This window comes from Providencia sp. PROV189 (assembly GCF_028480065.1).
In the GTDB taxonomy this organism is placed as follows: domain Bacteria; phylum Pseudomonadota; class Gammaproteobacteria; order Enterobacterales; family Enterobacteriaceae; genus Providencia; species Providencia stuartii.
This window is the reverse complement of sequence record NZ_JAMPOG010000011.1, coordinates 1-57671: the sequence shown is the minus strand read 5'-3', so window position 1 is coordinate 57671 and position 57671 is coordinate 1. Positions and strand designations below refer to the sequence as shown.

The 57671-nt window shown below is 42.6% G+C and carries 53 protein-coding genes and 1 pseudogene (1 of these 54 running past the window's edge); 39 read left to right on the top strand and 15 right to left on the bottom strand.

Annotated elements, in window-relative coordinates:
- A protein-coding gene (locus PR833_RS09235; RefSeq protein ID WP_014656877.1) for an amino acid aminotransferase crosses the window boundary here: on the top strand, window positions 1-298 show its 3' end. It extends 899 nt beyond the left edge of the window; the window shows 298 of its 1197 coding nt (coding positions 900-1197); its start codon lies beyond the left edge, outside the window; its stop codon occupies window positions 296-298.
- 58 nt (window positions 299-356) lie between these two features.
- Here PR833_RS09235 and PR833_RS09230 read toward each other — a convergent pair.
- Window positions 357-895, bottom strand: a pseudogene (locus PR833_RS09230) (transposase); the annotation flags it as partial.
- A gap of 314 nt (window positions 896-1209) precedes the next feature.
- Here PR833_RS09230 and PR833_RS09225 point away from each other — a divergent pair.
- Window positions 1210-1491: a hypothetical protein gene (locus tag PR833_RS09225; RefSeq protein ID WP_179078408.1), complete on the top strand. Its 282-nt coding sequence runs from the start codon at window positions 1210-1212 to the stop codon at window positions 1489-1491.
- Window positions 1492-1673: 182 nt separating this feature from the next.
- On the opposite strand, the gene PR833_RS09220 is transcribed toward PR833_RS09225, so the two are convergent.
- The 5 genes from PR833_RS09220 to uvrA form a co-directional block, all read right to left on the bottom strand.
- Window positions 1674-1961 carry a type II toxin-antitoxin system RelE/ParE family toxin gene (locus tag PR833_RS09220; protein WP_014656874.1) on the bottom strand — a complete coding sequence of 96 codons (288 nt, stop codon included), beginning with the start codon at window positions 1959-1961 and terminating at the stop codon, window positions 1674-1676.
- On the bottom strand, window positions 1958-2221 hold the full coding sequence (locus PR833_RS09215) for a type II toxin-antitoxin system ParD family antitoxin (protein WP_004924521.1): 264 nt from the start codon (window positions 2219-2221) through the stop codon (window positions 1958-1960). Before PR833_RS09215 ends, PR833_RS09220 begins: the two co-directional genes overlap by 4 nt.
- A gap of 78 nt (window positions 2222-2299) precedes the next feature.
- Window positions 2300-2638 carry a hypothetical protein gene (locus PR833_RS09210; RefSeq protein ID WP_004924517.1) on the bottom strand — a complete coding sequence of 113 codons (339 nt, stop codon included), beginning with the start codon at window positions 2636-2638 and terminating at the stop codon, window positions 2300-2302.
- A 212-nt stretch (window positions 2639-2850) separates the two neighbouring features.
- Complete coding sequence (locus tag PR833_RS20415; protein ID WP_368913000.1) at window positions 2851-2961, bottom strand: transposase domain-containing protein; 111 nt, start codon at window positions 2959-2961, stop codon at window positions 2851-2853.
- Between the two features lie 249 nt (window positions 2962-3210).
- On the bottom strand, window positions 3211-6045 hold the full coding sequence (gene uvrA, locus PR833_RS09205) for an excinuclease ABC subunit UvrA (RefSeq protein ID WP_014656873.1): 2835 nt from the start codon (window positions 6043-6045) through the stop codon (window positions 3211-3213).
- Window positions 6046-6434: 389 nt separating this feature from the next.
- Here uvrA and PR833_RS09200 point away from each other — a divergent pair, with 389 nt between their 5' ends.
- From PR833_RS09200 to PR833_RS09190, 3 genes are all read left to right on the top strand, one after another.
- Complete coding sequence (locus PR833_RS09200) at window positions 6435-6950, top strand: single-stranded DNA-binding protein (RefSeq protein WP_004924506.1); 516 nt, start codon at window positions 6435-6437, stop codon at window positions 6948-6950.
- A 649-nt stretch (window positions 6951-7599) separates the two neighbouring features.
- Entirely contained in the window at window positions 7600-9699 is a 2100-nt protein-coding gene (locus PR833_RS09195) for a RecQ family ATP-dependent DNA helicase (protein WP_272526045.1), read from the top strand.
- The gene (locus PR833_RS09190) at window positions 9696-11045 is read left to right on the top strand and encodes a DNA-processing protein DprA (protein WP_036941998.1); all 1350 of its coding nucleotides are present in this window, start codon (window positions 9696-9698) and stop codon (window positions 11043-11045) included. The genes PR833_RS09195 and PR833_RS09190 overlap by 4 nt, the downstream gene beginning before the upstream one ends.
- Window positions 11046-11535: 490 nt before the next feature.
- Here PR833_RS09190 and aarP read toward each other — a convergent pair whose 3' ends face one another.
- Window positions 11536-11943 carry an HTH-type transcriptional activator AarP gene (aarP, locus tag PR833_RS09185; protein WP_004924490.1) on the bottom strand — a complete coding sequence of 136 codons (408 nt, stop codon included), beginning with the start codon at window positions 11941-11943 and terminating at the stop codon, window positions 11536-11538.
- Between the two features lie 156 nt (window positions 11944-12099).
- Window positions 12100-13266 (bottom strand): MFS transporter, encoded by a 1167-nt coding sequence (locus tag PR833_RS09180; protein WP_004924485.1) that lies wholly within the window; start codon window positions 13264-13266, stop codon window positions 12100-12102.
- A gap of 385 nt (window positions 13267-13651) precedes the next feature.
- Between PR833_RS09180 and ivbL the strand changes: the two genes are divergently transcribed.
- The 4 genes from ivbL to PR833_RS09160 all read left to right on the top strand — a co-directional run bounded on the left by ivbL (window position 13652) and on the right by PR833_RS09160 (window position 16684).
- Window positions 13652-13741, top strand: coding sequence for an ilvB operon leader peptide IvbL (ivbL, locus tag PR833_RS09175; RefSeq protein WP_154598840.1), 90 nt, complete (start codon window positions 13652-13654; stop codon window positions 13739-13741).
- A 104-nt stretch (window positions 13742-13845) separates the two neighbouring features.
- The gene (ilvB, locus tag PR833_RS09170) at window positions 13846-15543 is read left to right on the top strand and encodes an acetolactate synthase large subunit (RefSeq protein ID WP_014656869.1); all 1698 of its coding nucleotides are present in this window, start codon (window positions 13846-13848) and stop codon (window positions 15541-15543) included.
- Window positions 15544-15545: 2 nt separating this feature from the next.
- Entirely contained in the window at window positions 15546-15830 is a 285-nt protein-coding gene (gene ilvN / locus PR833_RS09165) for an acetolactate synthase small subunit (protein WP_004924476.1), read from the top strand.
- Window positions 15831-16021: 191 nt separating this feature from the next.
- Window positions 16022-16684, top strand: a complete 663-nt coding sequence (locus PR833_RS09160; RefSeq protein ID WP_014656868.1) for a hypothetical protein — start codon at window positions 16022-16024, stop codon at window positions 16682-16684.
- Here PR833_RS09160 and PR833_RS09155 read toward each other — a convergent pair.
- The gene (locus PR833_RS09155; protein WP_004924471.1) at window positions 16681-17238 is read right to left on the bottom strand and encodes a helix-turn-helix domain-containing protein; all 558 of its coding nucleotides are present in this window, start codon (window positions 17236-17238) and stop codon (window positions 16681-16683) included. The two genes, PR833_RS09160 and PR833_RS09155, sit on opposite strands and share 4 nt — an antisense overlap.
- A 224-nt stretch (window positions 17239-17462) precedes the next feature.
- Between PR833_RS09155 and PR833_RS09150 the strand changes: the two genes are divergently transcribed.
- On the top strand, window positions 17463-18215 hold the full coding sequence (locus PR833_RS09150) for a sulfite exporter TauE/SafE family protein (protein ID WP_014656867.1): 753 nt from the start codon (window positions 17463-17465) through the stop codon (window positions 18213-18215).
- A gap of 168 nt (window positions 18216-18383) precedes the next feature.
- Entirely contained in the window at window positions 18384-19574 is a 1191-nt protein-coding gene (locus PR833_RS09145; protein ID WP_004924464.1) for an MFS transporter, read from the top strand.
- 51 nt (window positions 19575-19625) lie between these two features.
- On the opposite strand, the gene PR833_RS09140 is transcribed toward PR833_RS09145, so the two are convergent.
- A complete protein-coding gene (locus tag PR833_RS09140; protein WP_036941988.1) occupies window positions 19626-21296 on the bottom strand; it encodes an ArnT family glycosyltransferase in 1671 nt (556 codons plus the stop codon).
- Window positions 21297-21924: 628 nt separating this feature from the next.
- On the opposite strand from PR833_RS09140, the gene PR833_RS09135 reads away from it, so the two are divergent.
- The 3 genes from PR833_RS09135 (at window position 21925) to PR833_RS09125 (ending at window position 26089) form a co-directional block, all read left to right on the top strand.
- Complete coding sequence (locus PR833_RS09135; protein WP_404935974.1) at window positions 21925-23277, top strand: NCS2 family permease; 1353 nt, start codon at window positions 21925-21927, stop codon at window positions 23275-23277.
- A 260-nt stretch (window positions 23278-23537) separates the two neighbouring features.
- Window positions 23538-25187, top strand: coding sequence for a Na+/H+ antiporter (locus PR833_RS09130; protein WP_004924681.1), 1650 nt, complete (start codon window positions 23538-23540; stop codon window positions 25185-25187).
- A gap of 17 nt (window positions 25188-25204) precedes the next feature.
- The gene (locus PR833_RS09125) at window positions 25205-26089 is read left to right on the top strand and encodes a carboxylate/amino acid/amine transporter (RefSeq protein ID WP_014656864.1); all 885 of its coding nucleotides are present in this window, start codon (window positions 25205-25207) and stop codon (window positions 26087-26089) included.
- On the opposite strand, the gene metR is transcribed toward PR833_RS09125, so the two are convergent.
- Window positions 25989-26945 carry an HTH-type transcriptional regulator MetR gene (gene metR, locus PR833_RS09120; RefSeq protein WP_272526043.1) on the bottom strand — a complete coding sequence of 319 codons (957 nt, stop codon included), beginning with the start codon at window positions 26943-26945 and terminating at the stop codon, window positions 25989-25991. The genes PR833_RS09125 and metR overlap by 101 nt on opposite strands.
- 108 nt (window positions 26946-27053) lie before the next feature.
- Here metR and metE point away from each other — a divergent pair, with 108 nt between their 5' ends.
- The gene (metE, locus tag PR833_RS09115) at window positions 27054-29327 is read left to right on the top strand and encodes a 5-methyltetrahydropteroyltriglutamate--homocysteine S-methyltransferase (RefSeq protein ID WP_272526042.1); all 2274 of its coding nucleotides are present in this window, start codon (window positions 27054-27056) and stop codon (window positions 29325-29327) included.
- A gap of 68 nt (window positions 29328-29395) precedes the next feature.
- Here the strand turns inward: metE and PR833_RS09110 are convergent, their stop codons facing one another.
- Window positions 29396-29785 (bottom strand): YidB family protein, encoded by a 390-nt coding sequence (locus tag PR833_RS09110; RefSeq protein WP_004924685.1) that lies wholly within the window; start codon window positions 29783-29785, stop codon window positions 29396-29398.
- Window positions 29786-30181: 396 nt separating this feature from the next.
- On the opposite strand from PR833_RS09110, the gene ltnD reads away from it, so the two are divergent.
- The 17 genes from ltnD (at window position 30182) to tatC (ending at window position 45885) form a co-directional block, all read left to right on the top strand.
- Window positions 30182-31090, top strand: coding sequence for an L-threonate dehydrogenase (ltnD, locus tag PR833_RS09105; RefSeq protein ID WP_004924688.1), 909 nt, complete (start codon window positions 30182-30184; stop codon window positions 31088-31090).
- Window positions 31087-32364, top strand: a complete 1278-nt coding sequence (gene otnK, locus PR833_RS09100; RefSeq protein WP_014656862.1) for a 3-oxo-tetronate kinase — start codon at window positions 31087-31089, stop codon at window positions 32362-32364. The genes ltnD and otnK overlap by 4 nt, the downstream gene beginning before the upstream one ends.
- The gene (gene otnC / locus PR833_RS09095; RefSeq protein WP_004924692.1) at window positions 32357-32998 is read left to right on the top strand and encodes a 3-oxo-tetronate 4-phosphate decarboxylase; all 642 of its coding nucleotides are present in this window, start codon (window positions 32357-32359) and stop codon (window positions 32996-32998) included. Before otnK ends, otnC begins: the two co-directional genes overlap by 8 nt.
- A gap of 10 nt (window positions 32999-33008) precedes the next feature.
- Window positions 33009-33788 (top strand): 2-oxo-tetronate isomerase, encoded by a 780-nt coding sequence (otnI, locus tag PR833_RS09090; RefSeq protein WP_272526041.1) that lies wholly within the window; start codon window positions 33009-33011, stop codon window positions 33786-33788.
- Window positions 33789-33800: 12 nt separating this feature from the next.
- Entirely contained in the window at window positions 33801-34568 is a 768-nt protein-coding gene (locus tag PR833_RS09085) for a DeoR/GlpR family DNA-binding transcription regulator (protein WP_004924695.1), read from the top strand.
- A gap of 55 nt (window positions 34569-34623) precedes the next feature.
- The gene (gene denD / locus PR833_RS09080; RefSeq protein ID WP_004924696.1) at window positions 34624-35583 is read left to right on the top strand and encodes a D-erythronate dehydrogenase; all 960 of its coding nucleotides are present in this window, start codon (window positions 34624-34626) and stop codon (window positions 35581-35583) included.
- A 10-nt stretch (window positions 35584-35593) separates the two neighbouring features.
- On the top strand, window positions 35594-36970 hold the full coding sequence (locus PR833_RS09075; RefSeq protein WP_004924699.1) for a GntP family permease: 1377 nt from the start codon (window positions 35594-35596) through the stop codon (window positions 36968-36970).
- A 258-nt stretch (window positions 36971-37228) separates the two neighbouring features.
- Window positions 37229-37984 carry a uridine phosphorylase gene (gene udp / locus PR833_RS09070; RefSeq protein WP_004924702.1) on the top strand — a complete coding sequence of 252 codons (756 nt, stop codon included), beginning with the start codon at window positions 37229-37231 and terminating at the stop codon, window positions 37982-37984.
- Window positions 37985-38197: 213 nt separating this feature from the next.
- Window positions 38198-38980: a tyrosine-protein phosphatase gene (locus tag PR833_RS09065; RefSeq protein ID WP_004924704.1), complete on the top strand. Its 783-nt coding sequence runs from the start codon at window positions 38198-38200 to the stop codon at window positions 38978-38980.
- 70 nt (window positions 38981-39050) lie between these two features.
- The gene (locus PR833_RS09060) at window positions 39051-39581 is read left to right on the top strand and encodes a DedA family protein (protein WP_272526040.1); all 531 of its coding nucleotides are present in this window, start codon (window positions 39051-39053) and stop codon (window positions 39579-39581) included.
- Between the two features lie 104 nt (window positions 39582-39685).
- A complete protein-coding gene (gene rmuC / locus PR833_RS09055) occupies window positions 39686-41041 on the top strand; it encodes a DNA recombination protein RmuC (protein ID WP_004924708.1) in 1356 nt (451 codons plus the stop codon).
- A gap of 76 nt (window positions 41042-41117) precedes the next feature.
- A complete protein-coding gene (ubiE, locus tag PR833_RS09050; RefSeq protein ID WP_004924710.1) occupies window positions 41118-41873 on the top strand; it encodes a bifunctional demethylmenaquinone methyltransferase/2-methoxy-6-polyprenyl-1,4-benzoquinol methylase UbiE in 756 nt (251 codons plus the stop codon).
- A gap of 1 nt (window position 41874) precedes the next feature.
- Window positions 41875-42528 (top strand): ubiquinone biosynthesis accessory factor UbiJ, encoded by a 654-nt coding sequence (locus PR833_RS09045; protein ID WP_004924712.1) that lies wholly within the window; start codon window positions 41875-41877, stop codon window positions 42526-42528.
- Window positions 42515-44149: a ubiquinone biosynthesis regulatory protein kinase UbiB gene (gene ubiB, locus PR833_RS09040; protein WP_004924714.1), complete on the top strand. Its 1635-nt coding sequence runs from the start codon at window positions 42515-42517 to the stop codon at window positions 44147-44149. Before PR833_RS09045 ends, ubiB begins: the two co-directional genes overlap by 14 nt.
- 113 nt (window positions 44150-44262) lie before the next feature.
- Complete coding sequence (gene tatA, locus PR833_RS09035) at window positions 44263-44556, top strand: twin-arginine translocase TatA/TatE family subunit (RefSeq protein ID WP_004924718.1); 294 nt, start codon at window positions 44263-44265, stop codon at window positions 44554-44556.
- A gap of 3 nt (window positions 44557-44559) precedes the next feature.
- Complete coding sequence (gene tatB / locus PR833_RS09030; protein ID WP_014656861.1) at window positions 44560-45108, top strand: Sec-independent protein translocase protein TatB; 549 nt, start codon at window positions 44560-44562, stop codon at window positions 45106-45108.
- Window positions 45109-45111: 3 nt separating this feature from the next.
- On the top strand, window positions 45112-45885 hold the full coding sequence (gene tatC / locus PR833_RS09025; protein WP_004924722.1) for a Sec-independent protein translocase subunit TatC: 774 nt from the start codon (window positions 45112-45114) through the stop codon (window positions 45883-45885).
- A gap of 92 nt (window positions 45886-45977) precedes the next feature.
- Here the strand turns inward: tatC and rfaH are convergent, their stop codons facing one another.
- Window positions 45978-46469 carry a transcription/translation regulatory transformer protein RfaH gene (rfaH, locus tag PR833_RS09020; protein WP_004924724.1) on the bottom strand — a complete coding sequence of 164 codons (492 nt, stop codon included), beginning with the start codon at window positions 46467-46469 and terminating at the stop codon, window positions 45978-45980.
- Window positions 46470-46637: 168 nt separating this feature from the next.
- Between rfaH and pepE the strand changes: the two genes are divergently transcribed.
- From pepE to fre, 3 genes are all read left to right on the top strand, one after another.
- On the top strand, window positions 46638-47363 hold the full coding sequence (gene pepE / locus PR833_RS09015; protein ID WP_004924726.1) for a dipeptidase PepE: 726 nt from the start codon (window positions 46638-46640) through the stop codon (window positions 47361-47363).
- 114 nt (window positions 47364-47477) lie between these two features.
- Window positions 47478-48950 carry a 4-hydroxy-3-polyprenylbenzoate decarboxylase gene (ubiD, locus tag PR833_RS09010; protein WP_036941968.1) on the top strand — a complete coding sequence of 491 codons (1473 nt, stop codon included), beginning with the start codon at window positions 47478-47480 and terminating at the stop codon, window positions 48948-48950.
- Window positions 48951-48960: 10 nt separating this feature from the next.
- Window positions 48961-49662 carry an NAD(P)H-flavin reductase gene (gene fre / locus PR833_RS09005; RefSeq protein WP_014656858.1) on the top strand — a complete coding sequence of 234 codons (702 nt, stop codon included), beginning with the start codon at window positions 48961-48963 and terminating at the stop codon, window positions 49660-49662.
- Window positions 49663-50000: 338 nt separating this feature from the next.
- Here fre and fadA read toward each other — a convergent pair whose 3' ends face one another.
- Together fadA and fadB are read right to left on the bottom strand one after the other, a co-directional pair.
- A complete protein-coding gene (fadA, locus tag PR833_RS09000) occupies window positions 50001-51167 on the bottom strand; it encodes an acetyl-CoA C-acyltransferase FadA (RefSeq protein WP_014656857.1) in 1167 nt (388 codons plus the stop codon).
- A gap of 4 nt (window positions 51168-51171) precedes the next feature.
- Complete coding sequence (fadB, locus tag PR833_RS08995; protein WP_272526039.1) at window positions 51172-53364, bottom strand: fatty acid oxidation complex subunit alpha FadB; 2193 nt, start codon at window positions 53362-53364, stop codon at window positions 51172-51174.
- A 257-nt stretch (window positions 53365-53621) separates the two neighbouring features.
- On the opposite strand from fadB, the gene pepQ reads away from it, so the two are divergent.
- The 4 genes from pepQ to hemG are packed head-to-tail and all read left to right on the top strand — an operon-like array spanning window position 53622 to window position 57590.
- Window positions 53622-54956, top strand: coding sequence for a Xaa-Pro dipeptidase (pepQ, locus tag PR833_RS08990; RefSeq protein ID WP_014656855.1), 1335 nt, complete (start codon window positions 53622-53624; stop codon window positions 54954-54956).
- A complete protein-coding gene (locus tag PR833_RS08985) occupies window positions 54956-55570 on the top strand; it encodes an IMPACT family protein (RefSeq protein WP_272526038.1) in 615 nt (204 codons plus the stop codon). Before pepQ ends, PR833_RS08985 begins: the two co-directional genes overlap by 1 nt.
- 27 nt (window positions 55571-55597) lie before the next feature.
- Window positions 55598-57049 (top strand): Trk system potassium transporter TrkH, encoded by a 1452-nt coding sequence (gene trkH, locus PR833_RS08980; RefSeq protein WP_004924738.1) that lies wholly within the window; start codon window positions 55598-55600, stop codon window positions 57047-57049.
- A 16-nt stretch (window positions 57050-57065) separates the two neighbouring features.
- Window positions 57066-57590: a menaquinone-dependent protoporphyrinogen IX dehydrogenase gene (gene hemG / locus PR833_RS08975; protein WP_004924740.1), complete on the top strand. Its 525-nt coding sequence runs from the start codon at window positions 57066-57068 to the stop codon at window positions 57588-57590.
- The last annotated feature ends 81 nt before the right edge of the window (window positions 57591-57671 follow it).

Here is a 57671-nt window from a genome sequence, read left to right as displayed (position 1 = left end):
AAACAGTGAACAGAAAGCACAATGGTTGAAGGAAGTTGAAGAGATGCGCGTACGTATTTTAGAAATGCGTACTGTTCTGGTGGATGAACTGAAAAAAGCACTACCAGAAAAAAACTTTGACCATCTGTTAAAACAACGCGGTATGTTTAGTTACACAGGCTTCTCGAAAGAGCAGGTTGCGCGTTTGAAAGATGAGTTTGCTGTCTACTTAGTGGGTACGGGGCGTGTTTGTATGGCTGGTGTAAACCGTCATAATGTTCAACGTATTGTTGAAGCGTTCGCTGCTGTAAGCAAATAATTCGTGAATTATTGATTAAAAAACGCGGGTTTTGCCCTAATGCTTGCCAGTTAAGTCATTAATATCGCCGTAACGGATACCGTTGCGGCTTTTTCTTTACTGCTCGGGGTAATGCCTTTGTCGCCTACTAGGTAGTACAAAACTTCCAACCATAGCCAATATCTCATTGATGAATTTCGGTATTTTCCCCAGAGCTACTGCGGAAAGTAGGCTTAATTGAGCACTCAGGTATAGCGCAGTTTGTTTAAATCCCATCTGATACGGTTCTGTATCTTTCAGGCTGTATGCCATCTGTGCCATCATAAATCGCAGTAAGTTATACGCGAGTACTATTCCCCATAATTCTTGATTTACCAATGCTGGCTTTTTGCTCCTCAATGTGAGTTCATTATTCAACATATGCTGCTTCATTTCCCTGAAGCCATGCTCTATTTCCCAACGATGCCTATAAAGGTCTGCAATATCGGCTTTGGGGTATCGAAGTGGCTCACTCATTGATGTTAATATCTGAACACCCTTTCCATTGATATTTTTTGTTATCAATCGGGCTCTCAATGTTATTGGGGAGTTAGCCCACTTTTTGCGTGCTTGGGGTGTAAAAGGGTTAAAGCAATCTGGCACAGGGATATTTGAAGAGAGTTATACACCAATGAGAACGCAGTATCCGATCGAACGAGAAGAGGCGTTCACGGTGCCTGTTTCATTCCAGAATTATTTGGATGGCAAGAAAAATAATTTTTAGAAGCTTGATGTCATTGAAGTCACAGGTGATTTCCATAAACAGTATCCAAATATCGACAATCTCACGCCATCAGATAAAGGAACTATGATTCTATTTTTTGAATTTGCCAAATCGTCAGCGAAAATAGGCGGAGAGGCAACAAGTTTTGATGGTGGTGAAATGGGTGGCGATGTCTTGGGTAGCACTTATGATAAATAGAACGTTTTTAAGATGGTTTTTGACTATTTTGTTGGTTTTATTATTTTATTTAGGCTTGGGCATTTTTGAATTCGGGTTTAGTTCAAGCTTTACATACAACTACACAGTGATAGGTAATGATGATCCAGTTACCGTTTGGCGCGCTTTCGTAGAGAGTTTGCGAATGAATCATGACACTGCAATGGCTTATGTTATTTTTGGCACTCCTATTTTGCTAATATTGTTATTTTTCATTCATAAAAAGATAAGATAGCAACTGTCATGACAGCTTTGGTGAGGGGGCACCCTCATCGGTATCGTTCGACCGCATTGAACCGTTTGATCAGGTCCGGTAACGACTCAGTAAGCCCATGATAGGCAATGGCCTTTTCACTTGCAGTCTTCCCCATTATCCCATTTTCCACAACGAGAAAAGCCACTGTTCCGCGTATATCGTTAACTGAAATGCGCAGGAATATCTCTGGAGCCGTGGAGTATGCGCTCTATGCGTACTTCAGCTTCCAGTACGCGGAAAAATAACAGGTATCGGCCATAAGCACAGCTTCTCAAGCCTGGCAAAATTTCTGGGCGTTCAGCATAGAGGGTCGGAGAGTCTGCAATAAGAAGACATTTTTGATACAGCTCTTCAATAAAACTCAGGGCCCTAATGGGATTATCCTTTGCTATCCAGTCACCGATCGATTCTAAATCCTGTACTGCCAGCGGTGATATACCCAATTTCATTTGCTACCGTTATCCTCAGCCAATGTGGCATACTTACTTGATAAACGGCTAAATACCGCGCTCGCATCTTTACTTTCACCGCTATTAATACCGTCAACTATTGCCGTTTGAAGTGCGGCAAGTTTTAATTGATTTTCCTGCTCTTCTAAAGCGCGAAGTCCTGCACGGATCACTTCACTTGTATTATTATATCGCCCGCTCTTAATCTGACTTTGGATAAATTCCTCAAAGTAAGGGCTTAAAGCTACACTCGTTGACATGGTTAAAATCCCTACTAGTTACCAACTATTATTAACTATTAGTATAAACCCGTTCTTATTTTTATCAATATCGAACAATCAACAATACCGTTCACCTGCATTATAACGGCGGATAAGATCTGGCAAGGACGTTTCCAAACCATAATAGGTGACCGTATGCGCACTGGCGGTCTGGCGCATAAAACCGTTCTCAACAGCAACGAATGCACTGATACGTGCAAAAATGGCGTTTTCGTCATGGTTAACTTCGACGAGAATGCCAGGTTCGATCAGCACACGTCGTTTCTTTCCCGTTTTACGACTCGTTGAACAGTGCTCGCCTTTAACGGTACTGGCACTCCTCGGCATAAATTGACCACCTTTGTAATACTCGCCATTGACGCCTAATTCCCCTCCTTTCTTTGCTTGGCCTTTCATTGGAACCCCCTTATTAAAGAAAGCCGGGGTTAGCCCGTAATGCTTGTCAGTTGAGTTATTAATATTGCCGTAACGGATACCGTTACGGCTTTTTCTTTACTGCTCGGGGTAATGCCTTTGTCGCCTACTAGGTAGTACAAAACTTCCAACCATAGCCAATATCTCATTGATGAATTTCGGTATTTTCCCCGGAGCTACTGCGGAAAGTAGGCTTAGACTTGAGCCATGGAAAGAGAACGAAAAAGAGAGATTTCCATTACAGCCCATACCATCATTCCCATCGGAAGACGGCGTTTTCTTATTGTAACAACCCCAGTATCCACGAGACATTCGTCAATGAGTTCAGCGGAAAGGAGCTCAGAAAGGGCTGTAAATTATTTTGGCGAGAAAGCCTGAACAGTCTTGAGAGCTTGACTAAGTAACATAAAAAAATCCGTAATCTTGGGATGATTACGGATTTTTACAGCACTGTAGGATCGTTCAACCTATTATTGAGTTCTTAACTGACTGATCGGCATTAGGGTTTTGCCCGCGTTTTTCGATTTCAAAATAAGGCGCTGTCACGCTTGTGGTTAGTAGCCCCGTGCTAAGATGGGTTTTAAGAAACGAGCAGTATGCGATTTTTCACATTCAGCCACTTCTTCAGGTGTACCAGAAATCAAAATTTCACCGCCACCACTTCCCCCTTCAGGACCTAAATCAACAATCCAATCAGCGGTTTTGATCACATCTAAGTTATGTTCAATGACGACAATCGTATTGCCTTGGTCACGTAATTGATGTAGTACCGTCAAGAGCTGCTGAATATCGGCAAAATGCAGCCCAGTGGTTGGCTCATCAAGGATATAGATGGTTTGCCCAGTACCGCGTTTCGATAGCTCACGAGCCAGTTTCACACGTTGTGCTTCACCACCGGATAAGGTCGTCGCTGATTGGCCTAAGCGGATATAGGATAACCCCACATCCATCAAGGTTTGCAGCTTACGAGCCAGTGCTGGCACAGCATCAAAGAAATCACGAGCCTCTTCGATAGTCATATCAAGCACTTCGTGGATACTTTTGCCTTTATATTTTATCTCTAATGTTTCGCGGTTATAGCGCTTACCTTTACATTGATCACAGGGCACATAAACGTCAGGTAAGAAGTGCATTTCAACTTTGATAACACCATCACCTTGGCAGGCTTCACAGCGCCCCCCTTTAACGTTAAAGCTAAAACGACCTGGATTGTAGCCACGAGTACGAGATTCCGGTACACCAGCAAATAACTCACGAATCGGTGTAAACACCCCCGTATAAGTCGCCGGGTTTGAGCGAGGCGTTCGCCCGATAGGGCTTTGGTCGATATCGATGACTTTGTCAAAGTGTTCAAGCCCTTCAACATCAAGATAAGGTGCTGGTGTAATTGTGGTGGCACCATTCAATTGACGTTGTGCGATAGGGAATAAGGTATCGTTGATCAATGTGGATTTCCCTGAACCCGACACCCCAGTGATACAGGTAAATAGGCCAACAGGGAGTTTTAAGGTCACATTTTTCAGGTTATTCCCTTTAGCGCCAAACAGTTTGAGCATCTTGTCTTTATTGACGGGAACCCGTTTTTTAGGGATATCAATGCGCCGCTCGCCACTTAGGAACTTGCCTGTTAAAGAGTCTGTATTGGCGACGATATCTTCTAAGGTACCTTGTGCAACGATTTGACCACCATGGACGCCAGCCCCCGGACCAATATCAATGATATGATCTGCGGCGCGAATAGCATCTTCATCGTGCTCTACCACAATAACGGTATTACCTAGATTGCGTAGATGAATGAGGGTTTCCAACAAGCGATCATTATCGCGTTGATGGAGACCGATCGACGGTTCATCCAGAACATACATGACCCCGACAAGGCCTGCACCAATTTGGCTAGCGAGACGGATACGTTGCGCCTCACCGCCCGATAAAGTATCTGCCGAACGAGAAAGCGTTAAGTAATTAAGACCAACATTCACCAAAAATTTTAATCGGTCACTAATTTCTTTAAGGACTTTTTCTGCAATTTTTGCCCGTTGCCCGCTGAGTTTAAGATTTTGGAAAAACGCCATCGCATGACCAATACTGTAGTCAGCAATTTCAGGCAACGTGGTATTTTCGACAAAAACAAAACGTGCCTCTTTACGTAAACGTGTTCCGTGACATGTCACGCAAGGGCGATTGCTAATGTATTTGGCGAGTTCTTCCCGTACCGCCGTTGATTCCGTTTCTTTATAGCGGCGTTCCATGTTATTGAGCACCCCTTCAAAAGGGTGGTGACGAACCGTAATATCGCCGCGATCATTACGATATTTGAACTCAATCGTCTCTTTACCTGAGCCGTACAGAATAATTTTCTGAATGGAAGGACTCAGAGAATCATAAGGGGCCTCAACATCAAATTTATAATGCTCAGCAAGGGATTGCAGCATTTGGAAGTAGTAGAAGTTCCGGCGATCCCAGCCGCGAATAGCCCCACCTGCGAGTGATATCTCGGTATTTTGGATCACCCTTTCAGGATCAAAAAATTGTTGAACACCAAGGCCATCACAGCTCGGACATGCCCCGGCGGGGTTATTAAAGGAGAATAAGCGAGGCTCTAATTCCACCATGCTATAGCCGCATACCGAGCAGGCAAAATTGGCTGAAAACACTAACTCTTCTGCGTCGGGATCATCCATATCGGCAACAATCGCGGTACCGCCGGATAGCTCAAGAGCGGTTTCGAAAGATTCAGCGAGGCGCTGTGCGATATCATCACGGATCTTAAAGCGGTCAACCACAACTTCAATGGTATGCTTCTTTTGTAACTCCAACGTTGGAGGATCGGACAGATCACACACTTCACCGTCGATACGTGCACGAATATAGCCCTGAGAGGCCAAGTTATCTAACAATTTGACATGTTCACCTTTGCGGTCTTTCACGACAGGGGCTAATAACATCATGCGACGATCAACAGGCTGTGCTAGCACGTTATCGACCATTTGACTCACGGTTTGAGCCGCTAGCGGAATATCGTGATCTGGGCAGCGTGGTTCACCTACACGGGCAAATAATAAACGTAAGTAGTCATGGATTTCGGTGATTGTGCCCACCGTTGACCTTGGGTTATGAGAGGTGGATTTTTGTTCAATCGAAATAGCGGGTGATAACCCTTCTATATGATCAACATCGGGTTTCTCCATCAGTGAGAGAAATTGCCTTGCATAGGCGGATAAGGACTCTACATAGCGCCGTTGACCTTCTGCATAGAGTGTGTCAAAAGCTAATGATGATTTCCCTGAACCTGACAACCCCGTAATAACTATCAGTTTGTCTCGGGGGATGATGAGATTGATGTTTTTCAGATTATGAGTGCGGGCACCGCGTACTTCGATATTATCCATTTACCACTTCCCGGATGATTTGATAGTGAACAATCATAAGTGAATCATTATCGCACAATTCAGACTGAATGAATATACAGTGTTTTATTAAAAAACAGATTATAATCATGTGATCTTGAGTTGTCGCGTTGTTGATTATATTCATTCGCACTGAACAAGGCTGGTGTTTGCATTGTCGAATTATTAATGTATCGCGTAGCTGCACAGTAAATTATTCAGGTTGTCAGTTTGTGAACCTTCAAGAACGATACAATTTAAATTTTCAAAGCTGCTCGCAACTTGAGCAAGCTACATCTATTTTAGTATGCAATTCGTATGCATTATGGGTTGGTCGTGCTAAACTTCACGACTAATACAGAGATTAAATTTAATGGATCAGGAGTGTTTAAATGGCCAGCAGAGGCGTAAATAAAGTAATTCTTATCGGTAACTTAGGGCAAGATCCTGAAATCCGTTACATGCCTAACGGTGGTGCTGTTGCAAACCTGACTCTGGCAACTTCTGAAAGCTGGCGCGATAAGCAAACTGGTGAAATGCGTGAGAAAACAGAATGGCATCGTGTCGTGATTTTCGGCAAATTAGCTGAAGTTGCTGGTGAATATCTGAAAAAAGGTTCTCAAGTCTATATTGAAGGTTCTTTGCAGACTCGCAAATGGCAAGACCAAAGTGGTCAAGACCGTTACACCACTGAAGTTGTGGTTAACATCGGTGGCTCAATGCAAATGTTAGGCGGTCGTGGTGGCGAATCATCAGGCCAAAGCCAAGGTGGTCAAAGCGGTTGGGGTCAGCCTCAGCAACCAGCGGCTCAGCAATTCAGTGGCGGCGGCGCCCCAGCGCGTTCACCAGCACCTGCGCCACAAAGCAGCGAACCACCAATGGACTTCGATGACGATATTCCGTTCTGATTGGAATAAAAATCGAATTAAAGTAGATCTGAGGTTTTTTTAGCCGTCTGATTTACAAAGTGCAGAAAACAAACTTCAGCCTTCTAAGTGTGAGAGCATTTAGAAGGTTTTTTGTTTTAGACAAATGTTGGGTGTTGAATAAATACTAAAAATATTATTTTTTATTTAGGTAAATAGTGGTCGTTCCCTCTCTTTTCACCAATCAGAATCATTCCATTAGACTGAAAGATAATTCCCTAAAAGAAGCTATATGTAATGGCTAACAATACGGAAAGAGTGTTTGTGCTTTTACCAAATGAATTTATTGTTTCAGAAGCATTTTAATATCAATAAATTGAACAGAAATTTGAGAACGTTCGCAGTTTTTTACCTCCGGCTGGAAAAGGTAAAATGTGGCTTTATTATGCAGTTCATGAAGCGAGAAAATAATAATGGAAGTCGTGCTATTGCCTTTAAATATAAATAATATTAATGCAGTTGATATTTTTTGTTTCCTATTAGCTTGAATGAATACACGTGATATTCAGGTTGAAAATCGATGCTCTAAATTATCAGGCTGTTTGAATATAGCGAACATTATGTAATTTCACGACTTGTTGCTACCCAAACTTATCAACGGTGAACTTACCGAATAAATTAAGGAGTAATAATGAACCGTGCCGAAGCCCTACAACTACTAAGAACCGCTCTAGCTAGCCCTACTGCCGAATTTCGAGATGGTCAGTGGGAAGCGATTGATACACTAGTAAATCATCGACAGAAGTTACTCGTTGTACAGCGAACAGGTTGGGGGAAGAGTTCGGTTTATTTTATCAGTACGAAGATTTTCCGCGATAGAGGTATGGGGCCAACGATTATTGTATCGCCATTGTTGGCCTTGATGCGCAACCAAATTGAATCAGCGGAACGTTTGGGGATTGTGGCTGAGACGATGAACTCAACTAACCAAGATGATTGGCAAAGTGTTACGCAGCGTATTCACAATAATCAAATTGATTGTTTGTTGATTTCACCTGAACGGTTAGCTAATGATAGTTTTATTGAAACAGTACTTCAGCCTATTGCAGATCGTATCGCTTTGATGGTGATTGATGAAACTCATTGTATTTCCGATTGGGGGCATGATTTCCGCCCTGACTACCGTCGCATTGTGAATATTTTGCGTCAGTTACCTGCAAACACCCCAGTATTAGGCACCACTGCGACGGCTAATAATCGTGTTGTCGATGATATTCAGGCCTTACTTGGTCATATCCGGATCCAGCGTGGTTCATTGATCCGAGAGAGCCTTGCATTGCAAACCATGGTTCTGCCCGATCAAAGTTCTCGTCTAGCATGGCTAGCTCAGGTAATTCCCAATTTGCCGGGTACAGGCATCGTTTACACATTAACAGTACGTGATGCTGAACAAGTTGCTGAATGGCTAAATCGTAACGGTATCGATGCGAAGGCTTATCATAGCAGCGTTGAAAGTGATGATTTTGAAAATAGTAATGTTTACCGTCAACATTTAGAGGAATTACTATTTAATAATCAATTAAAGGTGTTGGTGGCGACGACCGCGTTAGGCATGGGTTATGATAAACCCGACCTAAGTTTCGTCATTCACTATCAAGCTCCGGGGTCTATTGTCGCTTATTATCAGCAAGTAGGGCGTGCTGGCCGTGGTATTGACCATGCAGTAGGCGTATTAATGTCTGGTGTAGAGGATCGGGACATTCATGAATTTTTCTGGGGCTCAGCGTTTCCATCTGAAATGCAAGTCAATGAGGTTTTACAGGCGCTAGAACAGGGTGATGGTTTATCAATACGTAATATCGAGGAGAAAACTAACCTGCGCTACGGGCAGATTGAGAAGGTACTTAAATTATTGAGCGTGGAAAACCCGGCGCCCGTCATTAAAAATGGCAGCCGCTGGGTAAGGACGCCTGTACATTACCAAATGGATCATGCGCGTATTGAACATTTAACAGGACAGCGTGTTCAAGAGTGGCAAGAAGTACAGGCCTATTTGAAAGACAGTGGATGCAAGATGACCTTTCTGCGCAAAGCTCTAGACGACCATGATCCGACTCCTTGCGGTAAGTGTGCATCCTGTATAGCACGCCCAGTTGTCAACCAAGCCATCGACCCCGCTTTGGTTCATCGGGCGGGAACTTTTCTTAAGCACGCCGAGATGGCGATTAAACCTAAAGCACAGGTTGCCGCTAATGCTTTCTTGGAGTATGGCTTTAAAGGTAGTCTGCCACAAAATCTCCGTGCTCAAGAAGGACGGGTTTTATCACGTTGGGGGGATGCTGGTTGGGGGCGTTTAGTTGCAAACAACAAATATGCTGGGTATTTTAGTGATGAATTAGTCGAAGCGATGGCAGAAATGATCCAAAACCGCTGGAAACCAACCCCTGCACCACAATGGGTCTGTTGTGTACCATCGCGAAAGCATCCAGAATTAGTACCAAGTTTTGCTCGCCGTTTAGCCTCGCGACTAGGCTTGCCATTTGTGAATTCTGTGAGCAAAATTAAAGATAACCAGCCACAAAAAAGTCAGCAAAATCGTTTCCACCAGTGCCAGAATTTGGATGGCGCATTTGCTATTACAGAATTATTATGTGGGCAGCCCGTACTTTTGGTCGATGACATTGTGGACTCCGGCTGGACGCTAACAGTCATCGCGGCATTATTACAGCAGGCAGGTAGTGGTATGGTATATCCAGTTGCACTTGCCTCTTCTTCGGTAAAAGACTCATGAATGTATCTAGCTCATTGTCACCAACAGCGCAAGCGACTTTATTACTAACTAGCTATTTTTCCAAGGCGAGTAGTGAAGCCGTCAAGCCGCTCACTAATACGGAGTGGGGGCGGTTTGCGTTATGGTTGAAAGAAAAATCAACGACACCAGCAGACCTTTTAGTCTCTGATCCGAAGGCACTACTCAGTGGGTGGCACGATGCTCGTATTAGTACAGAACGGATTGTGGAGCTATTGAACCGTGGGCATAGCCTTGCTCTTGCCATAGAGAAATGGCAACGAGCGGGTTTGTGGGTGGTTACGCGTTCTGATCCTGAATACCCAAAACGTTTAAAACAGCGGTTAAAAACAGATTCTCCCCCCGTGTTATTTGGTTGTGGGAATAAAGCGTTATTGAATATGGGGGGATTAGCCGTTATTGGTTCACGTAATGCAAGTGTGTCTGATCTCACTTATACAGACCAAATTGGTGCTAAAGCAGCATCCGATAATGTCGCGATTATTTCAGGGGCAGCACGTGGTGTCGATGAAACGGCAATGTTAGGCGCTATGCGGCAAGGTGGCGTAATTATTGGTGTGGTGGCGGATAATTTACTAAAAGCCGCAACGAGTAGTAAATGGCGTAAAGGGCTAATGGAGGGGCATGCGGTATTAGTATCACCTTTTTATCCAGAAGCGGGTTTTAGCACCGGTAATGCGATGGCTCGCAATAAGTATATTTACTGTTTAGCAGATAGCGCTCTTGTGATCCATTCAGGTAAAAAAGGGGGTACGTTAAGTGGTGCTGAAGAAAATCTAAAAAAAATGTGGGTGCCTCTATGGGTCAAGCCGACAATTGACAAAAGTGCTGCTAATGCTGATTTGGTCGCTAAAGGCGCGCGCTGGTTAACGGATGATGTGCAACACTCTAATATTGCAGAACTCATTAGAAATGACGTCAATAGTGTTGAGCAGGTAAAAGAAGAACAGCCTGATCTTTTTTCATCTGCCGTTCCTGAACAACCAGAATTATTTGCAGAGCCTAATCCAATATTAGAAGCCAACCTGCCAGAGATAGAGAGCAATGTATCAAGTGGTGTGGAGCAAACAGACAGTTTGGCCGTTTCAAAGCAGTCTATAGAGATTGAGGAGCTGCGTTCAACTCCTGTAGATTTTTATCAATTATTCACAATGGAACTTCAAGGGTTGGCTAAAGAACCAATTTCACTTGATGAACTTATTGCAAAGACAGAATTACACAAATCACAATTAAATGAGTGGTTGAAGCGCGCAGAAAAAGATGGCTTAGTAAAAAAACTCAAACGGCCAGTCCGTTATCAAGCGGTAATTGAGAAAGAGCAGGGCTAAATACCACGCAGTGGAACAAGGATGTTTTACTTAATTGGTAACAATTGAACGAGTGATGGCAGAGTAAGGGGGTTTTAGGGATTTATAGCATTGATAAACAATATCGCCTAATATGCCGATGATCCAATGGGGGAAGCTATTACAATATAGGAAATTAATACTGAGTATCATATTATTGTGATTTGAATGTAGAAAATGACACTAATATTATCACCGTATGCAATAGGTCTAGAAAAACACCTAAATATAAAAAGTTTCTAATTAGTATGGTTTTTTATTTAACCTAATAATGAAAATTTGTCTTTTTATATCAATTATAAAATATTTATCGAGGATGAACATTAAGGGTTTCTTAATATTCAATCAAAAGGAAAAAGGATAACAAATGGATTTAAATAAAAATAAAGCTCCAGCAAGTATTATTACTAGGAGCTTATTAGTCAGTAATACAGTAATGCGTCAAATTTCGATGTCTTTTCATATTCAATGGTTAAGCGACCTTAGGCTCTAGCAACAAGAGGTCATTATAACCAGTGTCGGAAAGACGATATAAAGAAGGTGAAATACCTAAATAAGCCTTAAACCTTTTGGCAAAGGATTGCTGGGAGTCAAATTGGTATTTCAAAGCAATATCAATTACTTGAAGGTTTGTGGTTTGTAGCTCTTTCGCCGCTTCACAGATCCGTCGACGGCGTATATATTCCCCTAAAGGCATACCGACAATTTTACGAAATACCCGTTGCAAGTGCCATTTGGTATATCCAGAATGTTGTGCAATATCATCTAATGATAATCGATTAGTAAGGTTTCCTTCTATCCAAACTAGGATTTCAGAGATAATAGAGGACTGAAATTGAGTATGTTTTCTGCTATATGAAATGGGTAATTTATTATACATAATACATTTCCTATTTGTTAGATTATAAGCATATTACTCATCGGATAGCTTTTGAATAAATAAAACTTAAACAGGTTATAATACAGTGTATTCCACTATGGCAGACGACGATTACACCTGTATATATAAAATTAAATACCTATCTTATTGTTTAATTCATTGCGTAATATGTTTTTTTAAAGCAATACAAAAAACAAGAATGAAAATTGAAATGACCATTGACAGGACATTCATCAATTGCCAACCGAGCGAGAAAAATAACACACCGGCTGCAAGGCTACCTAAAGCACCAAAAGAATAAATAAGAAAATCTGTCATACCTTGCACTTTTGCTCTTTCGTGATCTTCATAGCCGAGAGGCAATAGTTGGGTGGTACTGATTAAAATAAAATTCCACGCGACACCAACGAATATGCCTGATAGTAGATAGTGATAAAATTGGCTTCCCAGCAGGTTTATTGTGGCAGAGAGAAACAGCAACAAAATACCGATAACGATGATCTTTTTTGTTCCAATACGATGAATAAGGTGCCCTGTAAAAAAAGAGGGTGCGAACATACCGAGTACATGGCACTGGAATACAAGAGCTATTAAAGAGAAGGGGAAATTGTGTTGTTTCATAGAGAGTGGAATGGAAGCGAAAGTCAATACCACTAACGCATAGCCAACCGCACTTACGATAGTAATTAATTTTAATATCGGTTGTGAATACAGTTGTTTATAACTACGTTTCGCTTTGCTATGGTTTTGCCTTTGTTGTTCGACTTTTTTCAAAGGCACTCTTAATAATAAAATAAAAGCGATAACATAGATGAGCGTTAATGCACTAAAGGGGCCAGCAAAAGGGTATTCAGTGAAAAAGCGCTGTGTCATAACGGCCAACGTTGGGCCGATTAAGGCGGCTGCAATTCCTCCACTCATCACTAACCCAACCGCTTTAGCATGTAAAGCTTTAGGAGCTTCTTCGAGCGCTGCAAAACGAAATTGTTGTGCTGTACCAATGGCAATTCCTGTAAAGAATAGGCCAATTGAGAAATAGGTTAAGTTGTAATAAATAATACCAACAATGGATAGAATGGCTCCGATCATTCCAGAAAAACTCCCCAGTATAAAGCCGAGTTTTCTTGAGTATTTCTGCATTAAATATGCAATAGGAATGGTTGCCATAATTAAACCAATATATTGGCTCAGGAGTGGAACCGTAGAGTAAGTCGGATCTACGGAAAGTTTCTCGCCGATCACGACTGCCACTGAAAGTACAATAGCATTCCCCGTTGTAAACAGTGCTAATGCGATAGCTAACCACCAAACATTTTTAGGCATAATACCCTCTAAAAATCAAATAAACTAATAGAAATAATCAGTTAAGCTGAGTTTGCTTTGCCAGTTTATTGTTGTGAAATACAGGAAATGTGTAGCTTACAACTTCAAGTCAACTTGAAGTCAAGAGGGAATATCAGTCAATTTAAGAGTCTGGTTGTTATCTCGGTTTAACGAGTGGATAAAACCAAAAAATAACTAATTGCCAGTTAAATGCTCTGGTAAGTTAGTAGTGTGATATTGATCGCGTTTTAAATGTGAGATGAATAAAAATGGAAAAAATGATTGTCATTGTGAACAAGATGTGTTTTCTTAAATGCACTTACACAAAATAATGATTAATAATTTAAACCAAATTAATATCGACAGACAGGAATAACCCGTGAACATGACTCTTCATCATTCAAACCTACTACTAACCGCGCCACGTGCCGCGGTGGTCGTGCGTGTGGTGGTGGTCGTGGGCTTAGCGCCGTAACGGGAACAATCAACGCAGATTAAAAACCCCGCCGGCGCAAACCGAGCGGGGTTTTTTTATGAATCGCCGCTCGAATCTCACCGGCTAGTGTGAAGGATAAGATTATGAGCGAATCGGGTACAACATCATCAGATAAAACCTGCTACACAGGTGCAGAACTGATAGTCCATTTGTTAGAAAAACATGGCATTACCATTGTTTCAGGGATCCCTGGCGGTGCAGCCCTCCCTTTTTATGATGCTTTAGGTAAAAGCAAGCAAATCCGCCATATTTTGGCGCGTCATGAGCAAGGTGCTGGCTTTATTGCACAAGGTATTGCGCGTACAACCGGAAAAGCGGCAGTGTGTATTTCATCGAGTGGCCCAGGAGCAACGAATTTAGTCACGGCCATTGCGGACGCTAAGCTTGACTCTATTCCACTGGTTTGTATTACAGGCCAAGTTCCTTCTTCAATGATTGGCACCGATGCTTTTCAGGAAGTTGATACTTATGGGATTTCTATTCCTGTCACAAAACACAACTATTTAGTTCGTAACATCAATGAATTACCGCAAGTAATTTGTGACGCCTTCCGAATCGCAGAGTCCGGTCGTCCCGGCCCAGTATGGATTGATATTCCTAAAGATGTGCAGACGGCAACGATCGAATTAGACGCATTGCCAGATATTCAGCCAAAAGATAAGGCGCCGAACTTTGAGATGGAAAAAGTGATCCAAGCGGCGGAAATGATTAATCAGTCGAAACGTCCTGTACTTTATTTTGGGGGCGGCGTGATTAGTTCAGGCTCCACAGAAACGGCGATTGCGTTTGCAGAGAAAGCGACATTACCAACGACGATGACGCTGATGGCATTAGGGACTATTCCTATGCGCCACCCGCTCTACTTGGGAATGTTGGGAATGCATGCGGCGCGTAGCACGAATATGGTGATGGAAGAAGCTGATTTGCTAATTGTTATCGGTGCTCGTTTTGATGACCGAGCGATAGGTCGTGCAGAAAAATTCTGTCCTAATGCCAAAATTATTCATGTAGATATTGATAAAGCAGAGATCAGTAAAATTAAACGACCTGATATTGCTATCAATGCAGATGCAGGGCAAATTCTCGAGTTATTACTGCCGTTAGTTGAAAAAAATCAACGTGAAGAGTGGATGACAAGAGTTAATCAATTAAAGCAGGACTACCCATTAAATTTAAGCGAAGCCGATAATCCATTAAGCCATTACGGCTTAGTGCTTGCTGCTGCAAGAGCCGCGGGCGAAGAAGCGATAGTGACCACTGACGTTGGGCAGCATCAAATGTGGGCGGCACAGGTTTATCCGCTATCACGTCCTCGCCAGTGGTTAACATCTGGCGGTTTAGGCACGATGGGTTTTGGCCTTCCTGCTGCGATTGGTGCGGCATTGGCGAACCCAGAGCAAACCATCGTATGTTTCTCTGGTGACGGCAGCTTGATGATGAATATTCAAGAGCTTGCCACCGCAGTTGAGCACCAATTAAATATCAAAATTGTTCTGATGAATAACCAAGCATTGGGGATGGTGTATCAGCAACAAGAGCTGTTTTTTGATAACCGCATATATGCCGCAGCTTATCCATATCAAACAGATTTTATTAAAATTGCGGCGGGGTTTGGTTTGAAAACCTGTGATTTAAATACGGAAGCGGATCCTGAAATGGCATTAGAAGCGATTATGAACACGAAAGGTCCTTGCTTAATTCATGCCCTGATCGATGTGAATCAAAAGGTTTATCCAATGGTTCCACCGGGTGCAGCAAATATTGATATGATCGGAGCGTAGTTATGGTTTTTGAACATCACCCAATTGCATTAGAACTTATTGTCCGCAACCATCCTGGTGTTATGTCGCATATTTGTGGCCTGTTTGCGCGTCGTGCTTTTAATGTGGACGGCATTTTATGTATGCCAATAAAAGATAAAGATGAAAGCCGAATTTGGCTATTAGTACAAAAAGATGAGCGCTTGTCACAAATGGTGAATCAAGTTGAAAAACTAGAAGATGTTAGGGAAGTCCGTTTTAGTGATGACCTAAGACTATTTGAGACAATGCAAAACTATTTGCAATAACATTGCATCGCCACTGGCTCTCTATATTCAACCTACATTTATCCTGTAGGTTGAATTTTTTATTTGGTTTGAACGCACAATTTAAGCACATTTGTTTGTTTTAATGTTCTATTGTTTCTTAAAGTGAACAATGGTGGTATAACAAACTCAGCATTACGCTGTAAAGCATCAACAAATAAGTGGGGCATTTTATGCAGAATAATATTTATCTGACTGATACTTATCGCTATGAAATTCAAACAACTGTACTTGAAAAAGGCCAAGATGATGAGGGGCAATGGGTTGCGCTAAGGGATAATATTTTTCATCCACAAGGCGGAGGTCAACCAGCCGATGCCGGGTGGATCAATGATCAGCCTGTTCGTATTAAGAAACACCCAAATGGCTGGATAATTGCTTATTTAGCGCCGGATCAGAATTTGAATGTTGGTGATGCTGTCAGTGCGAAAATTGATAAGGCACAGCGCCAATATCATGCGGCTTTGCATACGACGGGGCACTTATTAAGTTGGGAAATGGCTTGTTTTGGATGGAAGGGGCAAAAAGGGCACCATTTTCCGAATGAGTCACGAGTAGAGTTTAGTGCAATTAGTGATAACCCCACCCCCATTGAACAACTAGATGAAAGGGAAATAGAAGCTTTAGTCAATCAACGCTTGCACGGTGACTATCCTGTATCTGTTGAACAACGAGGAGAGTTACGCCTTTGTCGCGTTTCTGAAGGTGATGAGGTGCCTTGTGGCGGCACTCATGTTGATTCACTCGGTAAAATTTGCCAGTTTGTGATTAAGTCGATGAAATATAAAAAAGGGATCTTGCGGATCAGTTATGATGCGAAGCATGTCGAAGTTTAGATACTGTCACTAAGATGCGAGTACGTCATCACGACTGTTGCATTTAATTCCCCCTCCATGCAGAGATAGGAGTGGGGAAAATCACAACTAAAGGCATAAAAATCCCCTTCTTCTAATAACACGGTTTGTTCATCTTTTAAGCGTAACATCAATGAACCAGTATGCAGCATGATATGTTCATGAGTTCCGCTCATATGTGCGGGGCTATTAATGATGGCGCCTCGTTTCATATTCAACTGCCATATTTCAGAAATATTGCCCATATTGATACGAAATTTAAATTGTTGTGAATAATCCCCTTGCTGAGGAGCTGACTTCACAAAGTAGGGGTAGGCTTCATGCTGTAATGTAAATAGATCACTCAATGGGAAGCGTAATGCGATGGCGATGGCTTCTAAGGTATCAACTCTTGGGTTTGAATCGCCAGACTCCAGTTTAGAAAGAGCCGCTTTTGAGATCCCTGATAAACGTGCTAGTTCATTCAAGGAGAGGTTCCTTGCTTGCCGGAGTAAGCGTACTTTTTGACCAATTTTAATGTTGATTTTTTTATCCACCCTGTGTCTTCCTTGAAAGTTAAATTATGCTGCTAATTCTACCATCATAACAACGTTATGTCAGAAACGTACTGATAAAGGCATAATATTTCGACAATGGAAGAAAATGAAGATGGCAACCTGATTTAATAATCAATCCGTTCACTTAGGTAATAAAAACAGGGCTTTTTTATTTATTCAGAAAAGATTATAGTGAACAAAAATACTCCCTGTAAGGGCTAATTATGCCGTTTGATTTTTTCTCGCTAGAAATGGCGATCTGTTTTTTTACACTACTGTGCGCTTATTTAGTTTTTGGGATGGCTGGGTTTGGATCCGCTTTGATAGCCACGCCTGTATTAGCAATGTATCTTCCTTTAAATATGATCGTGCCTATATTAGCACTGATTGATTTAACGGCGGCGCTGATCAATCTAGTAAAAGATGGTAAAAACGCGGATTATCAAGAAATAAAATGGATTATTCCACTCATGGTTGTGGGGAGTTTAATTGGTGCGGCTATCTTACTAAAAACACGCCCAGATATTCTGATTTTATTACTTGGTATATTTGTGATTTTTTATGTTATGAACGCCTTTTTTTCAAAGAAAGGCCAATCGCATTTTTCTAAGATATTAGTTGTTCCTTTCAGCTTGATCGGCGGTATTTTTAGTGCGTTATTTGGTAGCGGTGGCTTTATTTATGCTATGTACTTATCAAGCCGCATAGCCGATAAACAGCGCTTTCGCATCACCCAAATGACATTAATAGGCTTTAGCACGTTAACGCGTGTCACAATCTTTTTAGTGATGGGTGTCTATGTGAATGTCGATATTCTGCTGATGGCATTAGCGTTCTCACCCGCAATGTTGATTGGTATTTGGGCTGGGCGCCATATTACCTTGAAAATATCGCGAGAATCTTTCCTGAAAATTATCAATATTATTATTTTAATTTCAGGTATTGCCTTGCTATATCGTTATTTTTTTATTTTGTAACTCACGTTACTGTTAAAGATTTATCAGTATAAAATATAAAGCATGATACAATTACCTTTCGTCATCTCCGGTAATTCCAGATGATGAAGGGTTTTTATATTGTGTTTAACGTTAATAAATAGAATTTAAAATGGAAGCTTTCATTAATGAAAGCAGATTAATATCAAAATGAGCTCTGATAATCAGCGTTTACAGCATTTTCGTCGTACCCCTTCGTTCGCTATTTTTACCATTACAACCAGTATTGCTGTCATTGGTATCGTTATTGGTTTAAGTATCCCAATGGTCGCTTTGCGATTAAATAACTATGGTGTTAGCGAACTCTATATTGGCATTATTTCAGCTGCACCTGCTTTAGGGATGTTTTTAATTGCCCCTATGGTGCAACGGATTGTTCGTTGGTGTGGGAAACGACAAGCAATGCTTATCGCAACCATTATTTCTGCAATAAGTTTGCTACCGTTACTGAGTTCGTTACCATTGTGGCTGCTCTTTCCATTACGTTTGATTACAGGGTTAGCCAGCGGTGTACTGATTTGTTTAGGGGAAACATGGATTAATGAACTTAGCCCGGAAAGCAAGCGAGGCCGTATCCTCGCCATCTACACCACCGTTTTTACCGTGAGCCAACTACTCGGCCCCTCTTTTATTGCTTACTATGGCGTAGAAGATAAATCTCCATTATTGATTTGCACCTTACTTCACCTGATATCTATAGCACTCTTTTTAATTATGGAACAAAAGGTGGGTGACCGTATTTCCGCGACAGCCAGTGAATCACGTTTTTCAATTATTCAGTTTGTTAAAGTCGCTCCGGGCATTTGTGCTGGTATTCTATTTTTCGCCTTTTTTGATGGCACGATTTTATCGATGTTCCCTATTTATGGTATGGGAATGGGGCATACTGAGGCGATTGCCGCGATGATGATCAGTGCAATTTTAGCGGGGGATGCGGTGATGCAAATGCCATTTGGATGGTTAGCGGACCATATGAACCGTGAAAAACTGTATCGGATTTGCGGCGTTGTCACATTAGGAGCGAGTTGTTTATTACCTTTCTTGATAACCCACCATTATTTAATTTGGGTCTTGTTATTTGTTTTGGGGGCAACAGCCGGTGCTATTTACACCATTGCGCTTGTGCAAATTGGTCAATATTTTAAAGGCAATGACCTAATTATTGCGAATGCCGCTGCGGCTATGTTATGGGGAATTGGTAATTTGTCCGGGCCGTTATTAGCTGGCGTCGCGACATCCCTTTCGCTGGCGGGGTTACCCGTATTACTCATTTTTATTGCTACAGCATTTTTGTGGTTTACGCGTGAAAAATATAGCGCCCAAAGCACGCAACAAGCTTAACTAAAAAATAGTGTGCCAGTGGTGATAAACTGGCACAGATTTTTCATTTCTCTACTCAATGCTTTTATAAACAACTAAGTTTTCGGTGAATTCATCGGGGCGGTGGTTGCTCCAAAATAGCGTCATACCTGCGGGAGCTGGCTTGATCTGTTTTGATAACACAATTAACCAGCGGCACTGCTCTGGTTTTTCAAAGCGATCTTGCCGTTGATGTAAGATCTTTGTGTAGTAGTACAGCATAGGGGCTTCGGATTCACCGATATTATCGGATGCCATACAGTCATTAGCATGATAATGGCCTTTTAGATGTTGTTCTAAATCGACAAAGACATCTTTAAACCCTTTGGTATAGTCTATCCAGCCCAAAAATAAGCTGAATGTGATCCCCCATACGATACACATGCCTAGCGTCCAGTTTTGCATGGCACGTAAGGTAATCTGTCGGCTCAATAACGCTCCGCGTAAAAACCAGATGGCGGTGAGGATTGTCGCGACTAGCAAAGCAACTATCGAAAATGGCATTTGGTAACTCATCGGTAGCCATTTACTAAAAGGTGTAAGCCACGCCTGCGTCTGACCCGAAAGGGCGATAAAATAGCAAACCCACAGGAAAATAATAAGTAGTGACCATAGCGTAGCCGCAAAGCATGAGAAACCGCGTAGCACTTTTTCAGGAAGCGCAAGCACGGTTTGGGTCCCTAAGATTGCAAGTGGGGCGATGAAAGGGAGCAAATAGAGCGCTCTACCTGTTGCTGAAATTTGTAAAAATACAATCCCAAGTAGCGGGAAAATGGTGACTAAGTACTCGTTACGGCTACGTAATCGTTTTAACGGATTTCTAATAAAATAGAGGGTAGCCAGTATGCCTGCTGGCAGTGCAAATAGCAGTACGGATGCTGGAACACGTGTTAAGTTCGCTTTGGCACCTAATTTTTCAACAGAGAAGCCTAGAAAACGACCGATATTATTTTCCCAAAACCAAGTCATAAACAGATCGGGATGTTGGCGATAGAGTAAAATAGGCCAAGGTAAAATCAAGATAAGAGCAGCGAGACCGGCGATGATTGCAGGTAGCCAAAAAAGCTTTTGGCGGCAGTGTGGTAGAAAAATCGGGGCTAGCAGTAAGCTTAACCATAACACACCCGGAATAAACACCCCTTTTGATAGCATGGTGATCACTGTGCCAAACATTAGCCATAATGCGGACATCGCAACCTTTTCTTGGCGTATTAGCCCAAGAATGCCGTACAAACCGATAGTAGCACCTGTAATGAGTGCAACATCCGTAAACATATCATGGCTATGCCTTAAAATGCCGGGGGCGCAAAGGTAGAGTGCGAATGCAATCCAAATGCGTTTATCACTAATATGGTCTGTATTGAAGGCTCGGCGAGCAAGTAGAATAAAAAATGAAAAGTTAATCACTGAAAATAACAATGTCGCACTGCGCGCCGCATCATAAAGCGGCATAAAGCCAGATAGCAAATGGGCACTGATGGTGGCGACCCAATAGTACAGTGGTGGCTTCTCCATAAACGGTTCGCCAGCATTCGTTGGTACGAGCCAATTACCTGTTTCGAACATAGTTTGGATAATACCAAAGCTATAGTTTTCATCTTGCTTCCACGGAGTGTGCCCGTAAATACCAGGTAAAAGATAGATGGCGAGAAAGCCAATAAATAAAATTAATGACTTTTGATTAGGTGTTAATTTTTTTTGCATTGTTCTTGCAGTGAATATATGTCAGTAATTAATAATTTTATGTGATATTTAATTTTAACGAGATCAAATATAATTAATGTTTACACATAAAAATTGTTAACATGATGAAATTAAAGTTGATTTTTATTTAAATTCTCGTTGTCAGATTATATTTTTGCAGCATTATATTCTATGTAATAAATGCGATTTAAAAAATAAGTTATTTGTCATCCTCTCGCTAATACCCCTCACTATTATTTAGCGAAGCAACACTTAACTCTAACAAAATATTTATTAACTGTAGCTAAACGAAAAGAAAATCCATTCACAATAGAGAGGGTTAATAAGTCGGATAGTAAGGATGCCAAATTCGGTAAAACCTCCTCACTGCGCTAGGGATAAAATCTAAAAATTTATGTTAAGTTTGCTTTGTTGTGTGCGATTGCCCCATGTAACTTGAAAACACTTGATCAATACGTCGATTTCGATTGATAATTGCCCGCTTCATAGTCTGCCATCTCTATTGTTAAAGCCAAACGATTGCGTGAGAGTGGGGAGTGAGTAAATCACTCGCTCAATCAGTTTTTTCTAAAAACGTAATCGTTTTCGTCAGTGAGATTAGGCGCTTTTTGTCATATTTAGCAGGGGTATTTCCATGTCTGGCCAACAGGCTTCAACCAATTGCAAATTGGATAAATATTTTAAAATTTCTGCGCGTGGCTCTTCGGTTCGCCGTGAAATTATTGCAGGGTTAACGACATTTTTGGCGATGGTGTATTCCGTCATTGTCGTTCCGGGAATGTTAGGGCAGGCAGGGTTCCCTCCTACAGCTGTCTTTATTGCGACCTGCTTAGTGGCGGGTTTGGGCTCACTATTGATGGGGCTGTGGGCTAACCTGCCAATGGCGATTGGTTGCGCGATTTCACTTACCGCATTTACGGCTTTTAGCTTGGTGTTAGGCCAGAAAATCAGTATCCCTGTTGCTTTAGGGGCCGTGTTTCTTATGGGGTGTCTGTTTACTATTATTTCGGTGACAGGAATTCGTAGCTGGATCCTGCGTAATATGCCTATGGGGATTGCGCACGGTACTGGGATTGGTATTGGGTTATTTTTATTACTGATAGCCGCAAATGGTGTCGGGCTGGTCGTTAAAAACCCAAATGAAGGGCTACCTGTTGCACTTGGCGATTTTACCTCTTTCCCTGTATTAATGGCATTAGCGGGTTTAGCGGTTATTTTTGGCTTAGAGAAGCGTCGCGTGCCCGGTGGTGTTCTGTTGGTGATTATTGCTATTTCAATTATAGGGTTAATTTTTGATCCTGCCGTTAAGTACCAAGGTTTCTTTAAACTTCCTTCATTAGGTGAAGATGGTTTATCACTGATCATGAGCATGGACATTATGGGGGCCTTGCAACCTATCGTGTTGCCAAGCTTATTAGCATTGGTCATGACCGCAGTCTTTGATGCGACAGGAACCATCCGTGCGGTTGCTGGTCAAGCTAACTTGCTGGATAAAGATGGGCAAATTATTAATGGTGGTAAAGCATTAACCGCGGACTCGGTAAGCAGTATCTTTGCTGGAGCGATTGGGGCTTCTCCTGCTGCGGTTTATATCGAATCTGCTGCTGGTACTGCTGCTGGTGGTCGTACGGGGCTTACTGCGGTGGTCGTTGGCCTGTTGTTCTTATTGATTCTATTTTTATCACCTCTGTCTTATTTAGTACCTGCGTATGCGACGGCGCCAGCTTTGATGTATGTCGGCCTGTTGATGTTGAGTAATGTTTCTAAACTGAACTTTGATGACTTTGTCGATTCGATGTCCGGTTTATTATGTGCTGTGTTTATTGTTCTGACCTGTAACATTGTTACTGGCATTATGTTAGGTTTCGCCGCATTGGTGATTGGACGTATCTTTGCAGGTGAGTGGCGTAAGCTGAATATTGGAACCGTGGTTATTGCTGTTCTATTAGTGGCATTTTATGCTGCTGATTTAGCGATTTAAGATTCGTTGTTCTGTGGGGGCTGGCGCATCGGCTGCCCCCTAATGTATTATCGCGATTAATCTTAAAGTTTGAATTATTTTCCCGCCTAGTAGTTAGTTAAGGATAGAATAGACAAAAGGCGGTGAAACATGTGAAATCCGCGGGTTTTCACGAGTTGCTGGCTTTACTGAAAAATTTCATGGCCTGACGAGCTACCTAATATTCTGCTGCGACGGGTCATATTTGGGTTTGGTTCATTTCGTTAATCAGTAAGGGCAACATGGAAATTTTCTTTACTATTCTCATCTTAATTTTGGCAGTTTCTGTTTCAGGTGTGGTGACAAAAGTCATCCCTGTTCGCGTTCCATTACCCTTAATTCAAATCGCGATTGGTGCATTGCTTGCATGGCCTCAGTTTGGATTACATGTCACGTTTGACCCTGAACTCTTTATGGTTCTATTGATCCCGCCATTGCTATTCGTTGATGGCTGGAAAACGCCAACACGTGAATTTTTCCAAAATGGTCGTGAGATTTTCATCCTAGTATTAGTACTGGTATTGGTAACCGTTGTGGGTATCGGTTATCTCATTTACTGGTTAATGCCGGGTATTCCTTTGATTGCTGCATTTGCACTTGCTGCTGTCCTTTCGCCAACGGATGCGGTAGCGCTCTCTTCGATTGTCGGTAAAGGTCGTATACCTAAGCGTATGATGAGCGTGTTGGAAGGCGAAGCATTGATGAATGACGCTTCAGGTCTGGTTGCATTAAAATTTGCGGTTGCGATTGCAATGGAAACCATGATGTTCTCAGTGTCTGGCGTCACGATTGAATTCTTTAAAGTGGCGATAGGTGGTTTGCTATCCGGTATCATTGTGACTTGGGTTTACAGCAAGTCATTGCGCTTAATGAGTCGCTGGAGTGGCGATGATCCTGCAACCCAAATTGTCTTTATGTTATTGCTGCCTTTTGCCTCTTATATGATTGCGGAGCATATCGGTTTCTCAGGCATTTTGGCTGCGGTGGCTGCGGGGATGACAATCACCAAATCTGGGGTGATCCGTAATGCGCCATTAGCGATGAGACTGCGTGCTGATAGCGTATGGTCAATGTTAGAATTCGTATTTAACGGTTTGGTGTTTATCATGCTTGGCTTACAATTGCCGGGGATTTGGGAAACATCAGTACTGCAAGCGGAACTGGATCCTAGCGTAGAAACGTGGATGTTGTTTGCGGCAGTCGCCATTATCTACTTTGCCTTGCTAATTTTGCGTTTTTGTTGGTTATGGCTCATGAAAAGGTTTAGCCGCCTGTTCCTGAAAAAAAGGCCACTGCAATTTGCTAACTATACGGTACGTGAGCTGTGGCTAGCTTCTTTTGCGGGAGTTCGTGGGGCGATTACCTTAGCCGGTGTGCTTTCAGTACCCCTCTTTTTAAGTGATGGTTCACCTTTCCCAGCGCGTTATCAATTAGTCTTTATTGCGGCAGGGGTGATTTTATTCTCAATATTCGCGGGCGTCATCGCGTTACCGCTGTTGCTGCGCAACTTTAAAGTCGGTGATAAAGAAGCGGATATTAACGAAATTCGTATGGCGAAAGCCGCAATGGCTGAAGTCGCCATTGTGAGTTTAAACAAGATGGAAGAGCGTTTATCGGCGGATGTTGATGAAAAATTAGACCCAGAGGATATTAGTGAAGTGGCCTCAAGGGTTACGGGGCATTTGCGCCGACGTACCGCTAGCCAAGATGAAATCGAACATAACTTACAGATTGAAGATTTAGAGCGGCGCTTTAGGCTAACCGCATTACGTGCTGAACGTGGTGAGTTATATCACCTGCGTGCAACGCGTAAAATTAGCAATGAAACGCTGCAATCCTTACTGACGGATCTCGATTTGTTGGAAGCTGTATTGATTGAAAAAGAGCATTAATTGAGAACAATACAATAATGTGGTTACTTGTGATTACGACGCTGCTTTGGGCAGCGTCTTTTAGTCTTATTGGTGAATATCTCGCTGGGCAAGTGGATAGCTGGCTATCCGTCCTAATACGTGTTTCTTTAGCGGCATTGGTCTTCTTGCCATTTTTACGTTGGCGAGGGCTGGGATTCAAAGTGATTGTGCTGTACATGATTGTTGGTGCATGCCAACTCGGTATTATGTATTTCTTTGTGTTCCAAGCGTATCGCCATCTCACCGTCGCGGAATTTTTGTTATTTACGGTACTCACCCCTCTGTATGTGACGCTTATTTATGATCTATTGGAGCGCCAACGTTTACGGATGGGCTATTTGTTTAGCTCGCTACTTGCCGTTATTGGTGCAGCCATCATTCGTTATGACCATCTTAGTGAATCTTTCTGGGTAGGTCTGATATTTGTGCAATTAGCTAATATCTTCTTTGCTGTCGGTCAGGTGGGATATAAGCGTTTGATGGAAATATATCCTATCCCTCAGCATCAAGCTTTTTCATGGTTTTATATCGGTGCAACGCTGGTCGCACTGTTCGGATGGGGGCTATTTGGGGATAAATCGCTAGTGCCAACCACACATGTTCAATGGTGGGTTTTACTGTGGTTAGGTGTTGTGGCTTCTGGCATCGGTTACTTTATGTGGAATTATGGCGCCACAAAAGTAGACGCCGGAACCCTTGCTATCATGAATAATATGATGGTTCCAGCGGGGCTACTGGTTAATTTTGCCATCTGGCAACAGCATCCAGATTGGTTGAGTTTTACCATTGGAGCGAGCCTGATTGTCGCGTCTCTGTGGGTACATAGGCGTTGGATACTTTCACCGGTTTCACGTAAGACAGATTCTCAACGGCATGATTAGTGGCCGTTTTGGTAAAAGCTTCAATAGCGGGTTGGCGTTGCTCTCCTTCACGGCATGCAGCGTACAACCGGCTCCACAAACCACTCCCTAATGTTTTTATACTAATTAACCCCTGTTTTTCAAACGAATCCACCGCCCAATGTGGTAATGCGGCGATCCCCATTTTAGCTGCCACCATCTGTATTAAAATCAATGTATTATCAACGGCTTTCACCTTTGGTGAAACCCCAGCTGGCTGTAAGAAATGGCGCCAAACATCAAAGCGATGACGTTGTACTGGGTAAATTAGTAAGGTCTCATCGGCGAGATCATGAGGCTCGATAATCGGTTTTTTTGCTAAAGGGTGATCATTAGCCACAATTAATTTTACTTCATAATCAAACAGCGGCATGTAGTGGATCTCTTTATCAGCCAAGATATCTGAAGTCAGTACAATATCCAGCTCTCGTGAAAGTAATTCGGGCTGCGGGTCAAAAGTCACTCCCGATTTAAAATCCACTGAAACTTGCGGCCATGTTTGCCTAAATTGCTGTAATGTAGGTGTTAGCCATTGAATGCAGCTATGGCATTCGATAGCGATACGTAGCGTCGACACGCCCGGTTCATTACAAATACGAATAGCATCTTTCACCATTGGTAATACTTGGTGTGCCAGTTGCAATAGCACTTCCCCTTGCGGTGTAAATCGTAATGGCTGGCTTTTACGAATAAATAGCTTAAAGCCCAAACGATGTTCTAAGTCACTAAATTGATGTGACAATGCTGACTGAGTCTGGTGCAGGTAAGTTGCAGCCGCTGCCAATGAGCCATGTTGGCTGAGCGCATGCAATGTTTTTAGATGTTTTAATTCGATCATGAGAAACCTTCAAGATGACAATGAATAATTTGCGCTTGTGCTTTATACAGTACCTGTTGATTATAGATGTGTAAACATCTAGACGGCTAAAAATTTTAAGGGGTCAATATGTCTGTTATAAATCATACACTTGGATTTCCTCGTGTCGGTCTGAAAAGGGAGCTAAAACGCGCACAAGAAGATTATTGGGCTGGAAAAATTGACCAAGCAGCGCTTTTAGCAACGGGTCGTGAATTACGTGCTCGTCAATGGCAACAACAAAAAGATGCCGGTGTGCAACTATTACCGGTCGGTGATTTTGCTTGGTATGACCAAGTATTAACGACGAGCTTATTGCTGGGGAATGTACCTCCACGTCATCAAAACGAAGATGGCTCAATTGATTTAGATACACTATTTAGAGTGGCTCGTGGTCGCGCGCCAACAGGAAAGCCAGCAGCGGCAGGCGAGATGACTAAGTGGTTTAATACCAATTACCACTACATCGTACCTGAGTTCCAAAAAGGGCAGAAATTCAGCTTATCATGGACACAACTGTTTGAGGAAGTCGATGAAGCGTTAGCACTAGGCCATACTATCAAACCTGTTGTAATTGGTCCGTTGACTTACTTATGGTTAGGCAAAGTAAAAGGTGAATCATTCGATCGTTTATCATTATTGAATGATCTGCTACCTGTCTATCAAGAAATTCTTGCACGTTTAGCGCAAAAAGGAATTGAGTGGGTACAAATTGATGAGCCAGCACTGGTGTTAGATTTACCAACAGAGTGGCAGCAGGCGTATCAAACGGCTTATCAAGCGTTAGCTGGGAAAACCAAACTGTTGCTGACAACCTATTTTGATGGCATCAGTCACCATCTGGATCTGATTAAACAGCTACCAGTACAGGGATTGCATGTTGATGTTGTCGCTGGGCAAGATGACATCGAAAAATTACACCAAGCGCTACCACAAGATTGGGTGCTCTCATTAGGCATTATCAATGGTCGTAACGTATGGAAAGCTGACTTAGGTGAAAAGTTTGCACGTATTAAGCCGTTGTTAGGCCAACGTAATTTGTGGGTCGGCTCATCGTGTTCACTACTCCATAGCCCTATCGATCTCAACGATGAGACTCGCTTAGATGAAGAAGTGAAAAGTTGGTTTGCTTTTGCGCTACAAAAATGTGCGGAATTAGCATTACTAAGCCAAGCGTTAAATGAGCCAACGGCAGAGCATCTTGCTGGATTAGAACAATACAGCGCTCCGGTTCGTGCTCGTAAGACATCAACTCGTGTCAATAATGCGGCGGTCAATCAGCGTTTGCAAGGGATCCGTAAAGGGGATGCTGAACGTAATAGCCCATATGAAATACGCGCTCAACGTCAACGTGAACGCTTTAATTTGCCATTATGGCCAACCACAACAATTGGTTCGTTTCCACAAACGAGTGAAATTAGAACACTGCGCCTTGATTTCAAAAAAGGTAACTTAGATAAAACGCACTATCGTACCAGTATCAGTGAACACATTAAGCAGGCGATTAAAGAGCAAGAACTGCTTGATATTGATGTGTTAGTGCATGGTGAAGCCGAACGTAACGACATGGTTGAATACTTTGGTGAGCATTTTGACGGTTATGTCTTTACACAAAATGGCTGGGTACAAAGCTATGGTTCGCGCTGTGTGAAACCCCCCGTCATTATTGGAGATATTAGCCGACCAGAAGCTATCACGGTAGAGTGGGCGAAATACGCACAATCGCTGACTGAAAAGCCAGTCAAAGGGATGTTAACGGGGCCTGTGACTATCCTATGTTGGTCATTCCCGCGTGAAGACATTAGTCGTGAAACAATTGCCAAACAAATTGCTTTGGCGCTACGCGATGAAGTGGATGATCTACAAAAAGCGGGGATTGGCATTATTCAAATCGATGAGCCTGCACTTCGCGAAGGCTTGCCATTACGTAAGGATGAGTGGGCTGAATATTTAAATTGGGCAGTAGAAGCATTTAAACTCAGTGCGGCAATTGCCGATGATGACACTCAGATCCACACCCATATGTGTTATTGCGAGTTCAATGACATCATGGATTCGATTGCTGCGCTGGATGCTGATGTGATCACGATTGAGACTTCGCGCTCTGACATGGAATTGTTGGATGCTTTCGAAGACTTCCATTATCCCAATGAAATTGGCCCAGGTGTATATGATATTCACTCACCAAACGTGCCAAATGTTGAGTGGATTGTGGCGCTACTGAGAAAAGCTGCTAAACGTGTTCCGGTTGAACGTCTGTGGGTGAACCCTGACTGTGGCTTGAAAACCCGTGGTTGGACAGAGACACGTCAATCATTGGCTAACATGGTGGAAGCTGCTAAAAGGTTAAGAAGCGAATACTAAGCTAAATATTGGTGAGTGGTAGGTTAGCATGTTGGTTAACCTACCACTTTTGCTTTGATGAGGCAGTATTAACCAAACAACTTTTCTTTCAGCATATTCATGCCAACTGCAGACAAATCAACGTGTTCTGGCAGAACACCTTCTGGTGTAGCTTGATTAACGAGTTTTGGGAGATATTTGGCGATCAATTCTGTCGTTTCTTGCGGGTCAATACCCACTTTTTGAGCTAATTGTTGGATATCTAAGTTACCAAAAACTTGAATTAATTGGTTAACGCTCACAGGTAGGTTCTCAGAGTTACTGATCCATGATTGAATAATGTCACCTAAGCCTTGTTGGTTAAATTTATCAACAACCCCTGCTAACCCACCTTGTTTATCAATCCATTCAATTACGGATTGAAACTGGCTCATTTTATCACCGGCAACCATGGTGATCAGTTGATCGAACAAACCCATTTAATACTCCTCATTATTTCTCAAATTGTGGGCTTCAACAGCGTGTTCAGTGCGTTAAAGGATCCCTAAAAATTAAGTAATCGGCTATTTTGGTCAATTTCAGCGAGGCGTCAATCAAAAATGATGCTATTGCGATTTAACTGAACGGAAAAGCGGAAAAGTTTTATTTTTTACACTTGATAGGTATAAACCACGCTCTCATCACATTTTTTATCACATTGCGATGTGAATTGTTTTGTGAATTACCAAAAATTAAAAATACATTAAAAACAATAAATTAAAATAATATTGGTGATTTTTTATATTATTCATAATGTGATATCCATCATGTGTTTGTGAATTTTGTTATGTGAGAATTCACATCAATAACAAAGATTAACAACATCAGGGGTTGTTATGGGAAATTTCGTTAAGAACGTCGGTGTTATTGGCTTAGGCTCAATGGGTATGGGGATCGCTAAATCCCTAATAAAAAATAATATTCCTACCTATGGCTTTGACCTAAACCAAGATGCCTGCCAAACCTTAAAGCAAGCCGGTGCTGTCGCAGTAGGCCAAAATGCGGCGGAGTACGCTCAACATCTGCAAGCTTTACTGTTAGTTGTCGTCAATGGTCGCCAAGTCGAGGCAATCCTATTTGGTGGCGATAAGCCTCTGGTAGAGCAGTTGCAGCCAGGCACTATTATTATGTTGCATAGTACGCTATCTGCTGAGCAAACAAAACAGATTGCTCAGCGTTTGGCGCAATATCAGTTACCACTGATGGATGCACCTATTTCAGGCGGCGCGCTGAAAGCGGCAGAAGGCAAACTAACGGTGATGGCATCTGGCGCTCCGATCTTGTTTGAACAGCTTAACGAAGTTTTTGAGGCGATAGCTGAGCGTTTATATCGTGTCGGTGATGAGGTGGGGTTGGGGTCGACAGTAAAAACCATCCATCAACTACTTGCTGGGGTTCATATTGCGGTTGCTGCCGAAAGCATGGCATTAGCTGCCAAAGCGGGTATCGACCTGAATATGATGTATGACATCGTGACACATGCAGCGGGTAACTCGTGGATGTTTGAGAACCGTATGCAGCATGTTCTTGATGGTGATTATACGCCCAAATCGTCCGTTGATATTTTTGTGAAAGACTTAGGGTTGGTCATGGAAACAGGAAAAGCCTTGAACTTCCCATTACCTATCGCGGCCACTGCTCATCAAATGTTTATCTCTGCAAGTAACGAAGGTTTTGGCCTTCAAGATGACAGTGCAGTGATCAAAACTTTCAAAGGCATTGCTTTACCGGAGAAAAAAGTATGACTGTGAAATTAGGTGTGATTGCCGATGATTTTACTGGTGCAACCGACATCGCAGGATTTATGGTCCAGAACGGCTGGCGAGTCGTTCAATTACTGAATGAACCAGATGACAATACAGTCGTACCACACGATGTTGATGCGATTGTTATCAGCCTAAAAAGCCGTTCTTGTCCTGTAGATGAAGCAATTAACGCATCGTTAAACGCATGTCGTTGGTTAAAGCAACAAGCACACTGCCAACAAATTTTCTTTAAATATTGCTCCACATTTGATTCTACTGACAAAGGCAATATTGGCCCAGTGACTGACGCGTTGATGAAGCAGCTTGATACTCAAGTTGCACTGATTTGTCCTGCACTGCCCATTAATGGCAGAACGGTGGTTCACGGACATTTATTTGTCAATGGTCAGCTGCTCAATGAAAGTGGTATGCAGCATCACCCCGTGACGCCAATGACGGATGCTAACTTGATGAGGGTGATGGAAAAGCAATCTGAAGGTAAAGCTGGACTGATCCCATTATCTGATATTCAGCAAGGCAGCACGCTAATTAAACAGCGTTTAGCAACCTTAGCCGAGCAAGGTGCGAGTTACATCGTTGTTGATTCATTAACAATGAATGATTTGTTACCGATCGCCAAAGCGGTAAAAGAGATGCCTTTACTGACAGGCGGCTCTGGACTTGGGGCGGCATTAGCCAATGTGGATACCGGATGTGAATGGGGGGCAGGTGGTAGCCGCGGTGAAACGCCTAGCCGCCAAGGCCGTCAGACCGTGATTTTATCCGGCAGTTGCTCAGCAATGACCAACAAACAAGTGCAAAACTACCAACAAATTGCACCAGCTAAAGTCGTGGATGTCGGGGAGTGTATTGATAACCCTCTCTATGCCCAACAATTAGCAACGTGGGTTCAAGAGCAAAAATTAACAGGACTCGCACCACTATTATATGCGACCCAACCACCTGAAATTCTGAGAAAAATTCAAGAGACGTATGGGGCAGATATAGCGAGTAGCGCAGTGGAAAATGTGTTTGGGGAAGTGGTAAAACTTTTACAAGCACAAGGTTATAACACCTTTATTATTGCGGGTGGCGAAACATCCGGCAAAGTCGTTCAAAGCCTAGGAACCGAGCAATTAAGCATTGGTGCGCCAATCGCACCGGGCGTTCCATGGGTTCAAGATTTAACAAGCGGTCACTGGTTGGCACTCAAATCGGGTAATTTCGGCCAAGAGAATTTCTTCCAGTACGCACAGGAGATGTTTAATGAGTGAAGAAAAGGCACTACGCCAAGAGCTGGCTGATTGGGCTAAATCGATGTTTAACCGTGGCTATAGTAGTGGCGGAGCTGGAAACATCAGTGCCAAACTTCCGGATGGGAACATTATCGTCACGCCAACTAACTCCAGCTTTGGGGATTTAGATCCTGAAAGACTAAGTAAGTTGGATGCAGAAGGGAACTGGATCGATGGCGATAAGCCCACTAAAGAAGTCTCTATGCATATGGCGATGTATCGACAGCGTCCTGATTGCCGAGCGGTGGTTCACTTACACTCCCCTTGGCTAACCGCACTGTCGTGTTTATCAGGGCTTGATAGCAGCAATTGCTTGCCGCCAATCACGCCTTATTACGTGATGCGAGTCGGCAAATTGCCATTAATTCAATACTTGCCACCGGGGGATGACCGTATTGGTGAAGAAATTGAAAAATTGGCTCCTAACCATAACGCAGTACTGCTATCGAATCATGGACCCGTAGTTGGCGGTAAAACCTTAAGGCAAGCTTTCTTCAATGCTGAAGAGTTGGAAGATACGGCGCGTTTATATATCACATTACGCCAGCAAGGTTTTACAACACTCACTGAAGAGCAAGTTAACGAGCTAGAAAGCCGTTATCCAAAGAAATGAGGCACCTGATATGGCTAAATTTGCAGCAAACCTCAGTATGATGTTTAACGAAGTTCCTTTTATTCAGCGCTTTGAACGCGCTGCACAAGCGGGCTTTACTGGCGTTGAATATCTTTTCCCCTATGAAGAACAACCTGAAGCGATAGCTGAACAGTTGGAAAAATATGGTTTAACTCAAGCGCTGTTCAACATGCCTGCGGGCGATTGGGCGGCGGGTGAACGCGGCATGGCATCTATTTCGGGTCGTGAAGATGAGTTCGCACAAGGCGTACAGACAGCACTGAAATATGCCAAAGCGTTGGGTTGTAAGCAGGTGCATGCGATGGCAGGTAAATTGGATGCCCAATTTACCCCTGAACAGCAGCAAGCGTGTTTTATTAAAAATATTCAATATGCCGCAGATATTATGGCTGAGCATGGCATTCGTGTATTAATTGAGCCTATCAATACGCGTGATATGCCGGGTTACTTTTTGACTACGCAAAAGCAAGCTGAGGCATTGCTACCAAAGATCGCACGTGAAAATGTGTTTATTCAATTGGATCTCTATCACTGCCAAATTATGGAAGGTGATTTATTGAAAACAATTGAGCGTTTATGGGGTAAATTTAGTCATATTCAGATAGCTTCAGTTCCTTATCGTCATGAGCCTGATAGCGGTGAAGTCAATTACCCATGGATTTTCAAACAATTAGATGAAATGGGATATCAAGGTTGGCTTGGATGTGAATATCACCCCGCAGGTCGTACCGAAGACGGTTTAGGTTGGCTGAAGCAAGCACAGTCTTAAACAGGAGAGCCTATGATCCCTTCAGAGCGTCGTGATTTTATTTACCGTTACGTCCATGAGTACCAAACCGTGTCGATTAACGACTTGGTGGAGCTAATGAATGTGTCGCATATGACGGTAAGACGTGATATCCGCATGCTAGAAGAAGAAGGGAAAGTCGTTGCAATAAGCGGTGGTGTTCGGTTAAACGATGCGTTACGCCAAGAGCTTCCTTGGAGTGAGAAAGCGCGTTTACATCATCGAAGCAAACGTGAAATAGGTAAATTTGCCTCATCGCTCGTTGAAGATGGGCAAGTGGTTTATCTCGATGCGGGAACAACGACATTTGAGATAGCCCGTGTGCTGGGTGAACGGTTTAATTTGACGATTGTGACTAATGATTTTTCTATCATGCAATATTTGATGAACAAATCACAACTCAATCTGTATCACACGGGGGGGCAAGTGGATAAACGTAACCATTCGTGTGTTGGCAATACCGCCGCAATGATGCTGAAAACCCTAAATGTTGATGTGGCATTTATTAGCACTAGCTCTTGGGATTTACTGCATGGGGTTTCCACGCCTCATGAAGAAAAAGTACAAATAAAACAAACATTACTGGATGTTGCTCGGCGCTGTGTGCTGGTTTCTGACAGTAGCAAATTTGGTAAATATGGCATGTTCCGTGTTTGCCCACTAAATCAATTGCACGACATTATTTGTGATGATCAGCTACCAAACGATGCTGTGCAGCGGATAACAGAACAAAATATAAAACTTCATTTAATAAAGACATAAATAATCTTACCTAATGATGAATAGCTCAAATTAGGGCTATTCAAGGAGAATAACAATGAAAGTTATCATTACAGGCGGCGCTGGCTTTTTGGGTCAGCAGCTAGCCGCTGCTTTACTTAAAAACAGCCAGGGTTTTAAATTTGACCAACTCGTTTTAGCGGATATTCAGTGCCCTACATCGCCAATTGAAGACGCTAGAGTGAGTTGTGTTGCAACAGATTTAACTCAGCCGGGTGCCGCTGATAAGCTGATTGATGCGCAAACCGACATCGTTTATCACCTCGCTGCTATTGTGAGTAGTCATGCTGAAAGCGATTTTGATTTAGGCATGAAAGTAAATTTCGAAGCGACTCGCCAATTATTGGAAGTGGCTCGTGCTAAAAACCCTGCAATGAAGTTTATCTTTACCAGTTCATTAGCAGTATTTGGCGGTGAACTACCTGACGTTATCACCGACCTTTGTGTGGTTAACCCGCAATCATCGTATGGTGCACAAAAAGCGATGTGCGAATTGATGGTTAATGACTATTCACGTAAAGGCTATGTTGATGGACGTGTGTTACGCCTACCAACAATCAGTGTGCGCCCTGGCGTTCCGAACAAAGCCGCTTCTTCATTTGCCAGTGGCATCATTCGTGAGCCATTAAATGGGGTTGAGAGTGTTTGCCCTGTTTCACCTGAACTTGCGTTGTGGCTCTCGAGTCCAGAAACGGTTGTCAGTAATTTCATTCATGCTGCAACCATTTCAGCAGAGCAATTTGGCTTGTCTCGTACGGTTAACTTACCGGGGATCACTGTGACAGTTCAAGGGATGATTGATGCTCTACGTGATGTCGCAGGCCAAAAAGCGGTTGATCTGATCCGTTTTGAACCGGATGAAGCCATTAACCGTATTGTCGCAAGTTGGCCGGGTAAATTCGATATTAGCCGTGCTTTAGGCCTTGGTTTCCGTGCAGATGGTTCGTTTGCTGATGCAATTCGTTCATTCATCACTCACCACGGCTCACAGCAATAGGGGATAAGCTATGTCCTATATTCCTATTATTGGCCTCGCGGTGGCCATATTTGTCCTGATCTTCTTGGTATTGCGAACGCGTATTCATGCGTTACTTGCCATGTTGATTGCAGCAGCTATTGCAGGTATCTCAGGTGGGTTAACCGCCGCAGAAACCGTCTCTGTAATTACAAAAGGTTTTGGTAGCACACTCGGTGGTATCGGTATTGTTATCGGTCTCGGGGTAATGATGGGAAGGGTACTAGAAGTTTCTGGTGCCGCTGAACAAATAGCGTATAGCTTTATTCGTTGGTTAGGGAAAAAACGCGAAGAATGGGCGCTGGCTATCACAGGTTATATCGTCAGTATTCCAATTTTCGTTGACTCCGCATTCGTGATCCTCTACCCATTAGCGAAGGCATTAGCGAAAAATGGTAAGCGTAGTCTGCTGACACTTGGTGTCGCATTAGCTGGTGGCTTAGTGGTTACTCACCACACAGTGCCGCCGACTCCGGGTCCTTTAGGGGTTGCTGGGATCTTCGGTGTGGATATTGGTGCCATGATCTTAACGGGGATGACCCTTGCTATCCCTTGCGTTATTGGGATCGTATTTTACGCGAAGTGGTTAGCTGTTAAATACCCTGAGTTTATGCCCGATGAAAGCAACAACGCAGATCTGAAAGAAATTCACGACCGCTATATGGAAGAAAAGGCGAACAAGCCGTTACCAAGCCTCTTCTTATCTGTATTACCTATCGTAACACCGATCTTGTTGATCTTTATCAATGCGGTCAACGGGTTATTGCTAAAAACCGACGCCTTTCAAGGGATGGAGAATAATTGGTATTTCCAAACCTTTGAATTCCTTGGTGCACCAATAATTGCTCTGTCTATCAGTGTGTTGATTGCCGTTTATACGCTGATGCCAAAAGCGACGAAAGAAGAAGTCATCGACCGCATGGAAGAAGGCTTACAGTCAGCCGGGATCATCTTACTGGTAACAGGTGCGGGTGGTGCGTTAGGTGCGGTTTTACGTGACAGTGGTACGGGGAATATTTTAGCGGAGCATGTGGCGAGTTTACCAATTACTCCAGTGTTGATCCCATTTATTATCGCCACATTGGTACGTTTAATTCAGGGTTCGGGCACCGTCGCGATGATCACAGCGGCATCGATTTCTGCTCCCATTATTAGCCAGATCCCTGATATCAATCTGCTTGTTGCGGCTCAAGCTGCGACAATGGGGTCACTGTTCTTTGGTTATTTCAACGACAGCCTCTACTGGGTTGTTAACCGAATGATGGGTATTAAGGACGTTAGACAACAGATGATGGTTTGGTCTATCCCAACAACGATAGCTTGGGCCATTGGTCTAGTAGGCGTTCTGATCCTTGATGTAGTTCTCTGATAGATAAACTATCTTTTATTTCTGCCAATAATTCAAAGCGCCTTCGGGCGCTTTTTCGTGACTTTCTTTTATATCGTCTATACTGATTGCATATTTGTATTTAAAACAATTAATTTGTGATCTAAATCACCATTTAATGAAATCTAGATAAAATCATTTCCATTAAAAGTGACTATGGTCACTAAATTGACATGGGTTTACCGCTATATTAATCACAACGTATAAATTCAATGATGCCATTGTGTAAAGGAGTTTGATATGTCTGACGTATTCCACTTAGGGCTAAAAAAGAGTGACTTACAGGGTGCAACCGTTGCAATTGTTCCCGGTGATCCAAATCGTGTCGAGAAAATCGCACGCCTGATGGATAATCCGGTACATCTCGCTTCTTTACGTGAGTTCACCTCTTGGCGTGGTGAGCTTGATGGTAAAGCAGTCATTATTTGTTCAACGGGAATTGGTGGTCCTTCAACCTCTATTGCTGTAGAAGAACTTGCGCAGCTAGGTATTCGTACTTTCTTGCGTATTGGTACTACAGGGGCTATTCAAGAAAATATTAATGTTGGTGATGTGTTAGTGACAACCGCAGCCGTAAGATTAGACGGTGCGAGCCAACATTTTGCGCCATTGGAATACCCAGCCGTTGCTAACTTTACTTGTACGAATGCACTCTATGATGCAGCGAAAGAAGCGGGTGCAACAGTCCATGTGGGTGTGACTGCTTCATCGGATACCTTCTATCCAGGCCAAGAGCGTTATGACACCTATACTGGTCGTGTGATGCGCCATTTCAGAGGTTCAATGAAAGAATGGCAAGATATGGGCGTGATGAACTATGAGATGGAATCAGCGACGTTGCTGACCATGTGCTCAAGCCAAGGCCTACGTGCGGGTATGGTTGCAGGTGTGATTGTTAACCGTACTCAACAAGAAATTCCAGACGAAGCACTGTTGAAGAAAACAGAAAGCAATGTATTAAGCATTGTTGTTGAAGCTGCGCGTCGTCTACTTTAATTTCTCCTATTACTGGCTCGTTTACTTTGATGTTCGCTCGGTTGTGAATAAACCGTAGACGAGCCCAGTTTTCTTTCTCTTTTTCGATATTGATTACATTTCAATGCACTCTTTTATGAATACCTGCTTAACGGCGGGTATTTTTTCTGATTTTTTTCCGGTCATAATCTGTTATGGTTTTAGTCATAATCAATATCATAGGTAGCGATAATTATGACAAAAACACCTTATTTACACCCTTCAGTATTACCGTTAAAAGGTGGAATTAACTTCCGTGACCTCGGCGGAAAAAAATTAGCCAATGGCAACAAAATAAAATCAGGCGTGCTATTTCGTTCAGGAGCTTTGAACCATTTAACGACAGAGGATTTGGCCGTTTTACAATCACAAAACCTTTATCAAATCTTGGATTACCGTGATGTGGCGGAAACAAAAGCAAAACCAGATATGATTTGGGATGGTGCTCATTATGTTAATGCCCCAGCGAACCCTATGGCAAAGGAGGTCAGTGCCGACTTAGGTCAACTGACACCAGAGTCACTTGAACAGTTTGACCCTAAAATATTTATGGGGCGCCTTTACGAGCTATTGCCTTTAAATAATCCTGCTTACCATCAACTTGTGAGTATGTTAAAGCAGCCTGAAAAAGGGGGGATCGTTCAGCATTGTGCGGTCGGTAAAGATCGTACTGGTGTTGGCGCCGCTTTGGTACTATTTGCGCTGGGTGCAGACTTAGATACCGTCATGGAAGATTACCTACTGACAAATGAAACCCTCGCGCCATTCCGTAAGCATTTATTGGAAGAGCATGCACAAAGGATGAGTGACAGTGTGGTGAAAAAGTTTGAGTATGTCTATTCTGTGCGTGAAGAATTTCTTATGACAGCCATAAATAGCATAAAAACACATTATGGTAGTATTGATAAATGGCTGGAAAGTGATTTTGGACTGGATAATGCTGGCAGAAGCTTACTTCAAAGTTATTTCCTCGAATAATTAGTTTAAGATTGGTTTATTACATATTAGTTAATGTATTAAACCAATCCATTATAAAGGGAGAAAGGCTGTGACGTTGAATGAAATCGTCCATACAGTGACCGAATTTACCCGTGAACATGAAATATGGGCGCTGCCAATCATCTTCTTTCTAGCATTTGGTGAATCTTTAGCCTTTTTATCTTTGCTGTTGCCTGCAACTGTCATCCTGTTAGGTTTAGGTGCCCTCATCGGCGAAAGTGGTATTACATTCTGGCCTGTATGGCTTGCGGCAACGTTAGGGGCATTTTTTGGTGATTGGCTCTCTTATTGGTTTGGTTTTCACTATAAAGATAACGTCCGTAAAATGTGGCCGATTTCTCGCAAACCTCAAATGATTGATAGAGGGCAGCACTTTTTCAATCGTTGGGGCATATGGAGTGTCTTTTTAGGGCGTTTCTTCGGGCCATTCAGAGCTGTCGTACCTTTAGTGGCTGGGATTTGTAAAATGCCTAAATGCTATTTTCAGGCGGCAAACCTAGTGTCTGCGATGATTTGGGCATTTGGTATATTAGCGCCAGGCGCATTTGGATTACGTTGGCTAGCTCAGTGGATGGGCTAAGCTGCGAATCGTCTCGCAATTTAGGGCTTGTTTTAAATTACTTCTGGACTGATATACAGTATCCGATTACCTTACCCTAGATCTCGTCATGTAAGGATTTAACAGTGGATACCTCTCTTTTATATGGGGTTATTGGCGCCCTTGGCGGTATATTAATTGGCGGCTTAGCCGTTTGGCTGTTTATTGCGCAAAAACTTAACCAAAAAGAGCAAGAACTCCAACACATTAATCGTCAACTTGCGGCCAGTGATGAAAAAAACATCCATCTTTCTGAGTGGAAAATGGAATATGAACGTCTCGATCAAGAGTTGCGAACACTCAGAGATATTAATCGTGAGCAAGAAGCTGAATTACGAGAAATCACAACACGTTTTGAGCAAAGCCAGCTAGCCAATGAAGAGAAACAGCGCCTGCTGCAAAACAGTGAGCAGCGGTTAACGATTCAATTTGAAAATTTAGCCAACCGGATTTTTGAGCAGAATGAGCGTAGGGCATCAGAGCAGCAGCAAAAAAGCTTGATTGCCATGCTATCCCCATTTCGTGAACAGCTTGAAGGGTTCCGCCAACAGGTACAGCAAAGCTTTGGTGAAGAAGCCAAAGAGCGGCATACACTGGCGTATGAAATCCGTCAGTTACAGCAGCTAAATACTCAAATGACCAAAGAAGCGGTTAACCTGACTCGAGCCCTTAAAGGGGATAACAAGATCCAAGGAAACTGGGGAGAAACCATTCTGACGCGGATCTTGGAAGCTTCTGGTTTACGCAAAGGGAGTGAGTTTGAAACACAAGTCAGTATTAATACCAGCTATAACAGCCGTTATCAGCCTGATGTGATTATCCGCTTGCCTGAAGGTAAAGACGTGATTGTTGATGCAAAAATGTCACTGGTCGCTTATGAAAGATATTTCAATAGTGAAGACCCTGACGAACAAACTCAGGCTATCAAAAACCATGTAGCTTCAATTCGTAATCACATGCGTATGCTAAGTCATAAGGACTATCATCAACTACCGGGGATACGCTCTTTAGATTATGTATTGATGTTTATTCCAATTGAACCTGCTTACTTATTGGCTTTAAAAGAATCGCCTGAGCTACTTGATGAAGGTATAAAACAGAATATCATGTTAGTTTGCCCTTCCACATTATTAGTGGCGGTGCGAACAATTAACAATTTGTGGCGCTATGAACGCCAAGGGCAAAATGCGCAAGAAATTGCCGCAAAAGCCGCAAAAATGTACGACAAATTACGCCTTTTTGTTGATGACATGCAACTTTTAGGGGCAAGCCTTGATAAAGCGGATAATGCTTACCAATCCGCAATGAAAAGGTTGGCTGAGGGGCGTGGTAATTTAATTAGTCAGGCAGAAAGCTTTAAAGAAATGGGGGTTGAGGTAAAACAGCCTATTTCACCACAGCTCGTTGAAAAGTCAGATAAGCCATATTGTGCGGAATCTTAGACTTCTTGATAGGGTTTTACCTCAAAGACTGTTACACTTCCTACAAAAGTTTGAATTATAAACAGGCATAATAGAAATGACAGAACCATCAAAAGAAACTATTGATTTTGGTTTCCGTACCGTAGGCAAAGAAGATAAAGTTGGCCTTGTGGCTAATGTTTTTCACTCTGTAGCATCAAAATATGACTTGATGAATGATTTAATGTCTTTCGGCATTCATCGTGTCTGGAAACGTTTTACGATAGAAGCCAGTGGTGTACGTCGTAACCAACGTGTTTTAGATCTTGCTGGTGGTACTGGTGATTTAACCGCGAAGTTTTCTCGTCTTGTCGGTGAAAAAGGTGAGGTGATCCTCGCTGATATTAACGACTCTATGTTAAAAATGGGACGTGAAAAATTACGTGATCTTGGTATTGTTGGTAATGTTAGCTATGTTCAAGCCAACGCAGAAGAACTGCCATTCCCTGATAACTATTTTGATTGTATCACCATCTCTTTTGGGCTACGTAATGTGACCGATAAAGACAAAGCTTTGCGCTCAATGTTCAGAGTGTTAAAGCCAGGTGGTCGTCTGCTAGTACTTGAATTCTCTAAGCCTGTAATTGAGCCGCTTAATAAGGCTTATGACGCGTATTCATTCCATGTTCTACCTCGTATTGGTCAAGCTGTGGTTGGGGATCCTGATAGCTATCGTTATCTTGCAGAATCTATCCGTATGCACCCAGACCAAGAAACACTGAAATCAATGATGGAAAATGCAGGCTTTGAACAAGTCTCCTATACCAATATGACAGGTGGTATTGTCGCATTGCATAAAGGGTTTAAATTCTAAGATGGAAGCCACATCAGCACAGGCTGAAAGCCAAAATACAGTGTTATATTCTTTAATGACGGCATTCATGGAAACATGTTTGAATCATATGTTATTTAAAGAATCGGTCTTAAAACCCGCTAGAGCACGCTTAGCGGGTAAAGTCATGTCTATCGATTTGAAAGAGCTGAATAAAACATTGACGTTGATTTTCAGTGATAACCATGTCGATGTTTTAAGCCAATGGCATGAGCCTGCTGATTGTACAATCAAAACATCCCTCTTTACGCTAATTAAGCTAAAAGACAAACAACAGTTATCACAGCTAATCAATAGTGGTGAAATTGTTATTGAAGGTGATATGCAGGTTGTACAGCATTGGTCGTCATTATTAGATATGGCAATTTGGGATCCTGCACACTATCTATCCCCTTACTTAGGCGATGTCGCGGCACAAGGTATTAGCCAAGTACTACGCAAGGGCGCGAGTTTAGCTTCACATTTAGCATGCAGGCAAAAAAACTATATCAAAGACACACTGCTTGAAGAGTGGAAAATGGCTCCAAACCCACTCGAACTGGCTTATTTTAGTGATGAAGTAGAACAAGTTTCTGATTCACTAAGTGAGCTAGAAAAACGATTGAGCCAGTTGGAGGAGTATAATGACGCCCGGTGAAATAAAACGTCTCTACTTTATTATTCGGGTATTCCTTTCGTATGGTTTGGATGAGCTCATCCCAAAAGTAAAGCTGACGTTACCGCTGCGTATTGGTCGTTTTGGTTTCTTTTGGATTAAAAACCAGCATAAGGGCAAAGAGCTTGGTGAGCGTTTACGTTTAGCTTTACAAGAATTGGGGCCTGTCTGGATCAAGTTTGGGCAGATGCTATCTACCCGACGCGATCTGTTTCCACCCGCTATCGCTGACCAACTCTCTTTGCTGCAAGATAAGGTCGCTAGCTTTGACGGCAAACTGGCTCGTCGTTACATTGAAGAATCATTAGGCGGCCCACTTGAACAGTGGTTTGATGATTTCGATGAAAAGGCACTAGCGTCAGCTTCGATTGCTCAAGTACATACCGCAAAACTCAAAGAGAATGGTAAGGAAGTCGTTTTAAAAGTTATCCGTCCTGATATCCTGCCGGTTATCAAAGCGGATGTAAAACTCATGTATCGTATCGCTAATTGGGTGCCTTTACTGCCTGATGGTCGCCGTCTACGCCCTAAAGAAGTGGTTCGTGAATATGAAAAAACCTTGATCGATGAGCTAAATCTCTTACGTGAATCGGCTAATGCTATTCAGCTTCGTCGTAATTTTGAGAATAGCTCAATGCTATATGTACCAGAGGTTTATGCCGATTATTGTCGCGAAAACGTTATGGTCATGGAGCGTATCTATGGTATTCCTGTTTCCGATATTGCGGCTTTAAAAGCGCAAGGGACAAACATGAAAATCTTGGCGGAAAGGGGCGTGAAAGTCTTCTTTACTCAAGTTTTTCGTGACAGCTTTTTCCATGCAGATATGCACCCCGGCAATATTTTTGTCAGCTATGAGCACCCTGAAGATCCGCTGTATATCGGCATCGATTGTGGTATTGTTGGTTCACTGAATAAAGAAGATAAGCGCTATCTTGCAGAGAACTTTATTGCTTTCTTTAATCGTGATTACCGCAAGGTCGCTGAACTGCATGTCGACTCAGGTTGGGTGCCAGCAGATACTAACGTTGAAGATTTTGAGTTTGCTATCAGAACCGTTTGTGAACCTATTTTCGAAAAACCGTTAGCTGAAATTTCATTTGGGCATGTGCTATTAAACTTATTTAATACTGCGCGCCGTTTCAATATGGAAGTGCAGCCCCAACTTGTACTGCTACAGAAAACCTTACTCTATATTGAAGGCTTAGGCCGTCAGCTTTATCCTCAATTGGATCTATGGAAAACGGCGAAACCATTTTTAGAAGATTGGGTACACAGTCAAGTCGGTATTCCTGCAATTACCCAAGCGTTAAAAGAGAAAGCCCCTTACTGGGCCGAGAAAATGCCTGAAATTCCAGACTTAATTTATGGTGCTTTGCGTCAACATAAGTTCTTACAGTCCAATATCGAACAATTGTCAGAACAATTAAAACAGCAACGTAATAAACAGCGTAAGTCTCAATACCTATTAGGAATTGGTGCAACACTGATTCTTTGCGGGAGTTTATTCTTTATTTCCGCTTCAAATAGAATGGCTATAGCATTTATGTCTGCTGGCGCGTTATCATGGATTATAGGCTGGTATAAATCGGGGAAAAGTTAAGTAAACCTTGTTTTGCGACAAGTTTATAAGCCTGTGAATATTTCCGTATTGTGAGCAGGTTGTATATAATGGGATAAATAACTATTGATCCCACTTTTACAGAGGTATAAACAATGGAATCAACTATTGCAACGGCCGCTTTTGGTAGCCCTTGGCAACTTATTATTATTGCTCTACTTATTATTTTAATTTTCGGCACCAAAAAATTACGTTCTCTGGGGTCGGATTTAGGTGAATCATTGAAAGGCTTTAAAAAAGCGATGAACGATGATGAAGCTGCTAAGGCTGCAAAAGAAGAGCAAGAAAAACAAGATGCTGACTTTGCACCTAAAAATATTACAGAACAGCAACAGGCTGCTGACAAGAAAGACAGCCCAGTTGAGAGCAAAAATAAAGAGCAGGGTTAAACCGTGTTTGACATAGGTTTCAGTGAACTGCTGCTTGTTGCAGTTATTGGTCTTGTCGTCTTAGGCCCTGAGCGCCTACCAGTAGCAGTGAGAACTGTTGCTGGTTGGATCCGTGCGATGCGTTCATTAGCCTCCAATGTGCAAAATGAATTGTCACAAGAACTCAAATTGCAAGAGTTACAAGACACGTTGAAAAAAGTTCAGGAAAAAGCGGGTATGGAAACGCTTTCCCCTGAACTGAAACAATCTATGGATGAGCTTCGCCAAGCTGCACAATCATTAAAAACAGGATATCACTCGACAACAGAGAGCGTTGCAAGTGAGCTACAAAAAGCAAAAGAGTTAACTGATAACTACGACAATGCAGTTAAAGATGCTCAAAATAAAGCTTCGCAACCACCAGAGTCTGAATCGGATCCTGATCCTGAATATGCAGCAAAAATGGCAGCTGTCGTCGATGAGCCGACAAAGCCATCGCTAAACAATGACAGCGACCAGCAAAATGGCGTTACAGAGAAAAAAAATCCTAATCAGACAGAAAGCGAAAAATAGAACATGGCTGTAAATGATACACAACCACTTATTAGCCACCTCATTGAACTCAGGAAGCGGCTGTTAAACTGTTTGATTACGGTTTTGATTGTGTTCGCTGCCTTAGCTTACTTTTCAAATGATATATATCGGCTAGTCGCCGCACCTTTGATTGATAAGCTTCCTGTTGGTTCTCAAATGAGTGCGACAGATGTGGCATCAACCTTTTTCACTCCAATTAAACTGACCATGATGGTATCGGTATTTATTTCGATACCGGTGATCCTATACCAAATTTGGGCCTTTATTGCGCCTGCGTTATATAAGCACGAACGTCGGCTGATGCTGCCTTTATTGGTCTCCAGTAGCTTCCTTTTCTATTTAGGGATGGCTTTTGCTTACTTTGTTGTCTTCCCATTAGCCTTTGGTTTCTTTGTCAAAACAACACCGGATAGCGTCAATTTCATTCCTGATATTAGTAAATATCTCAGTTTTGTAATGACGTTATTTATGGCATTTGGTGCGGCCTTTGAAGTACCGATTGCTATTATTCTGTTGTGTTGGACCGGCGTCACAACCCCTGAATCACTAAAACGCAAACGGCCTTATATTTTAGTCGGTGCATTTATTGTGGGGATGTTTTTAACGCCACCAGATGTACTTTCTCAAACGTTACTTGCCGTGCCAATGTATCTGTTGTTTGAGCTTGGTGTGCTTTTATCTAACTTTTATGTGGGTAAAGGTCGGCGAGATCGGGAAAATAATGAAGAAGACGATGAAGAGAAAGAAGAGTCTTAATTTATCGTTATTCAGTCTATAAAAACTCGATTTATAACTGCACTCAACAGGTTGGTAGCCAACCCAATTAAGGTGCAGTTTTTTTATGTGGGTTAAGATAGCTTTTTAAACTGAGTATTATCGAGTACTTTAGACACATTTTTATTTAAAATATTCAGTAATAAGATTGAGCGTGATTCACCATTAGGCTCATCATAAATTGCCTGAATACCTGCAAAAATGCCTTCGGTAATCAAGACATTATCACCATGAGTTGGCGTTTCGGGATCGACGAGATGCCCAAGGGGCGCTTGTTGCAAAAGTTCGATAATTTCGTCTGGTACAATGGCGGGGTGTAGGCCAAAACGGACAAAATGGCTGACACCGCGAGTGGATTGTATTGTAGTGGTATGGATTTCGTTATGATCGAACTTCACGAACAGATAATTAGGGAATAGCGGCTCTTGTACTTTTGTTCGCTTTCCTCTAACCACTTTTTCTATTTCTGTCATGGGAGTCATGCAGATCACATTTTGCCTATTTAGGTGCTCTATGGCCCTATCAATTTGGCCACGTTTACAATATAGCAGATGCCATTTTTCCATTTCTTAAACCCAATACAACAAAATTATGCTCATCATAACAAATTAAAGTATAAAAATGTGACTAATCGACAAAGTAAGAATAGCATTTAGAATCAGAAATATATACTAACTAAAAATCAATAAATTATAGTTAGTGATAATGTAATAACAGGTTATCTAGGAGACAGCATGGAAATTTTTTTATTGAGTAACGGTAAGCTTCCAAACAATCCAGTATGGCTAAGTTATGCCTTACCTCGTATCCATGAAATGATCGCACGTAGGAACATTACATCAGCGGTATTGGTGCCTTATGCGATATTACGGGATCCTCATGATGAGCGAGCAGAGCAATTAAGCGAAGCTTTAGGTATTAAAGTTACGTCAATTGAACATTTTTCCAGCCCTGTCGAAGCGATTGAACAAGCAGAATGTATCCTTGTAAGTGGGGGCAATACATGGTGGTTAAATAAATGCCTGCATGAAAATGGGTTGATTGTTGCTATCCAGCGCGCGGTTAAAGAGCGTGATGTTCCCTATATTGGTTGGAGTGCGGGTTGTAATGTGGCTACACCAAGTATTCGTACGACCAATGATATGCCTGTGAGTAATGCGGTGATTATGCCGTCTTTGGGGTTGTTTCCCGTACAGATAAATCCCCACTATATCGATTCTCATATCTCAGGTCATATGGGGGAAACGCGAGATGAGCGATTACAAGAGTTTTGTGTCATCAACCCTCATGAAGTCGTGGTTGCACTGAGAGAAGGTAGTGGATTACAGATTAAAGGCAACACATTGACTTATTTCAGTGGTAAAAATGAAGGTTTTAAACTCTTTCAGCACAACCAATCATTCCCTGAACAGTTTGATACTTTATCATTAAAAGCATTGGTTCCATTCGATTGCCAGTAAAATAAGATGTTTTTGACTATAACCATATTGATTATGAATAGTTTTTATGGGTAACTTGTAACCTTGGCCGGACGTCTTATAATGAGACTCCCTCTGTAATAGTAAAAGATGACAATGAAATACCGTGACCTAAGAGACTTCATTGCCCAGCTTGAAAAGCAAGGCGAACTAAAACGTATTACGATGGAAGTCGACCCTTACCTCGAAATGACGGAAATAGCTGATCGCACGCTTAGAGCAGGGGGCCCTGCCTTATTATTTGAAAACCCTAAAGGCTATGATATGCCCGTTTTGTGCAACCTATTTGGCACAACCAAACGTGTTGCGATGGGAATGGGGCAGGAAGATATCAAGGCACTACACGATGTTGGTAAGCTGCTTGCTTTTCTAAAAGAGCCGGATCCACCGAAAGGTTTTCGTGACCTGTTTGATAAATTACCTAAGTTCAAACAGGTACTCAACATGCCAGCAAAACGGCTAAGCTCAGCCCCTTGCCAAGAGCAAATTTGGGCGGGGGATGACGTCGATTTAACCAAAATTCCTGTTATGCACTGCTGGCCTGAAGATGCTGCGCCGCTGATTACATGGGGATTAACGGTAACAAGAGGCCCTAATAAAGAGCGTCAAAACTTGGGTATTTACCGCCAACAGGTGTTGGGGAAAAATAAAGTGATCATGCGTTGGCTCTCTCACCGCGGTGGTGCGCTGGACTTTCAAGAGTGGTGCCAACAGCATCCGGGTGAAAAATTCCCTGTCGCAGTAGCGCTTGGTGCGGATCCTGCAACTATCCTAGGTGCGGTGACTCCGGTTCCTGATACGCTGTCTGAATATGCGTTCGCCGGTTTATTACGTGGTAATAAAACGGAAGTCGTTAAATGTATCTCGAATGATCTTGAAGTACCTGCGGGCGCTGAGATTATCTTAGAAGGCTACATTGAACCTGGTGAGCTCGCGCCGGAAGGGCCTTATGGTGATCATACTGGTTATTATAATGAGATAGATAGTTTCCCTGTCTTTACGGTAACCCATGTTACTCAACGCCGTGATGCGATTTACCATTCTACCTATACAGGCCGGCCACCCGATGAGCCAGCTGTACTGGGGGAAGCCCTAAATGAAGTCCTAGTACCTATTTTACAAAAGCAGTTTCCAGAAATCGTCGATTTTTACCTTCCTCCAGAAGGGTGCTCATATCGTCTTGCTGTTGTTACGATGAAAAAACAATACGCAGGCCATGCAAAACGCGTCATGATGGGTGTTTGGTCTTACCTCCGTCAATTTATGTACACAAAATTTGTTATTGTGTGTGACGATGATATCAATGCGCGTGACTGGAAAGATGTGATCTGGGCGATAACCACTCGTATGGATCCTGCTCGCGATACTGTTATGATGGAAAATACACCTATCGATTATCTTGATTTTGCATCACCAGTCTCTGGTCTAGGGTCAAAAATGGGGCTAGATGCAACAAATAAATGGCCCGGTGAGACAAACAGGGAATGGGGTAGGCCAATTGTTATGGATGAACAAGTGAAGTCGCGAATTGATGATATTTGGGATCAATTGAATATTTTTGAAAAATAAGAGGGGAGCCATGGCAACTTTGAGCTGTAAAGTCACATCTGTTGAGTCCATAACTGACACAGTATATCGGGTTATTTTGTTGCCGGATGGTCCTTTTCATTTTAAAGCAGGTCAGTACCTTATGGTGATCATGGATGAGCGTGATAAGCGCCCATTCTCAATGGCATCTACACCTGCTAATAACGAAACAATTGAATTACATATTGGCGCTTCAGAAATTAATCTTTATGCCATGGCGGTGATGGATCGAATTTTAGATCAACGCCGCATCGATATTGATATCCCACATGGCAAGGCATGGTTTAGAGAAAATAGCCAAAACCCAATGATCTTAGTTGCAGGGGGCACGGGGTTTTCTTACACGCATTCGATCCTACTCGCGGCTCTCATGGAAAACCCTTCTAGAGATATTACCTTCTACTGGGGGGGGCGTCAGCTAGAGCACCTTTACGACTTAGGAGAGCTGCAAGCGCTTAGTGAACGTTATCCTAATCTAAAAGTGATACCTATCGTTGAACAACCGGATGAACAATGGAGAGGGCGCTCAGGAACGGTTTTAAGTGGGGTATTGGAAGATTTTGGTGATTTGTCCTCCTATGATATTTACATAGCAGGGCGTTTTGAAATGGCAAAAATCGCCAGAGAACGTTTTTGTGCAGAGCGTAATGCAAAGCCTGAACAATTATTTGGTGATGCCTACGAGTTTATTTAAATGATAATTTACTGAATATTTGAATCGATGGCCTGTGGCATGATTGAGCGTATATGTGCCACTTTCCTCGTTGGTGATGACATTGATTGGTTGTTTTAGACCGTAACTTGTCAGTTAAACTTTGCCCAAATGGATAAACCAAGTGGCAAAAAAGAAAAAGCCCGCCCCTGACTAGGCGGGAATGTTGACAACATACAACAACACTACGGCAACTCGCGGCTATACCCTTTATATTTCAATTGGCGCAGGTTTAGCTGTTTGGCATTGCTCAGATAATACCGTTTTTGAGCTTATCCTTTTGGCAAACATGCGCTTGAACGACTTAGGGTATAGACACACTATACACGCTCAATGATCGTGGCAATGCCTTGCCCAAATCCGATACACATTGTTGCTAGGCCAAATTGTTTATCCTTCAGCTCTAACTGATTGAGCAATGCCGTTGTAATCCTTGCCCCAGAACAACCCAGAGGGTGGCCCAATGCAATAGCACCGCCATTAAGGTTGACTTTTTCATCAATAAGGCTTTCTGGCAGTTTCAGCCCTTTTAAGCAGGCAATGGATTGAGCGGCAAATGCTTCATTTAATTCAATAATATCGATATCCGCTAATGATAACCCCGCGCGTTTTAGCGCTAGCTCTGTAGCAGGAACTGGCCCAAAGCCCATGATTGAAGGATCACAGCCAACAACGGCCATTGAGCGAACTTTGGCACGTGGCTTGAGCCCTCGTTCTTTAGCGTAGCTTTCGCCTGTGATGAGCATTGCTGACGCCCCATCTGAAAGGGCAGAAGAGTTACCTGCCGTGACGGTACCACTTACGGGGTCAAAGGCGGGGCGCAATGATGCTAGGCTTTCGAGGCTTGCATCAAAACGGATAACTTCATCATAATCCACGGCAAAGAGATTGCCTTGGCTGTCATGCCCAGCTACGGGCGCTATTTCATGTTTAAATTGACCATTTTTAGTGGCTTGGGCAGCACGTTGGTGCGATCTAAGGGCAAACGCATCTTGCTCCTCACGGCTAATTTTGTACATTTTAGCCAGCATTTCTGCGGTTAGGCCCATTGCACCAGCCGCTTTTGCGACACGTAACGTTAATTTAGGGTTGAAATCAATACCATGTGTCATGGGAACATGACCCATGTGCTCCACACCACCGATTAAGACTGAGTTTGCATCGCCTGTCATAATAAGTCGGCTAGCATCATGCAGAGCTTGCATTGAAGAGCCACACAAACGGTTAACTGTGACCGCAGGAACTGTATGTGGGATATCAGTCAGTAACGCAGCGTTTTTAGCGATATTGAACCCTTGTTCAAGGGTCTGTTGCACACAGCCCCAAATAATATCATTGAGTTCTTTTTTGCTTGCGTTAGGGTTGCGTTCAAAAATCACATTCATCAGGTGTGCTGAGAGGTCTTCCGCTCGGACATGGCGAAATACACCGCCCTTTGAACGCCCCATTGGTGTACGTATTCCATCGATAATAACGACATTTTCCATACTATTAGCCTCTCGCAACTTTTTTAATATCAATTGCCACTACAGGTGGCTTCGCATAATAACTGGAATTGGCCTGAGATTTTTCTTTGAGACCCGCAGGAATTTGATACAGAGGGCTTAACTGAGCATAGGCCTCCGCTGTCTTAGCATAAGATTGTGTGCCAACGGTATCTAAGTAGCGGAAGACGCCTCCTCGGAAAGGAGGGAACCCAAGGCCGTAAACTAAAGCGATGTCTGCATCGGCAGGGCTTTGAATGATGCCCTCTTCTAAGCAACGAACGACCTCATTGATCATCGGGATCATCATACGTGCAATGATCTCTTCTTTTGTAAATGAGCGCTTGCCTTGACTGATTGAGGCGAGTAATGCATCTGTGGCGGGGTCATCAACTTTCTTTGGCTTTCCTTTTTTATCTTTTTCATATTGATAAAAGCCTTTGCCATTTTTTTGCCCAAACCGTTTTTCTTCAAACATAACATCAATAGCATTTTTGCCTGTTTTACTCATGCGCTCAGGGAACCCTAGTGCCATTACATGCTCTGCATGGGATGCGGTATCAATACCAACTACATCAAGAAGATATGCAGGTCCCATCGGCCAGCCAAATTCTTTTTCCATGACTTTATCGATTTCTCTGAAATCTGCACCATCTTGTAGCAGTAAGTTAAAACCTGCAAAGTAAGGGAAAAGAACCCTATTGACGAAGAAACCAGGGCAGTCATTAACGACAATGGGGGTTTTACCCATTTTGTTGGCGTAAGCGACGACTTTGGCGATGGTATCCTCTGAGGTTTTTTGACCACGAATAACCTCAACAAGCGGCATGCGATGCACAGGGTTGAAGAAGTGCATACCACAAAAATTTTCGGGACGTTTTAACGACTTCGCTAGCTCAGTAATCGGTATGGTCGACGTATTAGACGCTAAAATTGTTTCTGGGCTAACTAATGCTTCAACTTCCGTCAGCACAGCGGCTTTAATTTTGGGGTTTTCAACGACCGCTTCCACGATCACTTGTGAATTTTCGATACCCGCGTAAGAAAGCGAAGGATGAATCGATGCGAGTGTTTTCGCCATTTTTGAGGCATTGATTTTTCCGCGCTCAAATTGACCATTTAATAGTTTATGAGCCTCTTCGATGCCTAAATCTAAAGATTTTTCATTAATATCCTTCATGAGCACAGGAACGCCTTTACTTGCGGACTGGTAGGCTATTCCACCTCCCATAATTCCTGCTCCTAGTACTGCGGCATGTTGAGGGGCTTCAACGTGACGAGAAAGCTGTTTGCTTGTTGATTTAACTTGCTGATCATTTAAGAAAATACTAACTAATGAGCGAGCAACATCGCTATGAGCAAGTGGAACAAAAGCTGCTGTTTCATGTTTTAGGGCTTCAGTACGAGCACAGTTGGCTGCTTTTTCAATGGTATTGACTGCCGTCATAGGGGCGGGATAGTGTTTTCCTGCAACCTTATACACCATACCTTTTGCAACATTAAAGCTCATGCTCTGTTCAATAGGGCTAAGTTGTAATGGTTGTAACTTAGGTTGACGTCTTTGCTGCCAATTAATCGCTCCTGCGATTGCTGATTCAATGAGGGCAAGGGCTGATTCTACAAGTTTGTCTGTTTTAACAACGGCATCAACCAAGCCGAATTTGAGTGATTCTGCGGCACTAATGTCTTTGCCTGCGGTAATAATTTCTAGGGCACTATCTAAACCGATTAATCGAGGTAAACGAACAGAGCCGCCAAAGCCCGGCATAATACCGAGTTTCGTTTCAGGTAACCCAATACGCGCATCTGGAGTAGCAATACGCAAGTCAGTAGAAAGAATACATTCACAGCCTCCACCTAGCGCATACCCATTAATGGCGCTAAGAGTAGGAACAGGTAAGTCTTCGATACGATTAAAAATACCATTTGCGTAGCCTAACCACTCGCTTAGGGTCTCTGCTGGTGCTTCAAAAAGTGAAAGAAACTCTTTGATATCTGCCCCAACAATAAATGCAGGCTTGTCAGATCTTAGAATAACGCCTAATAGGCCTGATTGCTGTTCAAGTACAGCAACTGCTTCATCAAGTGAAGCAACGGTATGAGTATCCAATTTATTTATTGGCCCAGGCGAGTTAAAAACGAGTTCTGCAATACCTGTTTTCAACCATTGAACATAGATTGTTTCACTTTGATAAAGCATGCCGTTCTCCTTATGATGATTTTATCATCTGGTACGACCAGATAGAGTTGAGTGTGACTAGAATGTTAAAGGAATGCAAATAATTGATAACAAAACTGGAACGTTGATCACAGCAAATAAGTGAAATATAGGAGAGGGAAAATAGTATTCTATTTAATAATCAGTTGATTAAGTGGATTTCCCCTCAGATTGCATACCAGTCAATTCAAGAACGTGCTAAGCTTGGATTTTCTAATAAAACTGAAAGGTTGAATGAAATGGAAAAACTGACTGCACTCTACGCTGACCATATTAAAACTTTGCAAACAACAACTCAGCAGGTCTTACAACGCAGCAAGCTAGACGCCATACTGATTCATTCGGGTGAACCTCAACGTATTTTTCTTGATGACAGCGACTATCCTTTCAAAGTGAATCCTCACTTTAAAGCATGGGTGCCTGTCACCGATGTTCCACATTCTTGGTTATTAGTGGATGGTGTGAATAAACCTAAACTTTGGTTCTATTCTCCCGTTGATTATTGGCACAGCGTTGAGCCATTACCAAATAGCTTTTGGACCAAAGAAGTTGAGCTTATTCATTTAAAAAATGCAGATGATATTAGTGAGTTTTTAGCGAATATACCTAAAGAAAATATTGCCTATATTGGTTCTGCTAAAGCTAGAGCGGAATCACTGGGTATTCGCCTACAAAATATTAACCCAAAACCTGTCGTTGATTTCTATCATTTCCATCGTTCTTATAAAACAGATTATGAAATGTATTGCATGCGTGAAGCGCAAAAAATGGCGGTAAATGGTCATTTATCGGCATTCGAGGCTTTCCAAGCAGGCATGAGTGAGTTTGATATCAACATCAGTTACTTACAAGCGACAGGGCATCGCGATACAGATGTGCCTTATGGGAATATTGTTGCACTCAATGAAAATGCAGCCGTATTGCATTACACTAAATTACAGCAACAAGCACCGAATGAAATAAGAAGCTTTCTGATTGATGCAGGGGCTGAGTATAACGGCTATGCTGCTGATATAACTCGTACTTATGCCGCAAAAGGCAAAAGTGAGTTTGCTGCTCTTGTTGCCGATATGAATAAAGAACAGTTGGCCTTGATTGATACCATCAAAGCAGGTGTACGTTATACCGATTACCACGTCGATATGCACCATCGAATTGCTAAGCTATTGAAAAAACACTCAATCATTAAGGGAATTAGCGAAGAAACTATGGTGGAGCAAGGGCTAACCACGCCATTCCTACCCCATGGGTTAGGCCATCCTCTAGGTTTACAAGTTCATGATGCTGCTGGTTTTATGCAGGATGAAGATGGCACACTGCTTGCTGCACCGAAAATGTATCCTTTCCTTCGCTGCACTCGCGTACTGGAACCAAGAATGGTGCTGACTATTGAACCCGGCCTTTATTTTATCGAATCGTTACTGTCATCTTGGCGCTCAGGCGAATTTGCTCAACACTTTAATTGGGAAAAAATTGAGCAGTTCAAACCTTATGGGGGTATTCGTATTGAAGATAACATCATCATTCATCATAATCGGATTGAAAATATGACGCGAGATTTGCAACTACCGTAATGAAACCTTATTTAATACCGGCTGAATCTATCTGTTATACAGAAGAAATTAAAAAAAGCCGTTTTATTACCTATCTTGCACATACAGAAGGTATTGATGCCGCAAAGGAGTATATTCAATCCATTAAAGCTCAATACCCAGATGCTCGGCACCATTGCTGGGCATTTGTTGCAGGGCGCCCAGATGATTCTCAGCAGTTAGGTTTTTCCGACGATGGTGAGCCAACAGGAACGGCCGGAAAGCCAATAATGGCACAATTGCTCGGCAGCAATCTTGGGGAGATCACCTGTGTTGTTGTACGTTATTTTGGTGGTATCAAACTAGGGACAGGCGGTTTAGTTAAAGCTTATGGTAATGGTGCTCAGCAAGCACTTAAGTTATTACCAACACAAACAAAAGTACCGCAAAAATTTTTCCAGCTAGTTTGTGATTATGCATTTATTAATACGGTTGAGCAGCTAGTTACGCAGGTCAACGGGATGGTTTTACACAGTGAATATAACGAATCTGTTTCCCTACGAATTGCAATTCCTGCTACCTTAGAGCAAGAAGTCAATGATAAATTACGCGATATGAGTCGCGGGGCTTTAGAACTCATACCTGAATCTGAATAGTCAATTGGTTAGCAAGGAACCTGCCGAATGCATTTTCGTGCAATAACCCGCATTGTCGGGCTACTCGTTATTATCTTCTCTTTTACCATGGTTGTGCCGGGTATTGTTGCGCTTATTTATCGTGATGGAGCAGGTCGAGCATTTAGTCAAACGTTTGTTACGGCTTTAGTGCTCGGATTACTGTTATGGATCCCAACGCGCAACAGCAAGCATGAGCTTAAAGCAAAAGAAGGGTTTCTTATTGTCGTCTTGTTTTGGACCGTGCTAGGAAGTGTGGGGGCATTACCTTTTATTTTTTCTGAAAAGCCAAACCTTTCCATAACCGATGCTTTTTTTGAATCCTTTTCTGGGTTAACCACAACAGGAGCGACAACGTTAACTGGGCTCGATACGCTTCCGAAAGCCATCTTATTTTATAGGCAAATGCTACAGTGGTTAGGTGGGATGGGGATCATCGTACTTGCTGTGGCGATCCTGCCATTACTCGGTGTTGGGGGAATGCAGCTTTATCGTGCTGAAATGCCTGGGCCGCTTAAAGATAATAAAATGCGACCGCGTATTGCAGAAACGGCAAAAACCCTTTGGCTCATCTATGTATTGCTGACGATTGTATGTGCGATTGCGCTGTGGATAGCAGGTATGGATGTGTTTGATGCCATCTCCCATAGTTTTTCTACAATAGCGATTGGTGGTTTTTCAACGCATGACGCGAGTGTGGGGTATTTCAATAGCCCAGCGATAAATACCATTATTGCGGTTTTCTTAATTATCTCAGGTTGTAATTTTGGTCTGCACTTTGCCGTGCTTACTGGGCGTAGCTTAGGTATCTATTGGCGCGATCCTGAATTTAAAACATTCATTAGCTTCCAGTTAGCCCTCGTCATTATCTGTACACTGGTTTTACTTTATCACTCAGTGTATGGCTCTTTTGGGCAAACATTAGATCAGGCATTTTTCCAAGTTGTCTCAATGGCAACAACTGCAGGTTTTACAACAGATAGTTTTGCCGGATGGCCTTTGTTCCTGCCGATGCTTCTTCTATGTGCCGCATTTGTTGGCGGTTGTGCTGGTTCAACAGGAGGCGGATTAAAAGTTATCCGTATCTTGCTATTGTTTTTGCAAGGGTCTCGGGAATTAAAAAGGCTTGTTCACCCAAATGCCGTTTACACCATAAAGTTAGGGCAAAGAGCTTTACCTGAAAGGATCATCGAAGCGGTATGGGGCTTCTTTTCAGCATATGCGCTCGTTTTTATCGTCAGTTTACTTCTATTAATTGCAACGGGTGTCGATGAATTTTCTGCTTTTTCAGCTATCGCAACAACGTTAAATAACCTAGGGCCAGGCCTTGGCACTGTCGCTGATAACTTTACATCGATGAACCCAGCAGGGAAATGGATACTGGTAGTGACTATGCTGTTCGGTCGTCTTGAAGTCTTTACATTATTAGTGTTATTCACGCCAACCTTCTGGCGCGATTAATAAGATAGGATCAAGAATGAGTTACTTACTTTTGCATTCGAGCACAGATGGACAAACTAAAAAAATTGTTTTGAAAATGGCGGAGCAACTACGAAGTGTAGGGCGCCAATGTGATATTCGAGATTTAAATAGCGAAAAAAATATCAATATTACATCGTATGAAAAGGTGTTAGTTGGAGCGTCTATTCGTTATGGTCACTTCAATAAAGCGCTGATGCGGTTCGCAACGATTCATCAAAGCCAATTAAATACAATGAAAACCGCTTTCTTTGGTGTGAACTTAACTGCGCGCAAAGAAGGCAAAGATACTCCTGAAACGAATGCCTATACGCGCAAGTTTCTGGAGAAAAGCCCTTGGCAACCAACACTAAGCTCAGTATTTGCTGGCGCATTGTTTTATCCACGTTATGGTTGGTTCGATAAGACGATGATTCGACTTATTATGAAAATGACAGATGGGCCAACCGACCCAAATACAGAGATAGAATATACGGACTGGGAAAAAGTGAGCAAGTTTACACAGGAATTTGACTGTTTATAGCTCATATCTTTAACGATAAGTGGTGTTTTTAAACGATTTGTTTAATGTTTCATCGGTTGAATTAAAAAGTTTAAAAAACAC

Bases quoted from the DNA above. Each gene is read 5' to 3' on its own strand.
- hemG (WP_004924740.1), top strand. From the start codon at position 57,066: ATGAGTTACTTACTTTTGCATTCGAGCACAGATGGACAAACTAAAAAA.
- PR833_RS09160 (WP_014656868.1), top strand. From the start codon at position 16,022: ATGCAGAATAATATTTATCTGACTGATACTTATCGCTATGAAATTCAA.
- PR833_RS09085 (WP_004924695.1), top strand. From the start codon at position 33,801: ATGATCCCTTCAGAGCGTCGTGATTTTATTTACCGTTACGTCCATGAG.
- ubiE (WP_004924710.1), top strand. From the start codon at position 41,118: ATGACAGAACCATCAAAAGAAACTATTGATTTTGGTTTCCGTACCGTA.
- PR833_RS09180 (WP_004924485.1), bottom strand. From the start codon at position 13,266: ATGCCTAAAAATGTTTGGTGGTTAGCTATCGCATTAGCACTGTTTACA.
- fadB (WP_272526039.1), bottom strand. From the start codon at position 53,364: ATGCTTTATCAAAGTGAAACAATCTATGTTCAATGGTTGAAAACAGGT.
- PR833_RS09215 (WP_004924521.1), bottom strand. From the start codon at position 2,221: ATGTCAACGAGTGTAGCTTTAAGCCCTTACTTTGAGGAATTTATCCAA.
- PR833_RS08985 (WP_272526038.1), top strand. From the start codon at position 54,956: ATGAAACCTTATTTAATACCGGCTGAATCTATCTGTTATACAGAAGAA.
- fre (WP_014656858.1), top strand. From the start codon at position 48,961: ATGGCAACTTTGAGCTGTAAAGTCACATCTGTTGAGTCCATAACTGAC.
- PR833_RS09130 (WP_004924681.1), top strand. From the start codon at position 23,538: ATGGAAATTTTCTTTACTATTCTCATCTTAATTTTGGCAGTTTCTGTT.
- ltnD (WP_004924688.1), top strand. From the start codon at position 30,182: ATGGGAAATTTCGTTAAGAACGTCGGTGTTATTGGCTTAGGCTCAATG.
- metE (WP_272526042.1), top strand. From the start codon at position 27,054: ATGTCTGTTATAAATCATACACTTGGATTTCCTCGTGTCGGTCTGAAA.
- aarP (WP_004924490.1), bottom strand. From the start codon at position 11,943: ATGTATAATAAATTACCCATTTCATATAGCAGAAAACATACTCAATTT.
- uvrA (WP_014656873.1), bottom strand. From the start codon at position 6,045: ATGGATAATATCGAAGTACGCGGTGCCCGCACTCATAATCTGAAAAAC.
- PR833_RS09225 (WP_179078408.1), top strand. From the start codon at position 1,210: ATGTCTTGGGTAGCACTTATGATAAATAGAACGTTTTTAAGATGGTTT.
- PR833_RS09145 (WP_004924464.1), top strand. From the start codon at position 18,384: ATGAGCTCTGATAATCAGCGTTTACAGCATTTTCGTCGTACCCCTTCG.
- udp (WP_004924702.1), top strand. From the start codon at position 37,229: ATGTCTGACGTATTCCACTTAGGGCTAAAAAAGAGTGACTTACAGGGT.
- PR833_RS09065 (WP_004924704.1), top strand. From the start codon at position 38,198: ATGACAAAAACACCTTATTTACACCCTTCAGTATTACCGTTAAAAGGT.
- metR (WP_272526043.1), bottom strand. From the start codon at position 26,945: ATGATCGAATTAAAACATCTAAAAACATTGCATGCGCTCAGCCAACAT.
- PR833_RS09210 (WP_004924517.1), bottom strand. From the start codon at position 2,638: ATGAAAGGCCAAGCAAAGAAAGGAGGGGAATTAGGCGTCAATGGCGAG.
- PR833_RS09110 (WP_004924685.1), bottom strand. From the start codon at position 29,785: ATGGGTTTGTTCGATCAACTGATCACCATGGTTGCCGGTGATAAAATG.
- trkH (WP_004924738.1), top strand. From the start codon at position 55,598: ATGCATTTTCGTGCAATAACCCGCATTGTCGGGCTACTCGTTATTATC.
- rfaH (WP_004924724.1), bottom strand. From the start codon at position 46,469: ATGGAAAAATGGCATCTGCTATATTGTAAACGTGGCCAAATTGATAGG.
- ubiD (WP_036941968.1), top strand. From the start codon at position 47,478: ATGAAATACCGTGACCTAAGAGACTTCATTGCCCAGCTTGAAAAGCAA.
- PR833_RS09045 (WP_004924712.1), top strand. From the start codon at position 41,875: ATGGAAGCCACATCAGCACAGGCTGAAAGCCAAAATACAGTGTTATAT.
- tatC (WP_004924722.1), top strand. From the start codon at position 45,112: ATGGCTGTAAATGATACACAACCACTTATTAGCCACCTCATTGAACTC.
- pepQ (WP_014656855.1), top strand. From the start codon at position 53,622: ATGGAAAAACTGACTGCACTCTACGCTGACCATATTAAAACTTTGCAA.
- otnI (WP_272526041.1), top strand. From the start codon at position 33,009: ATGGCTAAATTTGCAGCAAACCTCAGTATGATGTTTAACGAAGTTCCT.
- pepE (WP_004924726.1), top strand. From the start codon at position 46,638: ATGGAAATTTTTTTATTGAGTAACGGTAAGCTTCCAAACAATCCAGTA.
- otnC (WP_004924692.1), top strand. From the start codon at position 32,357: ATGAGTGAAGAAAAGGCACTACGCCAAGAGCTGGCTGATTGGGCTAAA.
- ilvB (WP_014656869.1), top strand. From the start codon at position 13,846: ATGAGCGAATCGGGTACAACATCATCAGATAAAACCTGCTACACAGGT.
- PR833_RS09150 (WP_014656867.1), top strand. From the start codon at position 17,463: ATGCCGTTTGATTTTTTCTCGCTAGAAATGGCGATCTGTTTTTTTACA.
- ubiB (WP_004924714.1), top strand. From the start codon at position 42,515: ATGACGCCCGGTGAAATAAAACGTCTCTACTTTATTATTCGGGTATTC.
- PR833_RS09075 (WP_004924699.1), top strand. From the start codon at position 35,594: ATGTCCTATATTCCTATTATTGGCCTCGCGGTGGCCATATTTGTCCTG.
- PR833_RS09200 (WP_004924506.1), top strand. From the start codon at position 6,435: ATGGCCAGCAGAGGCGTAAATAAAGTAATTCTTATCGGTAACTTAGGG.
- PR833_RS09140 (WP_036941988.1), bottom strand. From the start codon at position 21,296: ATGCAAAAAAAATTAACACCTAATCAAAAGTCATTAATTTTATTTATT.
- ilvN (WP_004924476.1), top strand. From the start codon at position 15,546: ATGGTTTTTGAACATCACCCAATTGCATTAGAACTTATTGTCCGCAAC.
- PR833_RS09190 (WP_036941998.1), top strand. From the start codon at position 9,696: ATGAATGTATCTAGCTCATTGTCACCAACAGCGCAAGCGACTTTATTA.
- PR833_RS09220 (WP_014656874.1), bottom strand. From the start codon at position 1,961: ATGAAATTGGGTATATCACCGCTGGCAGTACAGGATTTAGAATCGATC.
- PR833_RS09195 (WP_272526045.1), top strand. From the start codon at position 7,600: ATGAACCGTGCCGAAGCCCTACAACTACTAAGAACCGCTCTAGCTAGC.
- ivbL (WP_154598840.1), top strand. From the start codon at position 13,652: ATGACTCTTCATCATTCAAACCTACTACTAACCGCGCCACGTGCCGCG.
- otnK (WP_014656862.1), top strand. From the start codon at position 31,087: ATGACTGTGAAATTAGGTGTGATTGCCGATGATTTTACTGGTGCAACC.
- tatA (WP_004924718.1), top strand. From the start codon at position 44,263: ATGGAATCAACTATTGCAACGGCCGCTTTTGGTAGCCCTTGGCAACTT.
- fadA (WP_014656857.1), bottom strand. From the start codon at position 51,167: ATGGAAAATGTCGTTATTATCGATGGAATACGTACACCAATGGGGCGT.
- PR833_RS09125 (WP_014656864.1), top strand. From the start codon at position 25,205: ATGTGGTTACTTGTGATTACGACGCTGCTTTGGGCAGCGTCTTTTAGT.
- denD (WP_004924696.1), top strand. From the start codon at position 34,624: ATGAAAGTTATCATTACAGGCGGCGCTGGCTTTTTGGGTCAGCAGCTA.